We start from the raw sequence: 57,671 nt of genomic DNA on the forward strand, positions 1-57,671 counted from the left end.
GCCCTAACCTTACCTGGGAGAGCAAACAACAGATAAATGCCGGTATCGACATCGGTTTATTTAAACGTGTAAACGTAACAATAGATGTTTACCGCAACGATACTAAAGACCTGTTGCTACAGGTATCGCAACCGCTTTCGGTTGGTTTTGAAACTAAATGGGAAAACGCCGGTAAGGTTATCAATAAAGGTATCGAATTGGGCATCAACTCAACCAACGTAAAAACCAAAAATTTTGAGTGGACCACCGATTTCACGATCAACTATAATAAAAACACACTGGAAAGCTTCCCATCAGATATCGTAAAAACCAGCCCAAGCACTACCAATGTATCGCAGATCTATCGCAACGGTGGTAACCTGTTTGAGTTTTACATGAAAAAATGGACAGGTGTTGATGCGCAAACAGGCGCCCCTACCTGGGAGAAGATCATCTATAACACCGATGGCAAGGCAGTTGCCAAAGAACGCACCTTTAACTATGCAGAAGCTACCAACCAGGAAGTTGGTTCGGCGTTGCCTAAATTCCAGGGTGGTTTTAACAACAGCTTTAGGTACCAAAACTTTAACTTGCGTGTAAGCACATATTTTAGCATAGGTAATAAAGTGTTTAGCAATAACTTAAGGTATATGATGAACGATGGCCACGAACCATATTACAACCAGATAAAATTACCTGATGGTGCTAAAGTTTGGACAGGCCCGGGCGATACCCAAGCCACCGAGCCAAGCCCGCAAAACAATGCTAACTCTACAGAAACATCAACCCGTTACTTAAAAGATGGCAGCTACTTTACCATCAGGAATATTGCTTTCAGCTACACCCTGCCAAATGCATGGGCTAACAAAATAGCGATGAAGGGCGTAAGCGTTGGTGTAACTGCCGATAACGTAGCCACGTTCTCTAAATTCTTAGGTCAGGACCCGCAAACTACCATTACACCGGGCAGTTTTGCAATGCCGGGCATATCCGACTTTAAGTACCCAAACAACCGCCAATATTTATTAACTGTTAATTTCAACTTTTAAGCAGGCTGCAGCCTATTAAAATTAAGTATATGAAAAAGAAAATATTCACCTTCATTACCCTTATGGTTGTTGCAGCAAGCAGCTGTAAAAACCTTGATGTAAACCCAAGCGATGCCATTAGCACGGGTACAATTGTTACCACAACCAATGGTTTAACCAATGCACTTAACGGGGCATACGCGTTATTGAAAGACCATATTGAGTTTGGCGGATCGATAGATCAGAACAATATGTACCTGCGCCAGTTTTATCACCTGAGCGATTTTGCCAGTGATGATATTGTTTGCGGCCAGGTAACAACCGACCCATTGTACTATAGCTTTAGCTTAGACCATTCGCCGGCACAGGGTAATACACGTTATTACTGGTATATCTCGTATAAAATAATAACCGGCGCAAACACCGTTATCGCCGCGGTAGAAAAATCGGGCAAAACTGATGCTACAACCAACCAGCTACTGGGCGAGTGTTACTTTTTACGTGCATTTTGCCACTTTAACCTGGTAAGGATCTTCGGTAAGGCATACACCACCGACCCAAATTCGCCGGGCGTCATCCTGCGTACTAACCTTACAGACGATTCTAAAAAAGCACGTTCAACCGTTAAGGAAGTTTATGATTCGGTACTTGCCGATGCTGAGAAAGCCGCGGCTTTGATGACCCAGCCAAGAGGTGTACAATACGCCTCGCAAGCAGCCGCAAATGCTTTGTTGGCACGTGTTAGCCTTTACAAAGAGGATAATGCTAAAGCTGTTGAATATGCAAATAAGGTAATAAACGCGGGTAAGTACACATTAGCTACCAAAGCAACCTATCCAACCATGTTTGCCAACTCGCAAACAGCAAGTGAAACCATTTGGTGCGTGGCGTTTACCCCGGTGGATGATTACGGGAAATTTGGCTCTATCGCTTCCATGATCTACTCAGACGGTAACTCTGGCTGGGGCGAAGAATATGCTTCATCATCATTACGCGGTTTAATGTCGGCCCATCCAGAGGATGTTCGCTGGTCGTACATTGTTCCATCTAAAGATGCCGGTGGCAACGTTCAAAAAAGAAATGGGATAGAAGTTTATTACATCAGCAAATTTTCTTTCCAGGGAGGGTTGCCAAATTTAAGCTCGCCAATAATGTTTAGGCTGGCAGAAATGTATCTGATCCGTGCCGAAGCCGAAGCTAAAACAGGTGCAACCCCTGCCGCGCTTGATGATGTTGATATGATTCGCAAAAACCGCGGTTTGGAAGCATCTCTTTACAATAAGATTGTGCCTGCCGGTAAAACTGTTTTAGATGTTGTACTGGATGAAAAACGCATAGAGATGGCATTTGAAGGCCACCGCTCTTATGATGTATTCCGCAACAAACGTACACTGAATAAGGCTTACTGGGGATATCACATTGCAGGTTTAAAAGAAAGCGATGTAGACCTTTCAAAAACACCGGCAGGCTATCCAAACTTAACTGTGCCATACACCAGCCCGCGTACCATCTACTACATCCCTGTTGATGAAACGCTGAGTAACCCGTTAGCAACCCAAAACCCATAATTTAATTATCACATCGTAACATATAAATTGATATGAAAAATTTTAAAGCTTACATGTTCATGCTGTCGGTAGCCGTGGCAAGTTCGGTATTCAGCTCATGTAAAAAAGATAATTACACCCCTAAAACAGATCTGCTTTACGAGATAGATGTTGACGGCGCAACCGCAACCTTTACCGTAAAAACAGAAGGTGTAACAGATTACAAATGGGATTTTGGCGATGGTAAAACCTCTACCGATGCTAAACCAACCCATGTTTACCCAGGCAAAGGCAAATATGTACCAACGCTAACAGCATCGGTAAACGGTAAAAGTGCCGAGGCCTCAACCGTGTTGCGTATAGCCAAAACAACCCCGGTTAAAATAAACGATAACTCGCTTGCCGATTGGGATGCCGTTACTAAAGATGTGATAACCTTAGGCCCCAATAAAGGTGTGTTCAACAAGGTTAAGTTTGATTACGATGGTAACTATATCTATGCTTACATAGAAATGGCCAGGAAAAAAGCTGACGCGGATATCTTCGATTTTTATATCGACTCTGATAACAACCCTGCAACAGGCTTGCTTACCGGTACATACCCCGATGGTGGCTATGATATTTTATTGGAAGGCCAGTTGCTTACCAACGGGATAGATATATTTTATCATAATAGCACCAACCAAAATGCATTCTCTTTCGAGCAGCAATCAATTGCTGATGCTATTACGGTTGGCACCATACAGGAAGCTAACGGTATAACCAAGTTTGAGATGCGCATTGCACGTGGCAAGCTAAAGGGGCTTACAGGTACGGGTGCACGTTTGGCTATACAGATAACTAAAAATGATTACTCGGTTTTATACGGTAGCGCGCCTGATACGGGCACATCAAGCTACTTCTTAGACATGAGCGAATAATGTTTTAATTGGTTGGTTGAGGCTGTAAACAAAAATATATATCAAAGCGCTTTTATGGTGAATAATTTGAATGCTGATCAATTGGCTAACGGGCGCTTAGTGTCCTTAGATGTGATGCGCGGTATGATCATGATATTGCTTTGCGGCGAAAGCTGCATGCTTTACGAAGCAATAAAGCACATTGATCCGGCGCAGCCCATGGGCGGGTTGATCACCCAGTTCTTTCACCATCCGTGGCACGGGCTGCGTTTCTGGGATTTAGTGCAGCCTGCGTTTATGTTTATGGCGGGCACTGCGATGTATATTTCTTACAGCCGTAAACTGGCAAAAGGCGAAAGCTGGGGGCACAACTTAAAACATGTGCTTATACGCAGCCTAAAGCTTTTTATATGCGGTGTTGCCCTGCATTGTTTTTATGCAGGCAAACCTGTTTGGGAACTTTGGAACGTGCTTACCCAATTATCATTCACTACCATCGTAGCTTATTTGATAATTGATAAGGGCTACACCTGGCAGTTTGTGTTCACCATCGGCCTGCTTATCCTAACAGAGGTTTTATACCGCACCATACTGATACCGGGTTTCGACCAGCCGTTTGTGGAAGGTAAAAACTTTGGGGCATATGTGGATACCCTGCTCATGGGCAAAATAAACAGCGACGGATGGGTAACCATCAATTGCATCCCAACGGCGGCGCACACCATTTGGGGCGTACTGGCAGGCAAGCTGCTTATCTCCAACAAAACCATCACCTACAAAATAAAGGCATTGGTAATTGCAGGATTAATAGCGCTGGCTATAGGCTTTGGGTTAGATTGGAGTGGCGTTACACCTATCATCAAACGCATCAGCACAAGTTCGTTCGCTTTTGCATCGGTAGGGTGGGTTTTGCTGATACTGGCCGCGGTTTACTGGCTGGTTGATGTAAAACGTAATACCAGATACGCTTGGATCTTTACCGTGGTGGGCATGAATGCCATATTCATTTACCTGTTCTTTGAAACAGTAGGTGTACAGTGGGTAAATGCCAAAGTAGCGGTATTTACAGGCGATATGCTGCACCTGTTCTTAAACGTACCGCTAAGTTTCGCCGCGGTGGTATCGGCCATAGCCGCGTTGGTTTTAGAATGGGGCTTATGCTACTGGCTTTATAAACAAAAGATCTTTTTTAAACTATAAAAATACTCTTAAACTAAGATATCATGATCAAAAAATTTACAGGCTATGCCCTGGGCACGTGTTTAGCAGCAGTACTGCTTTCGTCATCGTGTAAAGATAAAGACGCCAACCTGGTGCAAATTGAAAAGGTAAACGTTACCTATACCGAAAGCGCCGAAGATTTCCCTAACCCCGAGCGTGGTTTTTACCGCTACTCTGAGGTACACTCCAGCAACTACACGGTATTAACTGCCGATGAGTTAAGAAGTTACCGCTCGCCGCAGTCTATCCAGTCGGCTAACTACCAGGTAGCAAGCACGCTGGTGTTCAGGTATTATATTTTAGATGATGTGGTTAATACCGCCATATCTGCAAACTTTATCACCAACATAAAAAAGGATTTTGAAGCCGCACGTAGCGCAGGTGTTAAACTGATCCCCCGCTTTGTTTACACCGCGACAGCAAAGCCGGGTAACTGCCCTGAGGGTTTTATTTGCCCGCTTTATGGTGATGCGCCAAAGGCGATCATCTTAAACCACATCGCGCAGCTAAAACCAGTGTTGCATGATAATGCCGATGTTATTGCCTGTGTGCAATTAGGCTTTATAGGTACATGGGGCGAGCAGTACTACAGCGACTTCTTCGGTGATGCTTCACCAAACGCGGCACAAGGCAAATTGCTTGACCAAAACTGGAAAGATAGGATAGAAGTGATCAAAGCCATGCTTGACGCCGTACCTGCCGACAGGATGATCCAGCTGCGTTACCCGCAATTAAAGCAACGTTATATCTACGGTGTTAATGCGCCGTTAACTTCTGCACCATTGACAGAAAGCAGTGCCTTTACCGCGACTGATATTGCCCGTTTAGGTTACCATAACGATTGCTTTATGGCCAGCGCAGATGACTTTGGTACCTATACCGATTATGGTAATAGCTCGAGCCCCCGCGAATCTGGTGGCGCAGCTTTAAATACGCTGAAAGGCTACTTTAAAGCAGATAGCAAATTTGTAGTTGTAGGTGGTGAAACCTGTTCTGATGGTTACAGCCCAACTAATGACTGCGAACCTGCAGGTAAGATCCAGGCGGAGTTTGCAGCATTGCACTACAGTTTCATCAATGCACATTACAATACCGATGTTAATAACGACTGGCAGGATGGCGGTTGTATGGATAACATTAAACGCAACCTGGGTTACCGTTTTGTATTGCAAAGCGCCGTATTGCCGGATAACGTTGTTAAAGGTACCGATCTTAATATTGTGTTGAACGTCAAAAACGCGGGCTATGCATCGCCATACAATAAACGTACGGTAAAACTGTTGCTGCGCAACACCAAAACCAACGAAGTAAAATCATTCGACCTGGCTACTGATGTTAGAAGGTGGTACAGTGGTGTTAACAAGATCACAGAAACCGTTAAGATAACTTCAGATTTCCCTGCCGGCGATTACGAAATGTTGTTGAACCTGCCGGATGCTTATGCAAGCATCGCTAGCAAGCCAGAGTTCAGCATCCGTTTAGCCAACAACGGTACCTGGGATGCTGCAACAGGTTACAACAAGTTAAACCACACTATAAAAGTTAACTAAATATACCCCTGCTAAATGATAAAGGCCTTTAAAATATGTTTGTTTGCCGCGCTGCTATGCACCACAGGTGCCGGGCTGTACGCGCAAACAAGCATAACTATTAAAGATGGAGAAAAATGGTTCGGCGGCGCTTCTAACGAGGCGCACCTTGCACCTTTTAAAGATGGTTACAGCTACGATATGTATGCCGATACTAAAGGTAACCAGGCCGCGCCGCTATTGGTATCTACCAAAGGCCGGTTCATTTGGAGCGAGGAGCCTTTTAAGTTTACGGTAGCAAATAATAAGCTGATCATTAGCAATGCAAAAGGTGCGGTAACTATCGATTCGGCAGGTAAGAATTTACGCGAGGCATTCAGCAACGCGTCAAAACGTTTCTTCCCGGCTAAAGGTAAACTGCCGGATACCTTGTTGTTCAGCAAGCCGCAGTACAATACCTGGATAGAACTGGTTTACAACCAAAATCAAAAGGATATTTTAAAATACGCGCACTCGATAATCGACAATGGTTTCCCTCCGGGTGTGATCATGATAGATGACAACTGGGCCGATTACTACGGCAGGTTTGATTTCCGGTCGGACAGGTTTATTAACGCCGCGGCTATGATTGATACCCTGCACAGCATGGGTTTTAAAGTGATGCTTTGGGTAAGCCCCTTTGTATCGCCCGATACCGAAGTTGCCAGGGAATTGCTTGCTAAAAAGCTGTTGCTGATGGCTAATAAAGTAAAAACCGGTAACCCGGAAAAAGATGCCGATGAGCCTGCCATAATCACATGGTGGAACGGTTACAGTGCCGTGCTTGATTTTACCAACCCCGATGCTATAAAATGGTTCAAGGGCCGCTTAGATCATATGGTGGATACTTACCACCTGGATGGTTTTAAGTTTGATGCCGGAGACGCTGATTTCTATCCGGCAAACGCGGTATCATTTAAACCGGCAACACCAAATGAGCATAGCAGGTTATGGGGCGAATTAGGCCTGTACTACCCGCTAAACGAATACCGCGCCATGTGGAAAATGGGTGGCGAGCCATTAGTACAACGCCTGCGCGATAAAAAACACAACTGGGAAGATCTGCAAAAACTGATCCCGGATCTAACCACTGCGGGTTTGTTAGGCTACCAATTCACCTGCCCCGATATGATTGGGGGCGGCGAATACGGCTCGTTCATTGGCAGGGATAAACTTGATGAGCAACTGGTAGTACGTTCGGCGCAATGCTCGGCATTAATGCCAATGATGCAGTTTTCGGTAGCGCCATGGAGGGTGTTATCAAAACAAAACCTTGCAGCGGTAAAAAAGGCTGTGGATATAAGGGCTAAATACACACCATACATTATGCAACTGGTGAAGCAAGCCGCCAAAACCGGCGAGCCTATTACCCGCAGTATGGAGTACGAGTTCCCTAACCAGGGCCTGGCTGAAGTAAGCGGCCAGTTTATGCTGGGGAATAAATACCTGGTGGCGCCTATGGTAGCCAACGGCAATACAAAAACAATATACCTGCCAAAAGGAAAATGGAAAAGTGATTTGGGCAAAACCGTTAAAGGCCCCGCGAAGATAGAGATGGATGTAGCGGCCGACAGGCTGCCGGTGTTTGAATTAATTAAATAGAAACAAACTTTAAAACATACCACTATGAGAAACTTATTTTTAATCGGACTATTTGCGTTCATGTTGTCCGCGTGTTCTAAGAACAACGAAGTCAAAGAAACTAAAGCTATCGACCCATCTACCGGGAAGATAGAAACGGTGCGCAAAACCTCGGCTTTAGCCAATTATTATGTAGACGCTACATCAGGGAATGATGCAAACGCCGGTACTTCTACCGCTACCGCTTTAAAAACTATCCAGGCGGCCTTATACAAAACAACAAACGGCGTTGGGGCTAACATTTATGTATTGGCGGGTACTTATAACGAAAGGCTTTACTGGCCAACTTCGGGCGCATCGGCCGCGGCACCTATTACCTTAACAAATTACAACGGCAGCGTGGTAACCCTGGATGGCGTTAACGCTACCAACAACGCGCAAAACGAGATGCTGGCTATCCCAAGCAGGAGCTACATCCGTATCGACCATATTAATATCACCAATAATACCAGGGCAAATGCAAAAGGTATTTATATTGTAGGCAACGGTACCGATATACAGGTTACCTACTGTAAGATCTCTAACATTGGCTGGACTACCAACGGCAGCGCTACACCAACCAGTACCGATAATGCAAGTCCGTTCATCATCGTGGGCTCTACATCAACTTCATACTCTCAAATTTATATTGGCAGTAACGAAATTTTCAATTGCAACACCGGCTACAGCGAAGGTTTAACCTTAACAGGTAACATAGAGAACTTCCTGATAGAAATGAACACCGTTCATGATATTAAAAACATCGGTATGGATATGTCCGGCAATTACTCGTGGACAGGTGCGCCTGCCGCGGTTAACTATGCCCGCAACGGTAATGTTAAAAACAATACGGTTTATAACTGTATCTCGCCAATAGCCACTTCGGCAGGTATTTATGTTGATGGCGGTAAATGGATCAATATTGAAGGTAACACCGTTTACGGCAATTACGCCGGTATTAGTGCCGGTTGCGAAAATAACAACTTCACTACCGAAGGTATAAACATCCGCAGCAACGTTATTTATAACAGTATTGAAGCAGGGTTGCTTATAGGCTCTAACCAGCCAAACAGTAAGGTGATCAATTCAACCATCAGCAATAATACCGTGTTTAAAAATTATTCAAAAGGTGGTTATGGTGGCGAAATATCTTTACAGAACACCAATAACGTTAATTTCATTGACAACATTATCCAGTCGCGCAGCAACATCGTAACCATCGTATTGCTGGGTTACACTTCTACAGCGCTAAGTTTCGATTACAATAAATACTATACCTTATCAGGTGTGGCAACAAACATCACATTCGATTGGGGCGGTAATAATGGTACAAGTTATTCTACACTGGCGGCTTATAAAACCGCAACAGGCTTGGATACGAACTCAACCTATGGTAACCCGGGATTTGTATCTAATTCGCTGCCAAGTCCAAACCTGCATTTAACCAATACATCGGCTTGTGTTAATGCCGGCTTGCCCAGCTACACCTTGCAAACAGGCGAACTGGATATTGACAAAGCAGCAAGGATAGTAAATTCACGGGTAGATATTGGGGCGGATGAGTCTGTTTATTAGCGGCTTATCGCTAAATTTAATAAATGATCCACACATGGTGTGGGTAATATATAACACTTATAATTCTAAAGTATAGTGCAAAGTTCTAAAAACATAGCTGAGGTTGTATCGCACTTTAAATGTGCGGCTGATGTGGGTTCGCAAAAAGCTTATGGGTCGGGTCATATAAACGATACGTTCAAATTAACGAATGTAACTGCCGGTGGCGCCGACTACCTGTTGCAGCGTATAAATCATAAGATATTTACCAATGTAGAGAAGCTTACAGATAACATGCGCAAAGTAACAGAGCACCTTAAAAGTAAAATTAAGGGGATGGGTTACGGCGACCCGTTAAAGGAAGTGATGACTTTGATACCTACAGACGGCAACCGCTTTTTCTACCAGGACAGCTCCGGCGATTACTGGCGTATGTTCTACTTTTTAAGCGATACCAAAAGTTACGATGTGGTAGAAACCCAAAAGCAGGCGTACGAGGGTGGCAAGGCATTTGGCAAGTTTCAGCATATGTTATCGGATATCCCCGCGGGCGAGATGTTTGAGGTGATTCCCGATTTTCATAACATCCAAAAACGTTTGCAGCATTTAGATGAAGCAATTGCAAAGGATGCACATGGCCGTGTGGCTTCTGTTGAAGCCGAGCTGGATATCGTGAAAAAGTATGCCGAAGAGATGCAATACTTTCAGCAGCCAAAGCAGGTTGCCACTTTGCCAAAACGTGTTATTCATAACGATACCAAGTTTAACAACGTGCTGCTGGATAGTAACGACGAAGCACAATGTGTAATAGACCTGGAAACGGTAATGGATGGTTATGTAGCCTATGACTTTGGCGACGCTATCCGCACTATCATCAATACCACAACTGAGGATGAGGCCGATCTGAGCAAAATTCAATTGAATATGCCGCTGTTTGATGCCTATGTGAAAGGCTACCTGAAAGAAGCTTCGAAGTTTTTGACAGATGCCGAGGTTAACTCGCTAATCAAGGGCGCGCTGTTGCTGCCCTATATGCAGGCCGTACGTTTCTTAACCGATCATATTAACGGCGATACCTATTTCAAGATAAAGTTTGAGGGCCACAACCTGCAAAGGGCAAGGGCACAGTTCCAGCTGGTAAAAATGCTGGATGCCAGCGCAGCGCTGATGCACCAAACCATATTAAACGAAATGGATAGTTATAAAACCGCGCTATACTAATGGATACAGCTATATTGGTAAAAATTCCCTATCTTAACGGTTTCGATGACCTGCGTTCGGTCGAAGACATATCTAATGTTTTGGATGCTCACGAACGCAGGCCTATCCAACACGCGCCATGGTCGGCAGGGGCAAAGCAGCCACAGGCTTCATTTGCACTTGCTTATGGTAAGGATGACATCTATCTTAAATACTACGTACACGAGCATACTTTAAAAGCCGAGTACAGTAACTTTAACGATCCGGTGTTTGAGGATAGCTGTGTAGAATTTTTTATCGCTTTTAATGATGATGCCAGCTACTATAACCTGGAGTTTAATTGCATAGGCACCAGCAGGGCGCAGTACGGGCAGCACAAAACCGGGCGTACGTTTATACCGGTAAACCTGCTGAAAACCATCAGGCACCAAACGTTTGTTAAAAGCAACGTGGTTGGTGATATACAATGGGAACTTACGTTATGCATCCCAAAAACAATATTTAAGTTTCACCCGGCGTTGTCGTTAGAGCAAAGCAAGGCTAAGATTAACCTCTTTAAATGCGGCGACGGCCTGCCCGAACCGCACTTTTTATGCTGGAACAGGATAGAGGCCCAACAGCCCGAATTTCACCTCAGCAGCTTTTTTAAAGAGATTACTTTTAGCCGGGCAGGCTTCATGGTTTAAAACTTTAAATCCCAATATATGTCAGAGACAACAGCGGTGATCAGTAACAAAAAAGCAACCCTCAGCCCCATTTTTATCATTGGGATGCTATTCTTCATCTTCGGTTTCATTACCTGGTTAAACTCGGTTTTGATACCCTATTTAAAACTAGCCTGCGAGCTAACAACTGTTGAAGCATATTTGGTAACCACCGCGTTTTACATCTCCTATTTTGTACTGGCTATCCCATCTGCCTGGATCCTGAAGGTTACCGGCTTTAAAAAGGGCATGTCGGTAGGGTTGGCAATAATTGCTGTTGGCGCTTTGATATTTATCCCGGCTGCATTAACACGCTATTACGGATTGTTCCTTTTGGGCCTGTTTATACAAGGATCGGGTTTGGCATTATTGCAAACCGCATCAAACCCATACATCACCATTTTGGGCCCGCCCGAGAGTGCAGCCAAACGCATCAGTATTATGGGTATCAGCAATAAAATTGCAGGTGCTTTAGCCCCGATAGTACTTGGTGCTATCACCCTGAAAAATGCCGACGGCTTTAAAGAACGTTTAGCCACCATGGCTGCCGATGTAAAAATTGCCGAGCTGAATGAGCTGGCATCACGGGTTATCCTCCCATACATCATCATCGTTATTGTGTTGCTGATACTGGCCGTTATCATCTATTACTCGAGCCTGCCCGAGATAGATACCGACCAGGAAGACGAAATGACCGCCATAAGCAATAGTGGCAAAACAAGCATCACGCAGTTTCCGCATTTGCTGTTAGGTGTACTAACCCTGTTCTTTTATGTAGGGGTTGAGGTTATTGCCGGCGATACCATTATTAACTATGGCAGCACGCAAGGCATAGCGCTGGGTACGGCCAAGTTTTTCACCACGGGCACACTTGTATTTATGCTGGTAGGTTATGGTGTAGGCATCCTTTGTATCCCCAAATACCTGAGCCAGGAAAAAGCTATGAAGCTGTCTGCAGGTTTAGGCATAATATTATCTGCGGTAGCGATACTAACAACAGGATATATATCAGTAGCAGCTATCGCTTTATTGGGGCTGGCAAATTCGCTGGTATGGCCGGCTATCTGGCCAATGGCATTATCGGGGCTTGGCAGGTTTACCAAAATAGGGTCATCATTATTAATTATGGGCATAGCAGGCGGTGCAATTGTGCCGTTGGCTTATGGTGCATTGGCGCAGGCCTTAAACCCAAGTCTTGGTTACATCGTTTTGATCCCGGCTTATCTTTTTATACTTTATTATGCCATTAGCGGGCATAAATGGGGGAAGGCCAAAATTCAGCAAGTACAATTATAAATTATCAACAAATAAAATTTAAAAATTATGGATCGCAGACAATTTGTTACAAATAGTGCCGTAGGAATGGCCGGTTTAACAATTTTGCCTTCAGGGTTATTATTTGCAAAAAATGCAGATAAGGTAAGGTTGGGTTATATTGGTGTGGGCTTACGTGGCCGTAACCATATAGGTGAGGGTTTGCTTCGCGATGATGTGGAGATAGTAGCCATTTGCGACATACAGGAAAGTTCCCTTAAATACTGTCGCGCTCAATTTGTAAAAGCTAAAAAGAAACTGCCTGCAGAATACACAGGCGGTTTGGATGCTTACAAAAAACTACTTGACCGTAAAGATATTGACGGTGTTATAATTGCCACCCCGTGGCAGTTTCACAAAGAGCAATCTATTGCTGCTATGCGAGCCGGTAAATACGTTGGCTGCGAGGTTATTGCCGGTATTACCGAGCAAGACCACTGGGATATTTTAAAAGTTTACGACGAAACCAAAGTGCCATACATGACTTTGGAGAACGTTTGTTATCGCCGCGATGTTATGGCTGCCCTGAACATGGCACGCCAGAATGTATTTGGCGAATTGGTACACCTGGAAGGTGGTTACCAGCACGACTTACGTGGCGTATTATTTAACGATGGTAAAAGCTTTAGCGGCAAAGGCGCCGAGTTTGGCCCTGCAACAGTTGGTGAAGCCCAATGGCGCACCCAATGGAATGTTGATCGCGATGGCGATATTTACCCAACCCACGGCGCAGGCCCGGTGATGAATTATATAGATATTAACCGCGGTAACAGTTTTACCAACTTAGTATCGTTCTCGTCAAAATCGATAGGGTTGCACAACTATATCGATAAAGTATCGCCGGGTAATAAAAACTCGAAGGTGAAATTCAAAAATGGCGATGTAACCACCACCATGATCAATTGTGCCAATGGTGAAACTGTGGTATTAAGCCACGATACACACTTGCCCCGCCCATATTCCTTAGGTTTTAGGGTACAGGGTACCGAAGGAATCTGGATGGATGTTGCCGAATCGGTTTACATAGAGGGAAAATCAAAAAACTACGATCAGTGGGATAAAGCCAGCGAATGGTTCGAGAAATACGACCACCCGCTTTGGAAGAAATTTGAAAAGTTTGCCGAAGGCGCAGGCCACGGCGGTATGGATTGGTTTGTTTTTAACGGTTTTATTGAAGCTGTAAAACAAAAGAAACAAACCCCGATAGACGTTTACGATTCGTTAACCATGAGTGTGATTACCCCACTATCAGAAAAATCGCTTAAAGACGGTAACGCACCACAGAAATTCCCCGATTTTACAAAAGGGAAGTGGAAAGAACGCAAGAACACCTTCGCGCTTGACGATAGCGGATTTTAAATAAGACCCTAACAACCATAAATACCATTTACCGGCGGGCCTGCTGAAAAGCAGGCTTCCGCACGGTGGTGGAATTGCCATGCCCAAATCAAAATAAAATATACCTCAACATGTTACTCAATTTATTAGAAGAAACCCGGTACGAGAAAGTACCCGTAAAGATCTACGATACCGACAGTGAGGCCAGCTTTGATGTTGCCAAGCGTATCGCCACCATTATCAAACAAAAGCAAGCCGAAGGTAAAACCGCCGTTTTAGGTTTGGCAACAGGTATATCGCCTATCAAAGTTTATCAGGAATTGATCAGGTTACATAAAGAAGAAGGCCTGAGCTTTAAAAACGTGGTAACCTTTAACCTGGATGAGTATTACCCTATCCAACCAAACTCTGCGCAGAGCTATGTAAGGTTCATGAAAGAGCAGTTGTTCGACCATATCGACATTGACATGGCCAATGTGAATATCCCCGATGGTACACTTGCCGAACAGGATATAGCAGCGTTTTGCATGGCTTACGAGCAAAAGATAAATACCTACGGCGGCATTGATGTGCAGCTATTAGGTATTGGCCGTACGGGCCACATCGGGTTTAATGAGCCGGGGTCTGCCCCAAACTCGGGCACGCGTTTGGTTACATTGAACGACCTTACCCGCCGCGACGCATCCAAAGATTTTGGTGGTAAAGAGAATGTGCCGACAAAAGCCATTACGATGGGTGTAGGTACCATATTTAAGGCCCGCGAAATTATACTGATGGCATGGAACGGGAAGAAAGCCTCCATTATTAAGAAAGCAATTGAGGGTGTGATCTCGCCGGATATCCCCGCCACATACCTGCAAAATTCAGATCATGTTGAGTTTGTTATTGACCGCGACGCATCTGTACTCCTTACCCGTTTTGATACTCCATGGCTGGTTAAGGATTGTGTTTGGGACGATATATTCATTAAAAAGGCCGTAATATGGTTGGCTAAAACGTTGTGCAAGCCTATCCTGAAACTTACCGAAGGCGACTATAACAACAACGGCATGGCGCAGCTGGCAACGCAGTTTGGACCGGTTTATAATATCAACATCAGCATATTTAACAATATCCAGCACACCATTACCGGCTGGCCGGGTGGTAAGTTTAATGCCGATGACAGCCAGCGCCCCGAGCGTGCCAACCCAAAGGTGAAACGTTCTATCGTATTTTCACCGCACCCGGATGATGATGTGATCTCGATGGGTGGTACTTTCATTCGCTTGGCCGACCAGGGCCACGAGGTGCATGTGGCTTACCAAACATCGGGCAATACCGCCGTTTGGGATGATGAAATGTTGCGCTATGTAGAGTTCGCGATGGACTTTGCCAAATCGCAATCGCAGGACGCCGCTTATCTGGAAGGGCTTTATAAAAGCATGACCGCCTTTCTGAAAACCAAAACGCCAAACCAAAACGATACCGAAGCCATCCGCACCGTTAAAGGATTGATCCGTAAGGGCGAGGCTATTGCAGGGGCAAGGCTTGCCGGGTTGCAAGACCAGCGCATTCACTTTATGGACCTGCCGTTTTACGACCGAAGTAAAATAGGGAAAAACATATCTTTTGAGGACGACATCAAACAAACCATGCAGCTATTGCAGGATGTAAAACCTCACCAGATCTTCGCAGCAGGTGATTTTGCAGATCCGCATGGCACACACAAGATCTGTTTCGAGATTATGCTGGAGGCATTTAGCCGCCTGCGACAAATAGAGGACTGGACAAAAGATTGCTGGATCTGGCTGTACCGTGGGGCATGGCACGAGTTTGAGATCCACGAGATTGAAATGGCTGTACCGCTATCTCCGCAGGAAGTGGAGCGTAAACGTTTGGCCATATTTAAACACCAGTCACAAAAAGATATCCCGGTGTTTCCCGGTGATGATGCCCGCGAATTTTGGGTTAGGGCAGAAGACCGCACACAGGAAACCGCCCGCCTTTATAACGAGCTTGGCCTTGCCGAGTATGAAGCCATTGAAGCCTTTGTGCGCTGGAAATTTGATTGATTTTATGCTAATACAAACTAATGTCATTGCGAGCGATAGCGTGGCAATCTCAGCATGCCCGCTTGTCCTCTGAGATTATTAATGTGTTTAATTTATCTTAAAGGAATTAATGAGCGCCCTATGGTCGGTTGTCCATGTCACTCTGTTCCTCACAATGACATGGGTTTTAATCTCGTTAATCCCGGTTCAAAGACAAATAAAAAAAGCCCGGCACTTTCGTGCCGAGGCTTTACTCAAAATATAAACTTCACAAGTTCTTAGTCTTCTATATAGGATAACGGTTCTAAATCGGGCAACTCGGCATTGGTAAACAGGCGCGAATTTATCATAAATCTAAACCCGGTGGGGATCTCGATAGAAAAGCTGGAGCCCCGGCCTTTGGTAACGGTCACCGTAAGCTGGGTATGCTGCCAGTATTCAAACTGGTCCTTACTCATCCAAAATTCGCAGCCGTCTATTTCGCCAAGCTTTACATCGCTGCCGCCAAGTTTAAATTCGCCCTTTTCAAAACACATGGGCGATGAGCCGTCGCAGCAACCGCCGCTCTGGTGAAACATCAGGTCGCCAAAGCGGCCTTTTAATTCGGCGATAAGCGCGGATGCTTCGGGTGATACCAATACTCTTTTTACCATGCTAATTTAATTAACCACAAATAACACGAAGGATTTGCTTGTTGAATAACCACAAAGGTCACAAAGCTTTTCTTAGTGCTCTCTGTGTACCTAACTTAGTGCTCTTTGTGGTTTAAAAATCTTAAAAGAAACCCAGCTTGTTTTTATTGTAAGAGATCAGCATGTTTTTAGTTTGGCGGTAATGGCCCAGCATCATCTTGTGGTTCTCGCGGCCAAAGCCCGATTTTTTGTAACCACCAAATGGCGCGTGTGCAGGGTAAGCATGGTAATTGTTTACCCAAACACGGCCTGCCTGTATAGCGCGCGGCACCTGGTAAACCTCGTGTGCGTCGCGGGTCCACACGCCGGCACCTAAACCATACAGGGTATCGTTTGCAATTTCAATTGCTTCTTCAACCGTTTTAAAAGTGGTAACACAAGCTACCGGGCCAAAGATCTCTTCCTGGAAAATGCGCATTTTGTTATGGCCTTTAAACAAGGTAGGCTGTATGTAGTAACCGCCACCAAGTTCGCCATCCAACTTTTTAACTTCGCCGCCGCATAAAACTTCGGCACCTTCTTCGCGGCCAATCTTAAGGTACGATTGGATCTTTTCGTACTGGTCGTTTGATGCCTGTGCGCCCATCATGGTGCTGTCATCAAGTGGGTTGCCCATTTTAATGGCGTTCACACGTTCTATTACGCGGGCAATAAATTTATCGTAAATGCTTTCCTGGATCAGTATGCGCGACGGGCAGGTACAAACCTCCCCCTGGTTAAGCGCAAACATTACGGCGCCCTCAATGGCCTTGTCAAAAAACGCATCGTCGGCATCGGCAACAGATTCAAAAAATATGTTTGGCGATTTACCGCCCAGCTCCATCGTAACCGGGATCAGGTTCTCTGATGCATATTGCATGATCAAGCGGCCTGTTGTGGTCTCACCCGTGAACGATACCTTGGCAATGCGTGGCGATGATGCCAACGGTTTACCTGCCTCAGGGCCAAAGCCTGTAACAATGTTTAAAACACCTGCGGGCAAAATATCACCTATCAGTTCCATTAGCACCATAATAGATGTTGGCGTTTGCTCGGCCGGTTTTACCACACAGCAATTACCGGCTGCAAGCGCAGGGGCAATTTTCCAGGTAGCCATCAGCAGCGGGAAGTTCCATGGGATGATCTGGCCAACAACGCCAAGTGGTTCGCTTAAAACAATGCTCACTGTAAACTCATCGTGTTCGGAAATGCCGCCTTCTTCGGCACGGATAACACCGGCAAAGTAGCGGAAATGATCGATCACCAAAGGCAGATCGGCGTTTTTGGTTTCACGGATGGCTTTGCCGTTGTCAATCGCTTCAACGGTTGCCAGGTAATCTAAATTAGCTTCAATGGTATCGGCTATTTTATTTAATAGGCCTGCACGGGTAGCGGCAGATGTTTTACCCCAGCTTTCAAAAGCGGCGTGGGCGGCATCTAAGGCAAGTTCTACATCCTCTTTGGTAGAGCGTGCAGCTTTGGTAAATACCTTGCCATCAATAGGTGAAACGTTGTCGAAATATTCGCCTTTAACCGGCGCTACAAACTTGCCGCCAATAAAATTGTCGTACTTGTCCTTAAAGGAAGGTTTTTTGTTGATACTCATTTTATAGGTTTTATTTAGAATTGGTTAGGCTAAGGTAGCGGGGTGCAGGCTTAGGCATTTGCACAATGCTATCAATTGGTAGCACAATAATGTCAATATATTTAGGTTGTTGTTATTGATAGTTACAATGCCTAATTTGTACTAAATATTCAGGCATGAATAATGTAAACCTGGTAACGCCTTTAGGCCTTTCTAACAACAAAGAGCTACGGACCCTTGTGGAACACCGGAAGGCTTATACCATGAACCATTGCGAACTGAATATTTTTGAAACTTATGAGCGCAGCGAATTGGTGCCACTTACCTTTAGCGACCTGGTGATCACCAGCATGCTGCGGGGCAAAAAAGTGATGCACCTGTTTGATAAACCCGGCTTTGATTACCTGCCCGGCGAAACAGTAATTGTGCCCCCCAACATTACCATGACCATTGATTTCCCCGAAGCTACCGCGCAGCAGCCATCGCAATGCACGGCGTTGGCCATCAATCAGCAGGAGATAAACAATACGCTTAATTACCTGAACGAAAACTTTCCGCGCGAGGATAAATATGCCTGGCAGCTCAACTATAAGCAGTTCCACTTTTTTAATAATTATGAGCTGGCGCAGCTTATTAATAAACTCATCCGCATCAGCACCGGCGATAATTTAACCAAAGATGTGCTGGCAAGTTTTACACTGAAAGAATTGCTGATCCGTATTATGCAGATGCAGAACCTGCACGAGGTAAAGGATAATATGCACGAACTATCTACCGGCAGCCGCTTTGCCCACGTGCTGGAATACATTAAACTGCACCTTACCGATAAGTTGAACATTGATGCCATGAGCCAGATGGCTTTTATGAGCAAGCCGAGTTTCTTCCGCGCGTTTAGGCACGAGCTGGGCATATCGCCTGTTGATTATATTATCAAAGAGCGCATCCAACTGGCCAAGCAATTCATGAACAACCCATACAACAGCATCTCCGAAGCCTGCTTTAAGGCGGGGTTTAACAACCTCAATTACTTTAGCCGTGCCTTTAAGAAAATTGAAGGCGTTACGCCGAGTTTTTATAAGGCGGGGTTGAGTGTGAAAGGATAATGGTAGCCCAGCTGCGCAAAATGCTAAAACAGCAGGGCTATCCATCGGCACAAATAAAAGTGCAGGGCTTTTGGTCGTAAGCGGGCTAAATAAATGGGTAAAGGTTATTTTTTACGTAAGCCGCGCTGCGCTTAACATTGCTCATAGCATCGGGTACGTAATTATTCCCCTGTTCAACAAACATATGCTTTACGCCCGCCAATTGGTGGTCTTTTAATATGGTTTTAAAATCGATAGAACCATCGCCTGCGGTAGTGTGCAGTTCGCGGTCTTTTTTATCCATATCCTTTATGTGCAAAATGGCAAAACGGCCGGGTTGCTTTTTAAACCATTCAAGCGGCGCAACAGGCGAGGAATGGCTGGCCCAGTACAGGTCCATTTCCAGTTTAACCAGATTTGGGTCTGTTTCATTTAAAATGGTGTTGTAGCCAATTTGGCCTTCGTGGTCAATAAATTCAAAGTCGTGGTTATGGTAGGCCAACTTAAGGCCGCCCTTTTTTATTTGACCGCCAATGGTGTTTAATGTTGCCGCAAGGCGTTTAAATTCGTCCATATTGCGGTATTCGGGCGCAAGCCATGGCCACACAATGTAATCCTGTTTCATTACCAAAGCGCCTGCAATACACTGGTCTACATATTTGGTAAGAGCATCTGCCTTGTCTTTCGCAAAAAACCTGTCCAGGTCATAATGCCCGGCAGATGTTGTTAAATTACAATCATCCATCAGCTGTTTAGCCTGTTTAGGCTCCAGCCCCCAGTAGTATTTGTTATTGCCATAGTTAAAGCCATAGGTCTCCACTTCTTGGTAGCCATAACCGGCCACGCTGGTTAGTGTGCCGCGCAGGTCTTTTTCCATCGCTTCGCGGATGGTGTATAGTTGCAGGCCCAGTTTGAATTTTGCTTTGGGGGCGGCAAAGGAGATAGCCGGTATGGCCATAGCGGCAGATAATAGGCCGGTTTGTTTTAAAAATGTCCTTCTGTCTGTCATAAGTGGTTTAGGTTATATAAATGAAAGGATACAAAAAAGCTCCTCCGGTAAAAGATGTAGTAACCGGGTGCTTATGTTAAAGGGCCGTAATTATTTCTGTTTTACGTAAGTTTCGATGATCTCGTGGTTGATGTTAAGGCTGTCAATTTTTTCGATGCCTTTTTGGATCAACGTGTCGCCTTTAAATTTAACCGTAAAATCGAAGCTGCGGCCTTCCCATTCGCGGGCGTTCAGGTAGGCCAGGTGCTCGGTATATTTATCACCTTTAAAATCGTAAGTGCCGCCGCCTGCGGTGTACACAGCATCTTTAACTTTACCTTTGCTTAGATCATGGCGCATAAAAGCGAAGTGGGTGGCGTTTAAGATCTTTATCATCTCCTGGTTGGGTACCGGGTAATCTTTAACGGTATCGCCTTTGGTAACGGTAACGGCAGCCACAAGCTTCCAGGTGCCTATCATTGGTGAGGCTTTATCTTCGGTAATAGTTGCCGCAGGTTTTGGCGTGCAGGATGCCAGGGCAAGCGCCGAGAAAAGGAACAATCCGGTAAGTTTCATGTGAGCTATGTTTGAGGTTTATTTGGTTAATTAAACGCTAATATAAGCGCAACAATAGTAAATGCAAGTGTGTTAAGCTATTGTATGCAAAATGCCAGGCAAAATTCTACTTGGGTACCAGCGGACTGGTGCTGCTTGGCCCTAATAAATCGTTATACCCGTCCGGGTTCCAAGACAAACCGAGGCTTACCTACTATGGCTAGCTGTTTAACAGCATCGAGATCAATGGCTCGTTTTATAAACTCCCACAGGCATCTACCATAAAAAAATGGACGAAGGAAGTGCCCGATAATTTCCGCTTTACCTACAAGCTTTTGCGCGACATCACCCACAACAAACAACTGCTGTTTAAATCCGAAGATGTAGACCGCTTTATGCAGATAATAGATGCTGCGGGCGATAAAAAGGGCAGCCTGTTCCTCCAGTTCCCGGGGAGTAATGATGTGAGCAACATCCGTTAGTTGGAGAAGCTGTTGGTAAATATTAAAGATACCCGTTTAAGTGAGGGTTGGGATATAGCTATCGAGTTTCGTAACAGTAGCTGGTATAAGGATGAGGTTTACGAAATGCTGTATAACTATACCTGCGGGATGGTGATCCAGCATATGCCCAATACATTAACGAATGGCTTGCCGATGGCAAACGGGGTTACGCCTATTTTAATAACCGATGGGCGATGCGATAAATAATTTAATAACGCTGAATAGGTGTGTGGGCGAAGGAGAGATAGGCTAACTGTTTGATGGATCAACCTCTTCTGTTTTATTTATAATGGTTCTGATTACCTCATCCAACTCTTTAGCGGATGTGTCCAGGTATTGTAATATTTCATGCTCGGATTTTATATCCTCGCTAATTTTTAACAAGTTAACCAATCCCAAAATGCGGCTTAACGGTGCTCTCACAACGTGCGATTGAAGGTAAGCTATTTCATGCAGTTGTTCATTTTGTTTTTCAATAGCTTTGGTATGTTGTATTTGCTCTGTGATATCCCTGGATATCACCAGCCTTTCTATTTTACCCTGGAAAATGATATTGCTACACCTAACCTCTGCGTAAATAATGCGGCCGTTCTTACACTTATGCTTAACAGTTGATACAGCCGAACCATTCTTATTGCCGTTCTTTTCAAGGGTTTGCAGTAAATCGTCCACATCTTCTGCAGGCCTGATATCTTTGATGGTCATAGCCCAAAATTCAGTACGCGTATATCCATATTTCCTGATAGCGGCCCCGTTTACTTGCATAAATTTAAGTGTCTTTGAATCGAAGATCCACATAGGTGACAGGGTGCCAAAAAATAAACGTTTATACTGGACTACGGATTCGATGAGCTGTACATTCAGTAAATTTTTCTCTTGTATTTCATTTTGCAGGGTTGTGCGCAAGTTAACTTGCTGCGAAATCGTTTTTTCGAGCCTGATAATTATATGGCGAATAATAACAACTATAGCAAGGTTTAAAAATAGGAAATTAGATGTGTGAAATATCCAAAAATCTAATGTGTATTTGCCAATTAGGCGTGAGTTAAAAAGCTTAAAGTAAATTACAAAACCAAAACTTATATAAATGAAAACATTGGTAATAACTGAACCTATGATTGCCTTTCGCGAAAACAGTAATGATATAAAAACGCTTAACGCCAATAAATAAATTGCACCAATTGCAAACGAGGCTAACAGGGCCGTTTTGACTATAGCCAGCGTGTAAAGCATAAAAACTACGTATGTTTTTTGGTAGGTAAGCTTAATATGATTGCTTAAGGCAACCGGCGGAATACTTATTAATACAAAAGTGTCAAAAGCGGACAGAAATTGGTAGCCATTATTTAACAATATAATAAGGCTTGGTACCAATGCAATAAGGCTTAAAGGGGTAGCATAAAGTATTATTTTTTTAAAGATCTTTTCGCGCCAGTTGCTGTTCTCATCTATCTTGGCGAAAAATTTATTCTTTAATAAAGCCCTGAAAATAAATTTATTAACCTTCAAAATTCCTGTAAGCTGTGGTGGCATATTTAAGGTTTAATAATTATAGCCAATATAAGTCTTATAAATAATAAAGTTTTATAATAACTAATTAAAAACCCCGATTTATTGTTAATGTGCTGTTTGTACTTGGCCAATACCAATTTTAGAAAATGTTACTGTGATGACAATATGGCGACCACCTTAATTAAACCTTGAGGCCACAATCGTTGTCATACTACCAAAATTAAGAAACATGAAAAAGATATTATTGATGATAACATTCCTGGCTGGTACAGCGGTATTTGCCCAGGCACAAACCCAAAAGATGGCGAAATCGCCGGAGCAGAAGGCCAAACACAGAACAGAAGCTTTGACTAAAAAATTGGCCCTGTCGGCAGATCAATCTAAAAAAGTGGATGCCATTTTTGCTAAAAGCGCTGCCAGTATGGATAGCCTGAAAGCTGCCAAAGGCACCAATCGTAAAGCCAACTACGAAAGTCGTAAAGCAATAATGGTTAAAACTGATGCAAGTTTAAAAACGGTTTTAACTGCCGACCAGCAAACAAAATATGCTGATTTGAAAGCAAGCTTTAAAGGTAAAATGCACGGTAAACGCGGCGACCACAAAAATGTAGCGCCCGAGCAAAAAGCACAGCGTATGTCAAAGATTCTTCAGCAAAAGTTAACGCTTAGCCAGGACCAGTACACTAAAGTGAATACCATTTTATTGAAACGTGCTACGCAGATGGATAGCTTAAAAGCTAACCGTAGCACTACCGACCGTAAGTTGAACCACGCGAGCCGTAAAGCAATATTAATGCAAACTGATGGCGAACTGAAAGCAGTGTTTACTGCCGATCAATTAAAAAACTATACTGAGTTTAAAGCCCAGTTAAAAGAAAAGATGAAAAACAGGAGAGGCGCTAAAACCCCAACTGCAGGATAATTTTTGTGAGTGAGTGATGAGTGGTGATAAAGCGGGATGTCCAAATGGCGCCCGCTTTTTTATTGTGTTAGTTTTTGAAAATACGCAGGTGAATGTCGCTAATTACCTTTAAATGGTCGTATATGCACCTTACGGGATGTATGGCTTTGCTGTAAATTTGTTGTATAATTATTAACCAATTAAACACAACGATATGTCATTCCAAGCGTATTTAAACACCATTAAACAAAAAACAGGCAAAGGCCCGGCAGATTTTAGGGCCATGGCCGAAGTAAAAGGGTTTACCAAAAGCGGCGAACTGGTTGTAAAAGCAACCGAGATTACCAACTGGCTTAAGGCCGACTTTGAATTAGGCCACGGCCACGCCATGGCAATTTATGCCCTGCTAAAAGGCATCAAGAACGAGGATAGCGTATAAACAAAAAGCCTTCCGTATAATGGAAGGCTTTTTTAATAATTACTGAACTACCAAAGTAGCTATTGAATGTGGCTCGCTTGTGGTTTTGGCGGCTTTGCCTTTTATCCATAAGCTGTAATCTATCTTCTCGTCGGTGCGGTTCATCACCACTACGGCTATCGATCCGTTAGGGTTTTGATAAGCTGTGGTTAACAGTTTGTCGCGGCTTGCGGAAGCGGCGATACGTTTCGCACCCGGCTGTATGTATTTAGAGAAATGGCCGATGTAGTAATACGAGTTGGTGTACAGCAACTGCCCGCTGCGTGTATCGGCATGTATGGGTGCAAAGCAGAAATTACCTACATGGTTAGGTCCACCCTTCTCATCCAGCAGAATATTCCAGTCGGTCCAGCCTACGGTGCCGGCGTTAAAATCGTTGATCATAGATAGGCCGTATCGCTCGCCCAAGTTCCAGTCATCCAAACGGGTAAAGTCGAATTTCTCTATACAACCTTCGGTGAAGATCAGGTTCTTATCCGGGAAAGCGGCATGGGTTAAACGGGTGTTCTCGAAGTTTTGGCCCGCACCGGTCCAGGTTTCATACCAATGGAAACCAATGCCCCAAACGTATTTGGCAGCAGCAGGGTCTTCCAAGATAGTACTTGCACGTTGGTAAAGTAAGTCGCGGTTATGGTCCCAAACAATCAATTTTTTAGCTTTTAAACCTTGTTTCCAAAGTGTTGGGCCTAAATAGTTTTTTACAAAGTCGCGCTCTTCTTCGGCAGTGTACTTGCAAGATTCCCATGTTTGGGTTGCCATAGGCTCGTTTTGTACCGATAAGCCCCATATAGGGATGCCCAGTTTTTCGTACGTTTTTATGAATTTGATGTAGAAGTTTGCCCAGCTCTGCGCAAACTCGGCTTTCAGTGTTCCGCCGTGTAATACATCGTTGTTGTCCTTCATAAAAGCAGGAGGGCTCCATGGCGATACAAACATGGTTAGCTTGCCACCGGCAGCAGCAGTTGCTGCTTTAATGAACGGGATGCGGTATTTTTTATCGTGGCTTACGTCAAAGGTCGACAGGCTTTTATCGCTGTTGCTTACGTAGCTGTAGCTGCCGCTGCTAAAATCGCAGCTTTGGATATTGGTGCGGGCAAGGGTGAAGCCAATGCCTTTTGTTTTGCTGTAGTAAGCATCTAAAAGCTCGGCCTGTTTGTCTTTAGGCAGTTTATAAAATGTTTCGGCAACGGCATCTGTTAAGGCACCGCCAATCCCCAGCATAGTTTGGAATTTCTTTTCCGGGTCTACAAAAACCAGCGTTTCTGTTTCGGGTGGCTGTGCTTCGGTTACAAACTTTAGTTCGCCTGCCGGGGCAAGCCTTTTGGTCGAGCCTTTTTCGGTAACGTATATTTTTACCGTTTTATTAGTTGTAGAATACGGCACTTTTGTTGCCGTTTTTACCTGGCTGTATGCGCTTACCGTGAAGTACAAAAGGCCGGCTATTAAAAATACTTTCTTCATTTGGGGTTCTGCCGAAGCTTATGGGTTTATTTGGTTAATTGTTTATTTGGTATTTCCCAGCCAAAGCAGGGTGCTTAATATCAGTTTATCCTCTGCCGGGTTACCAAAGGTAAGCGAGAGGTCTTTATTGGTTTTATGCTCGTAATCGATATCGTTATGGCCCATGTTAAAATAAACCATTTTGTAATTTTTGTTGGCCCAAACCACGGGGTAGTAACCACTATGCCAGATCTCGCTTTGCTTTGGCCCTGTTCCTAACGGGAAGCTTACCGGGTCGATTGATGCTAAGATCTGAATGTCGGGATTTTTGGTAATATCATTCTGCCAGCGGTACCATTCGTTCGGCGATGCTTTAAATGTTGAGCCAAGGCCTTTCATAGCGGGATGGTTTTTACCTTCTACCTTTAAGATAGCTGATGTTGGCCGCCAGGTGTTGCTGCCGTACTCGCCCGATCCTAAGAATACGTTATGGTACCAGTCCCAATTTTGCGGCACGGCCGATTGGTTAAGCGCGAACGCCGAAAAGTGGAAACCCATCCATCCGCCACCGCCCCTCATGTATTTTTCGAAAGCCACGCGCTGTAGGGAATCCTCGGGGCGGGTATCTAAAAAGATCACCACTTTGTATTTTGCCAGGAAAGCAGTGTTCAGGTTTTTCCAGTTATTGGTAGAGTCGTAAGTGAAATTATACTTTTTGGCCATAGCCGGGAACCACTTGTTGGCTTCGTGCACAAAGCTGATATGCGCCTGGTCTTCCTTACCGGTATAAAAAGCGATCACTTTAAACTTAAGCGATGCCGCCTTTTTTTGTGCCTGCGCGGTGTTTAATACACACAGGCATAGCGTGCAAAGCGCATATGTTTTTATCCTGACAGATAGGTTCATGAAGTGGTTATATTGGTTAATAAACAGCTAATTTATAAATATATAGTGTACATTTTACATACTCCTATATTTAAATCTGTGAAAACGATGGCGTAAATGGTTTCTTAATTAACCACAGAGGTCACTAAGAGAAAATCACAAAGGCCACAGAGACCTGTTAAAGCATACCAATGAATTTTTAGACTATTTAATATTTGTGTGCTTTGTGTTCAAATCCCCGAAAATCTCAGTGCTCTTTGTGGTTAAAAATAATTACTTCACCAATTGTTCATATAATCGCGTAAGTGAATCATCACCATCCAAACAAAAGCCGGGGTGCACTTTGGAGGTTTGTACCACTGTGCTGCGGGTGGCGGTTAACCAGCGGAAACGTGATGCTGCATCCAATTCACCAATTGGGCCAGAATCTTTACCTCCTTCAGCAATGCGCTGAAACGATAGCAGGTTTTCTTCCAGTGCTTCAATATCCAGGTCATAAGATAAAGCTTGCAGGCGTTCGCGGTCTACATGGTACATCATTTTCAGATATTTCTGTTTGCTGCATAGCAGGATGACCCCAACGTTTAGGAATTCCTCGCGTTCTACCCTTGGCACCACGCGGATAACGGCATACTCAAATAAGTGTCTGTCTTGCATTTTGTGCTTCGGTTACAAAAATATTTGAGTTAGCTAATCGGGTATTCAGGAATTTGGTGTAGATCTGTCGCTGCTCATCTTCTGTTCCAAAAGAGCGGTCGGTAAGCCAGGTATCGGGTATCAGGTCAACAACAGATTGTATAAATTCCGGCGTCAATAATGCTTTAAATTGTTCGTCAATAGCATTCAGTTCGCTTGCTTTGCGCAGCAATACGTGGTCTTTAATTTGAATGAACGGGCGTTTGGCCTGCTCTTCCCAGTTCTCCATACTGTGGTGAAAATACAGGGCCGCACCATGGTCTATCAGCCAAAGTTCGCGGTTAAATATCAGCATATTGGTGTTACGGGCGGTGCGGTCTACATTCATCAGCAGGGCATCCATCCAAACTATTTTGGAAGCCATTTCTGTAGTTACAAAAGTAACGGTAGGGTCGAAAGTGATACTTCCCGAAAGGTAATGCAATGCCAGGTTAAGGCCTACGCTAAATTTGAGCAGGTCCTGAATCTCTTCGTCAGGTTCGGTACGGCCAAATGCTTCATCGAGGTTGGCGAATACCAGCTCGGGTACTTTAAAGCCCAGTTTACGGGCGATCTCGGCGCCGATCAGGTCGGCAATAAGCGCTTTTGGCCCCTGCCCGGCACCGCGAAATTTGAGGACATACAAGAAGCCATCGTCAGCTTCGGCAATGGCCGGCAACGAGCCTCCCTCTCGCAATGGTGTAACATAGCGGGTAACGTTAACGGTGCGTAATTGGGGTACGGTATTAGCCATGGTTGTATGGGGCTAATATAGGGAATTATCGTGTAGCTGATAAATGGCCCGTTTTGGAAATACAGACTATTGTTTTAAATTTAACTCACTTATTGCACATGGGAATAATTATCGCATTTATTTTTGCCAAGATTGGGGCACATCGCGTAATTGGCGGGTTCACAAGTTTCATGTTATGCCTATTTATTTTTCCTGTTGGGTTTTATCTTGTTCTAAACTCCAGAAGAATGGATGATAAGGAAGCTGATGGGGCTTTACTTAAAGAGTTTGCCAAACCTTATAAGGCTCGTCGGCTATTTTAATTACCCCGTCCTGGTTTATTATCATCCGCTACTAACAATTTATCACAAATAAAACAAAATAATGTATTTAACTATTTACCTAAAAAACTGTTGATATGCCTAAGTGGTTAAAGCTTTCCCTGAAAATATTTGCCGGCCTGGTGTTGCTGGTAGTGCTGATACTGGTTGGCACTACCTTATACATAACCTTCAATAAAGCCAAAGTGCTTAAGATGGTGAACGAACAGCTCGATAAAAGCGTGGACGGCACCCTGGTTATCGGCGATATAAAGCCAAATTTTTTCCGTGGTTTCCCAGAGGTATCACTTACACTGCAGAACGTAGTGATCCGCGATAAACAGTATGACAGGCACAAGCATACACTTCTTAACGCCAAAGATTTTAATGTATCTATCAACACCGTGGCCCTTTTCAAGGGGACAATTGATATCAACTATATCGATATCCGCAACGCCGCTATCGACTTATTTACCGATAGCACAGGCTACAGCAACACTGCGGTTTTCAAAAAAGACCATAAACAGGTAAAGGATAACCCGTCGGAAAGTAGTTCGTCTACCCAGTTAAAAAGGTTTACGCTTAACAACGTAACGTTTACCGTTGACGACCGCAAGGCCAACAAGCTTTTTAATTTTGGGGTGAATGACCTGCGCGGCAAAATGCAATACCCGGATAGCGGTTGGCGTGCAGATTTCCACCTGGATGTGCTGGCAAAAAGTATGGCCTTTGATAGCCGCCGAGGCAGTTTTATTAAAAATCAAAAGCTGGAGGGCGACTTTGTAGCAGGCTATAACGAAAAGAGCGGAAAGGTAAATGTATCGGTGCTACCGCTTAATATTGGCGAAACCCCTTTTAAAATTAACGCTGTTTTTGCTACTAAAGATAAACCATCTGCAAACTTTGCCATCAACATTGTTGCCGACCAGATCTTATGGCGACGGGCATCCGGTTTACTTGCACCCAACATCACCATGGTTTTAAACCGCTTTGATATTAGTAAACCTATGGATGTTACCTGTAACATTGCAGGCAGTTTTGGTGGCGGCGATGGCGGGCCTAAATTATATGTTACCGCTAAAGTTAAGGATAGTAAGATAACCGTACCCGGTGGCGAACTGGATAATTGCAGTTTCAACGGGATCTTTACCAATAACTATGTAAAGGATAAGGGTTATGGCGATGATAATTCGGCCATCAAACTTATTGGTATGAAGGGTACCTACAAACATTTGCCGTTTAATATTGATACGGGCAGCATCATCAATCTTATAAAACCTATCGCCACTGGTAACTTCCGGTCGAATTTCCCTGCGGCAGATCTGAACTATCTGTTAGAAGATAACGTGGCTAAATTTGCCAATGGCGAGGCGGATATGAAGCTTTACTATACAGCCGATGTGGTAAATTATAAAATAAACAAGCCGATCATAAAAGGGTCGATAGTGCTGCGTAATACGAATATCCACTATATACCGCGTAACCTTAAACTAACTAATTCTTCCATATCGCTCAAATTTGTTGGGGATGACCTGATACTAAATAATATCCGCCTGCAAAGCGGCCGCAGTATTGTTACGATGGAAGGGAGGATAAGGAATTTCCTGAACCTGTACTATAACTCGCCCGAGAAGATCTTGTTGACCTGGCAGATCCGCAGTCCGCAATTATACCTTGGCGAATTTTTGGGTTTTTTAGCCCAGCGTACGCAGGCACCTGCAACTAAAAGCAGGGCAAACAGTGGTAACATTGTAGACCAGCTGAGTAACGTGCTTGAAAAAGGCAAGGCAGAAATGCATATGAAGGTTGCCAAGGTTTACTACAAAAAATTCCTGGCTACGGATGCTACAGCCGACTTGCTGACTACAGATAACGGCGTCATCATCCAAAATATTGGGGTTAAACATGCCGGTGGTTTTTTAAAGATGAATGGTAAAATGATGCAGGGAAAATCGCTTAATAACTTTGCCGTAAACACGGTGGTAAGCAATGTAAACATGCGCGAGTTTTTCGACGCGTTCAATAACTTTGGGTTAAAGGATTTTACCGCCGAGAATCTAAAAGGCTTTTTGTCTGCCAAAACCAGTATAACCGGAGGCATTACCGATGCGGGTAACCTCGTGCCAAATTCCATCAATGGTAATTTAGACTTGAGCCTGCGTAATGCCGCGTTGATAGACTTTAAACCGCTTGTAAGTGTGGGTAAGTTCGCGTTCCCATTCCGGAACCTTAAAAATATCAGCATCCCAAAATTGGATGGTCACTTTTTGGTAAAAGGGAATATGATCACCATAAAACCGCTGCAAATAAGCAGTAGTGTATTAAATGCTGATGTGGAAGGCGTTTACGGATTGACTAAAGGCACCGATATTGCACTGGATGTGCCACTGAGAAACCCGGGCAAAGACAGCACCATAACCGATAAGGAAGAACTTGCCAAAAAGCGCTTCCAGGGAATTGTACTCCATGTACGCGCGCACGAAGAAGGCGGTAAGATGAAGATAGGGTGGAATAAGAATCATAAATAAACAAAATAAAGGCCGCGATCACCGGGGCCTTTATTTTTACAATATCTTTTTACAGGTTGCAACCAATATACCCTTGTCATATATAAGCAGGTTGCCTTTCTTATCAACTTTATAACTTTCATTGGGGCGTTCAACACTTACATAACCTTCGCCTTCTTTTCTTATTTCGGATGCTGATGCGGTGATAGGCGGGGTATCGTTCAATTTTAGGTCAGTCCCTACAAAGGTAATAGCCTGTATGTACACTTTGTGGCCGCTGCTTACTACCTCGTAAGCAATACTTTCGCCTTTGTCTGTTTTAATACTTTCATCATGCCATGCACCAACTAATTTCCCAGTATCAATAGCGGTAGGGGCCGCAGGGGCAACCGGTGCTTTGGCAATGGTATCAGTTATAGGGGCTTTATCTTTTTTGGCTGATGTGTCGCATGATGCGAAGGCTAATGAAATGATGGCAATCATCGCCAACCGGCTAAAGTTTTTGTACATAGTGCATTGTTTGAAAAAGCCGAAGATACTAAATAGGTATTTAGCTAATCTTCGGCACAATGTCAGTTTATCAATTTTTGTCTACAAATTTCAGGTTTCCTGCGTTATAGCGGTCGCCCGTGTTTGGGTATTTCTTAAGCAGGGCATCAATATCATTTAAAGTATTAGCGCTTAATTCCACGTCAACACTACCTGCGTTCTCCTGCAAATATTTACGTTTTTTGGTGCCGGGGATAGGAATGATGTTATCGCCCTGGTTCAATACCCAGGCAATGGCCAGTTGTGCAGGTGTTGCGTTAATGCCTCCCGCTATGGCTGCAAAACCATCAGCAAGTTGGTTGTTATTATCAGCATGCCCTTCCTGGTAGCGGGGCAGCGTTTTGCGGAAATCGCCTTCTTTCAGTTCGGTTAAGTCGAGCTTGTTGGTCATTAAACCACGCGCAAGCGGGCTAAACGGAATGAACGAGATACCCAGTTCTTTAGTCACCGGTAATATCTCTGCTTCTACATCACGGGTTAATAACGAATACTCGCTTTGCAGCGCGCTGATAGGGTGTACGGCATGTGCCCGGCGGATGCTGTTTGCAGATGCTTCTGATAGGCCAAGGTATTTTACTTTACCTTCTTTCACCAACTCGGCCATTGCGCCAACGGTTTCTTCAATAGGGATATCGGGGTCTACACGGTGTGCGTAATACAGGTCGATCACGTCGATCTGCAGGCGTTGTAAACTTGCTTCAACCGCTTTTTTAATATAGGCCGGCGAACCGTCAAAGCCCGAAAGCTTCCCGGTGCCATCAGCAGTAAAACCAAATTTTGTAGCGATAAAGATCTTATCGCGGTTAGGTTTTAATACCTGCGAGATCAGTTTTTCGTTTTGGCCGCTGCCGTAAACATCGGCAGTGTCCCAAAAGTTAATGCCAAGTTCAATGGCTTTGTTTAAAGTGGCAATAGATTCGGCGTCATCAGGTTCGCCGTAGGCGTGGCTCATGCCCATGCAGCCTAAGCCAACGGCAGATAGCTGTACATCGGTATTGCCTAAAGTTCTGTATTTCATAGTATGTGGTATAAATGTTTTATGAAGGTACGGGGAAAATGGTCGTAAGGAACAGATTTATCGTCGACCCCGTTAATATTTCAATATCCTGACAGTAGCGCACAAAAAAGAAGCCAAGAATGAGATCGGTCAAAATCGGCGCCGAACCAATATTTCTATGAAATTAAAATACTTACAACCAATTGCTATTATTATAATTAATAAGTAAATATTGGCCAATTGTAGCACAGTTGTTGTAACTAATGGAATGTAAAACTTCAATAAACATCTACCAAAAATGAAAATCAAATCAATTACCTATGTAGCGCTATTCTGTATGATGGGTGCCGCAGCGTGTACCGGCAGCGGGTCAAAAACCGCCGGGAATAGCACCGCTAAAGATTCTAACCTGGCACCTGCCGATACCGCTAAGTCAATGGCCTTAAAACCAAAAGGCGCGGCACCTGCCTGGGCGCCAGATATTAAACCCGAAATGCAGGCCGTTATCGAAAAACTGGTAAGCTATGGCGATAAACCCATCCCTGAGTTAACCGCGGTAGAAGCCCGTAAAAACCACACCCCAACAGACGCGATTATGGACCTGATGAAAGAAAACAACATCCCAAAACCGGTATTTAATGTAGATACCATGGGTAAAGAGATTCCGGTTGAAGGTGGCAGCATCCACGCACGTATTTATATGCCTAAAACAGGCAAAGCATCATACCCGGTAATTGTATATTACCATGGTGGCGGTTTTGTAATAGCTGATTTGGATGTTTACGGTGCATCTGCCAATGTACTGGCCGATAAAACAGATGCTATTGTAGTATCGGTAGCTTACCGTTTAGCCCCCGAGCATAAATTCCCTACCGCGCATAACGATGCTTTTGCGGCCTATAAATGGGTTTTGGCAAACGCCGCAAGCATGAAAGGCGATGCTAAAAAGATAGCCGTAGTTGGCGAAAGTGCCGGTGGTAACCTGGCTATCAATACCGCTATTAAAGCCCGAGATAGCAAAATTATGGTGCCTACAGCGATAGTAGCTGTATACCCGGTTGCAGGTGTTGACATGACTACTGCATCATACGTAAAAAATGCTGCCGCGAAACCATTGGATAAACCAATGATGATGTGGTTTGTGAAAAATTACCTGAACAATATGGCAGAGGGTAAAGACCCACGCATCAACCTAATTGCCGCAAACCTTAAAGGCCTGCCGCCAACTACTGTAATTACCGACGAGATAGACCCGTTGCAAAGCGAAGGCATGACTTTGGTTGAGAAACTAAAAGCTGCCGGTGTAACTGTAGACAGTAAAAACTGGAATGGCGTAACCCACGAGTTTTTTGGGATGGGTGCTGTTGTGCCACAAGCTAAAGAAGCAGAAATGTATGCTGTTGATCAGCTTAAAAAAGCTTTCGGGATGTAATGTTCCGGCTGGTCTTATAATGAGGACGGCTACCCGAAAGGGTGGCCGTTTTTTGTTGAAGCCATCCGTCATGCCGAACTTGTTTCGGCATCTCAGATGCGAAGTCTCAAGGCGGCTACCATTCTGATGAGATGCCGAAACAAGTTCGGCATGAAGTTTAATTTGTTGAAGCATGGTGACTAAATATTGTCACTTCTTTTATCATCATAAAAACAGATATTTGATGTGCTAACCAAATAAGCTGCCAATTATGAAGTTCCGCATCCTGTTAACAGCACTGATATTTGCCTGCATTATAAATTCATCGGCACAAACCAAACGCCTTACTTATTGTAACCCGCTTAATTTAGATTATGGCTATACGCCCTTCGAGAATTTTGCTGCCTGGGGTAAGCACCGCGCCACTGCCGACCCAACCATGGCGTTATTTAAAGGTAATTATTACCTGTTTAGCACCAATCAGTTCGGTTACTGGTGGAGCAGCGATATGCTGAACTGGAAGTTTGTATCGCGCAAGTTTGTGAGGCCCTATAATGAGGTAAAAGGGGATGAGCTTTGCGCGCCCGGCACATTGGTTTTGGGCGATACGCTGCTGGTGATCGGCTCTACTTATAATAAAGATTTTACGTTGTGGATGAGCACCGACCCAACCCACGATACCTGGAAAGCCGCCAAAGATTATTTTAAAGTTGGCGCCTGGGACCCGGGATTGTTTGCCGATGATGATGGCCGCGTTTACATCTACCATGGCAGCAGCAACACCCTGCCTATGTACGGGCAGGAGATAGACCGCAAAACATTTGAACCCATCGGCCCCAAAAAGGAAATGATAAAACTGGACTGGAAAGAGCATGGCTGGGAACGTTTCGGCGAGAATAATGATAACGTTTTCCTGACCGGGTTTATGGAAGGCGGCTGGATGAACAAACATAACGGCAAATATTACCTGCAATATGCTGCACCCGGCACCGAAGGCCGTGGTTATGGCGACGGCGTTTACGTTGGCGATAAACCACTTGGTACGTTTACCTATCAAAAGCATAACCCCTTTAGTTACAAACCAGGCGGCTTTGCAAAAGGAGCGGGGCATGGCGCAACCTGGGCAGATAAGTTTGGTAACTATTGGCACATCAGCACCATGGTGATAGATGTGAAGAACAACTTTGAACGCCGCATAGGTTTTTGGCCGGCCGGCTTTGATAAGGATGGCGTGCTGTATGCCAACACCGCTTATGGCGATTACCCGCATTATTTATCGGCAGGTAAGGAAGATCACCTAAAAAGTAATTTTACTGGCTGGATGCTGCTGAACTATAATAAGCCGGTGCAGGTATCGTCAACCCTTGGCGCTTATGTGCCAAACCTTGCGGTTGATGAAGATATTAAAACTTACTGGAGCGCTAAAACAGGCAACAAAGGGGAATGGCTAAAAACAGACCTGGGCGATGTAAGTACCATCAAAGCTATCCAGTTAAACTACGCCGATCAGGATGCAACCTTTATGGGGAAATCATTGGGCGTATATCACCAGTATGTGATCAGGTCATCCATCGATGGTAAAACCTGGAAAACATTGGTAGATAAAAGCAGGAACAAAACTGACGTGCCGCATGATTATATCGAACTGAAAACCGCGGTTAAAGCCCGTTATTTAAAGATCACTAACCTGCATATGCCAACAGGTAAGTTTGCTTTATCTGGCTTTAGGGTATTTGGAAAAGGGGAAGGTGCCGTGCCGGATACGGTTAAAAACCTTATTGTTTTACGTGGCGATGCCGAGCGCCGCAACTCCTGGCTCCGCTGGCGCCAAACCGACGGCGCGGTAGGTTACACCATTTATATGGGCACCGAACCGGATAAACTGTACAACAATATTATGGTGTATAACGTAAACGAGTACTACTTTAACGGCATGGAAAAAGGCCTGCCGTATTATTTCCAGATAGAGGCATTTAACGAGAATGGGATAAGTAAAAGGACGAAGGTGATGAAGGTGGAGTAAGGAATTTACAAAAACGCGTCATTGCGAGATTGCTTTGTCGCTATCGCTCCGCGCAATGACGTGTTGGCAATATTGGCTTAAAAATTGCGCTTTATATCAAACTGATCTGTATGCTTAAACTATTATCTGCCGTTGCTTTCATAATTGTCTTAAATCTGTCGGCCAAAGCCCAAACTCAGGACAGCACACTCAAACCATCGCCTGTTAAGACCTTGAGCGATATACAATACAACGCGTTAATAAAAGGGAACGACCTGTACGAGATGGACAAGGTGGCCAACCAAAACAATTATCCGTCATCAGAAAAAGCTTTAAAGTTTAAAAAGGAGATGGATCTTAGTGCGGCGCAGGTTGCATCTTTAACTAAGATAAACACGGAGCTAAAGCGTAAGAAAATAGAAATGGGCAACTTTATTGTAACTAACGAAACCAAACTGGATGCCTTGTTCCGCGCTAAAAAGATCAACGAAAGCGACCTTATCTATTACACTAACCGCTATGGTTTATACCAGGGAGAGTTGCGGAATGCTATTTTAAACGCGGCGCTTAATACCTATTATTTACTGTCGCCGGGGCAGATAGCAAAGCTTAGCAAATTGAAATAATCATAATTAAAACAATATGCCGATGGATTTATTTAATTTAGCGGCCAATAAAATTGTATGAAGATTACATTTGATTTTGAAAAACCACTGGCAGAATTGCAGGGGCAGATAGAAAAAGTTAAGCAGGTTGAAGAAAAAAACAAGCTCGACATGTCGGCCACCGTTGCGGAATTAGAAGCCAAGATGGAAACCACCAAGAAAGAGATTTATGCCAACCTTACCGGCTGGCAAAAAGTACAGATATCCCGCCACCCCGAGCGCCCTTATACCCTGCAATATCTTGAGCTGATGTGCGATGATTTCATCGAGATGCATGGCGACCGTACAGTAGGTGATGATAAAGCGATCATAGGCGGTTTTGGGACGTTAAATGGTCAAACAGTGATGTTTATTGGTCACCAAAAAGGCCGTAATACCAAGGAGCGCCAGTTCCGTAATTTTGGTATGGCCAACCCCGAAGGTTACCGCAAAGCTTTAAGGCTGATGAAAATAGCCGAGAAGTTTGGCAAGCCCGTAGTTACCCTTATAGATACCCCCGGAGCGTTCCCCGGCCTTGAGGCTGAAGAGCGCGGGCAGGGCGAAGCTATTGCCCGTAACCTGCTGGAAATGTCCGTGTTAAAGGTGCCTATCATTTGCGTGGTAATTGGCGAAGGTGCATCAGGTGGTGCATTGGGTATAGGTATCGGTGATAAAGTAATGATGCTGGATAACTCGTGGTACTCAGTGATTTCGCCCGAGAATTGTTCTACCATCCTGTTCAAAACATGGGAGCAAAAAGAACGCGCTGCCGAAATGCTGAAGCTGACCTCGACAGAGATGCTGAAGAACAAGTTGATAGACGGTGTAATCAAAGAACCACTTGGCGGCGCGCACCAGGATCCGGTTGCTATGGCTGCAACGCTAAAGAAACAACTGATCAAAGACCTTAAAACCCTAACAGAACGCAACGTTGACGAATTAGTTACCGAACGGATCAACAAATTTTGCAACATGGGTGTTGTAGAAGAAGATTAATCTTTTAGGAAAAATATAATGGGAAAGCGGCTAAAAGGCCGCTTTTTTTGTTCTGTGTTCATCGAAAATGGAAATACGTTAAAGCTTTTATTATTGATAATGAGAGTGTTATGAAGTATTCATGGTGTTCACATAGTGAACGTGAACACTTGCCAGTCAATATTACGAGTGGGTAGTAAACAAGAAAAGCGGCGATGAGCCGCTTTTCTTGTTTCTAAAAATCTAAATTCTATTGTTGTGTTTTCATACCGCCAAACTTGGTGCCGTAGTCTTTCAACTGGGCGCTTATTTTAGCACTTAGCGCATCTTGTTTATAGGTTTTGGTTAGGTTAACCATGCCGTTTAGTAACGACAAGGACAGCTGCACATCGCGGGTGTTTAAGCTGCGATCACTTTTTTGATAAAGGATATAGCTGTAATTTAGTTGGTCTACTATGTAAGCATCAATTTGGTTAGCAAGCTTAAGGCCTAAAGTAGCATCACCCATACGGAACAGGCTTTCTGCCATGTAATACTTACGCACTGCCAATTCAGATGAGATGATTACAGCAGGCATTACATCTTCATATTTCTTCAACGCGTTTTTAGCCAGATCCTGGTGGCCTTCTTTTAAAAGGTTATCGGCAAGGGTAGCATACAAACGGGTTATTAGCGGATAAAACAGATTTAGCGATTCATGATCCAAGTAACGGGCATTTTTAAAGTTGCCGTATTTATACTTGTTGATCATGTTGTCATACATTTTCAACGTATTGCTATTTTCCTGCGCGGCAGCGGTTGTATCCGGCTTGTAAGGCATCAACCTGTAGGTTAAACCTTCGCTATACAGGTATTTATCAAGCCCAAGCATATTATCACTTGGTACGGTTGATGCAAAGTAAACCGGGCGTTTCCAGTTGTTATGTGCCAGGATATCCATCATAGCCAGGTTATCTTTAGTTACATATTTACCCGGGTAGGTCCAGTCCATTTCAGGTACTATCTGGTCTTTTTTATCGGCAGGCACGGTGCCGTATTTAACAACATCATCAGCATTAACCGTTAATTTAAAGTTTTTGCTTGGCAGATAATTAGCGCTTTCGCCGTTTTGGTACTGCACCATATTGTCTTTACTGTCTGATGTTATAAAGTCGAATACTTCCTTCAACTCTACATTGCCTGCAATTTTAGCGTCGTTGTAATAAATCACATCGCGGATGCCTGCTTTAAACTTATCATTAGGCATGCTGATAGGGAGTGGCGCCGAATTATTCATTTTGCCCTTCATCTGGCGGATATACCAATCCGTACCCAGTAAGCTTAAGTTCACAATACGCACATCCGGGCGAACGTTTTCAACCTCCTGGATATACCAAAGCGGGTAAGTATCGTTATCGGCGTATGTGAACAGGATAGCATTTGGCGCACACGAGTTTAAATAATCGTAAGCGATATCGTGTGGGGTAAGCTTGGTAGAGCGGTCGTGGTCATCCCATTCCTGGTTAGCCATAAGTGCTGGTGCAGCAAGCAAACATACAACTGTGGCAATTAGGGCGCTGGTTTTAGGATTGATCTTTTTGCTCAGTAAATCAGCGATAAATAATACGCCCAGTCCAATCCAAATCGCAAAGGCATAGAACGAACCTGCATACGCATAATCACGCTCACGTGGCTGTAGAGGGTCCTGATTAAGGTAAAGCACAATAGCTAAGCCTGTGAAGAAGAAAAGTATCACCACCACACCCGCATCGCGCTGGTTGCGTTGGAAATGATAAACCATCCCCAATAAACCTATAATTAGTGGCAAGAAATATAACCTATTGTATGATTTACTTAGCGTAACCGTGCTTGGGAGGTCTTTATTACCAAATCCGCTTAACCAGCTGCCATCGGCACCTTGGGCAGTTTGCCCGTCCATTTCGTTAGCGCGACCTACAAAGTTCCAAAGGAAATAGCGGGTGTACATCTGTGTAACCTGCCAGCTGGTAAAGAAACCGATATTGGTAGCCATGGTAGGGTGCTCCTCGGGCCCTAATTGCGACCACATTTTGTAAAACTCGGCATGGCCGGGTTTTTGGCTAAACATACGTGGAAAAAGGGTATTCCTATCGTAAATGGTGTTTAGTTTTTTACCGGCGATCTCGTATTCCTTTTCGCCGCGGCGGTATATTTTAGCGCCCTCTGTCTGGTCGGTAACTTGCGAATCGAAGTATTCGCCATATAATAAAGGCGTATCGCCATACTGGTCGCGGTTTAAATAGCTGTTTACAGCAAATGGGTCTTGAGGGTCGCTGTTATTAAGGTTGGTACCCGCTTTCGCGCGGATCACGATCATCACGAAAGAGCTGTAACCAAACAAGATGAAAGCAGCACATATCAATACACGATTAAGTGCAACACGCTTTTCGCGCACTTTTAAAACATATTCTAATAACGCTAAAATGGCTGCTGCGCCAATAAAGCCTATGATGCCCGCGCTAATGGTAAGCAGTGCAACAAAGCAAAATACGGCTATCCCTAAATAAGTTGTTGATGGTTTTATGGTATAATAGATACCTGATGCTAAAGTGCCGATCACTAATATAAAGAACACGATGGCACCGCTGCCGAAGCCCATGCCTAAGGTGTTTACAAATAGTAAATCGGAGAAGGCAGCGCCTTTAACCGTGAATTGTATAACGCCCCATAATATTAGTGCAACGGTTATTACACCTAAAACAAACGACCAGATAGTGCCTGAAGCGGTTACGTTTTTTGCCCTGCGGAAGTAAATAACCAACGCAATTGCCGGTATAACCAGCAAGTTTAGCAAGTGGATGCCTATTGATAAGCCCATTACATAGGCGATGAAAATAATCCATTTATCAGCACGGTCTTCATCGGCGTGGTTTTCCCATTTCAATATCGCCCAAAAAACAATTGCGGTACAAAGCGACGACTGCGCGTAAACCTCGCTCTCCACAGCCGAGAACCAGAAGGTATCAGACCAGGTATAAGCCAATGCACCCACCAAGCCTGCACCAATAATTTGGATGATGTTTGTTTGGGTGATCTCTTCGCCGGCTTTAACAACTAATTTTTTTGCCAATGCGGTTATCGTCCAAAATAAGAACAGGATAGTTGCACCACTGGCCAGGGCCGATGCCATGTTGGTGAAGTAGGCCACCTTCATGTTATTGCCCATGGATAGGAGCGAAAATACTTTACCTATCATGGTAAATAGGGGCGCACCGGGTTGGTGGGCCACCTGTAGGCGGTAAATACAAGCTATAAATTCGCCGCAATCCCAAAAGCTGGTAGAGGGTTCAAGCGTTAAAATGTAGGTTATTGATGCAATAATGCCGGCAGCCCAGCCAAAAATATTGTTGATCTTATTGTAGTTCATGCTGTTTATTACAAGCTAAATCAGGTTTAAGTAGCCGAAAATAAGAAAAACATTATGATGTTTCGGTTAAAAGAGGTAAACCTTAACACTTTTTAACGGATGATTTGGCTGTAAAAACAATTTCAAATACTTTTTTAAATTTTGCTTTTGAGTTTTGAAAAATCATCCTATATTTGCATTCCTTTTCGGGATGGATTACAAACCAAAGGAGATTGCCTGATAGTATAATGGTAGTACAACGGTTTTTGGTACCGTTTGTCTAGGTTCGAATCCTGGTCGGGCAACATAGAAATTTCGGATTTCGGATTTTTCATTTCGGATTTATTTCCAAGATAAAAATCGAAATCCGATTGTTTTTTATACGGGGTTGATGTACTGGGGACTGCCGGTTGAGGTGTTAACGCCGAGATCATAAATCGTAAATCCAAAAGAAAATGCCTTTACAGTTTAATACAGTTAAGCTATTTGCAGGATCAGGTTCTAAGGATCTGTCAGAACACATTGCTACATCATACGGGCAAGCGCTTGGCGATGTGGTTTTGTCGCGTTTTAGCGATGGCGAATTTCAACCGCATTTTAACGAAAGCATCCGTGGTTGCGATGTGTTTTTAATACAAAGCACACACCAGCCTACCGATAACCTGATGGAACTGCTAATGATGATTGATGCCGCACGCCGTGCATCTGCCCACTACATTATTGCAGTTATACCTTACTTCGGTTTGGCCCGCCAGGACAGGAAAGATAAGCCTCGTGTTGCCATAGGCTCAAAACTGGTGGCAAATTTATTAGTAGCCGCAGGTATCAACCGTATTATGACGATGGACCTGCACGCTGCACAGATCCAGGCATTTTTTGATGTACCGGTAGATCACTTAGATGCATCTATCATATTTGTACCTTATATAAAAAGCCTTGGTTTAGGTAATATAACCATTGCATCGCCGGATATGGGCGGCTCTTACAGGGCCCGTAGCTTTGCAAAGTTTTTTAATGCCGAAGTTGTTATTTGCGATAAACGCCGCAAGCGTGCAAATGAAATTGAAAGCATGACCATTATTGGAGATGTTACCAATCAGGACATTGTACTGATTGATGACATTTGCGATACGGCAGGTACGCTTGCAAAAGCAGCCGGCTTAATTATGGAGCGTGGTGCACGCAGCGTTCGCGCGGTATGTACACACCCGGTGTTATCCGGTAAGGCTTACGAAACTATCGAAAACTCTGCATTAACGGAATTGATAGTGACCGATACCATACCGTTGAAGCACAGCAGCCCTAAAATAAGGGTACTTACAACTGCCGACTTGTTTGCAAAAGCAATAAGCAATGTAAACGAGCATGGCTCGATAAGCCAGCTTTTTAAAGTAGACTAAAAATATCCATACCATGTTGGTATGGCTTTGAATAATAAATAATAATGAAATCATTTGCTATTAGCGGTTCTCCAAGAGAGAACGTAGGGAAAAGAGACGCTAAAGGACTGCGTTACCAAGGCTTAGTGCCAGCAGTACTTTACGGTGGTGCAACACAAACCCACTTTGCAGTGTCCGCAGCTGATTTGAGAGCCGTAGTTTACACTCCGGTTGTTCATTTCATCGACATTGAAGTTGCTGGTGTTAAATCACAAGCGATTATTAAAGATATGCAGTTCCATCCTTTAACTGAACAACTTATCCACATCGACTTTTTATTGTTAGATCAAAACAAGCCGGTAACTATCGAGATCCCTGTAAAATTAACAGGTACTTCTCCGGGCGTTAAAGTGGGTGGTAAATTAGTTCAAAAACTAAGGAAACTGCGTGTTAAAGCATTGCCAAAAGATCACTTAGATAACATCGAAGTGAGCATCGAAGACCTTGAGGTTGGTAAATCAGTAAAAGTTAACGAGATTAACTTGCCTAACCTTACTATCACTAATGCACAGGAAGATACAATTGTATCTGTAACCACTTCACGTGCTTTACGCCAGGCTGAACAAGAAGCAGGTAAAAAATAATTTGTGGTGATAACACCGATTATTGTATAATTACACCGATTACAGCGATAGGTTATCCTATCGCTGTTTTTGTTTAATTATATCGTTAAAAGAATTACAGGGTTAAAAATTAAGAGAGTAAACTATAAAAGCAACAGAGTTAAACCCATCGCTATTTTTGTATAATTGCGGTTGTAAAAGTTTCCCTTATTAAGGGCAGATGAAATATGAAGTATTTGATAGTAGGACTGGGAAATATTGGGCCTGAGTATGCGGATACAAGGCATAATATCGGCTTTATGGTGCTTAATGAAATGGCCACGCAGGAGAAATCAAAATTTTACACTATGCGCCTGGCTGCATATACAGAAGTATCTTATAAAGGCCGCACCTTGTCGCTTATCAAACCAACCACCTATATGAATCTTAGTGGCAAGGCCCTAAACCATTGGATGAAGGAGCTGAAGATCCCGATTGAGAATGTACTGGTTATTGTTGATGATATTGCCCTGCCATTAGGCACGCTGCGTTTAAAACCTAAAGGCAGTGCTGCCGGGCATAATGGTTTAAAACACATCGAAGCTACCTTGGGCAATAACGAATATGCGCGGCTGCGTTTTGGTGTGAGCGATAATTACCCTAAAGGCCGCCAGGTTGATTATGTGTTAAGCGGATTTGATGACGATGAAAAACCTGAGTTACCTGCCCTGATAGACCGCTCGATAGAAATGATAAAGAGCTTTGCTACTATTGGCACTGAGTTGACCATGACTAAATTCAATAAATAAGTTGTGAATACTAAGTTGTTATTAATAGGTATTGCTTTTGTAATAGTTGGGTTGCTAATGTATTTGGACGTTAGAAATAGAAGACCGGCTTCTGAAAAAACCAATTGGAATGGACAGCTATTACCACAATTTATTTAATTTTGGATTTCCGCAATTCTGAGTATAGTTGTTGGGCTGGTGTTTATTTTAAAATCACTTTAACAATTTATATCCTATGAAAGTTTACGGCATCACCAATTGCAATACGGTAAAAAAAGCACTCGACTGGCTTAAGGCCAATAATGTAACTTACGAGTTTCACGATTTTAAAAAACTTGGTGTTAGCGCCGAAAAACTGAATGAGTGGGATAGCAAGGCCGGCTACGAAAAGTTTATGAACAAGCAGGGCCTTACCTACAAACAGCTTGACCCGGCTGTTAAAGAGGGCATCAAAACCAAAGATGATGCTTTGGCTTTACTACAAAAAAAAACCAGCATGATCAAACGCCCGGTGATAGAGAATGGCGATTTCCTTTTTTTTGGTTTTGATGAAGCTGTGTATCAAAAAGAATTGTTAGCGTAGTAGCTTTTGCTAATTGCTTAACAATTAGCGTAATTTAATTATTACAGTTAACAAATGTCATAGTAGCTAATTCAATTATTACTATACTTGTCCTTGTTTTTACCAAATCATTAAAAAATTATGAAATTGAAACTAATTGCCGGGTTTACGCTGGCTTTTATGTCTGTTACGGGCATTAGCCAGGCACAGCAAGCCCCGGTGAGTAACTATAACTACCACGAAGCTTTTGCGCCGTTCTTTTACACCAAAAATGGTAACGAGTTCCGTGCGGCAGATGGCCAGCCCGGTGCAAAATACTGGCAAAATCGTGCCGACTACCAGCTATCGGCCACCCTTAACGATCAAAACAATGAGGTTACAGGTGCCGAAGTATTAACCTATACCAATAACAGCCCACAGAAACTGGATTTCTTGTGGATGCAGTTAGATCAAAACTTATTCAAACAAGATTCTCGCGGTACAGCTATTATCCCGCCAAGCGGAAGTCGTAACGGTGGCCGTGGTAACCTGGCTAACGCAGGTTACAATATCAAATCTGTTAAGATAGGCGATACACCGGTTAAGTTTTTAATAAACGATACCCGTATGCAGGTGTTTTTACCTACTGGCGTTAACCCAAACGGCGGCCAGATAAAACTGAATATTGAGTATTCATTTGTAGTGCCTGAGTATGGTTCTGACCGTACCGGGATCCAAAACACAAAAAATGGTAAGATCTACACTGTAGCACAATGGTACCCGCGTATGTATGTTTATGACGATATCATGGGCTGGAACACCTTGCCTTACACAGGCCCTGCCGAGTTTTATTTGGAGTATGGCGATTTCGACCTGAGCATTACTGCTCCTGCAAATCATATTGTAGTTGCATCAGGTGAATTACAAAACCCGCAGGATGTTTACACACCTGAGCAATTGAAGCGTTGGGCATTAGCCGAGAAAAGCGAGGAAACGGTGGTTATTCGTTCTGCAAGTGAAGTTACCGATGCGGCATCTCGCCCGGCGGGTAAAAAACAATTAACGTGGAAATTCAAGATCAAGAATGCCCGTGATGCATCATGGGGTTCATCAGCAGCCTTTATTATTGATGCTGCCAAAATGGACTTGCCAAGCGGTAAAAAATCGACAGCAATATCTGCCTACCCGGTTGAAAGCGATGGTAAAGATGCATGGGGCCGCTCTACTGAGTATGTAAAAAAATCTATTGAGTATAACTCGCAAAAATGGTTCGAATACCCTTATCCTGCTGCTACGGCTGTTGCCGGTGTAGTTGGTGGCATGGAGTACCCGGGTATTGTTTTCTGTAGCTGGAAAGCTAAAAAGGGTTCACTTTGGGGCGTTAATGATCACGAATTTGGCCATACCTGGTTCCCGATGATCGTTGGTTCTAACGAACGTTTATATGGCTGGATGGACGAAGGCTTTAATACTTTCATCAACACTTTAAGCACTGCCGATTTTAACAAAGGCGAGTACGCCGGTAAAAAACAGGACATGCAAAAAGTTGGTGCTTACTTAACCAGTTCGCAAATGGAGCCGGTAATGAGCTACCCTGAAAACTTAAGGGAAGAAAATACCGGCTGGATGTTATACTTTAAACCGAGCACAGGTTTAACCTTGCTGCGCGAGCAGATCTTAGGCCCTGAGCGTTTCGACTTCGCTTTCCGTACCTATGTAGCACGCTGGGCATTTAAACACCCCACGCCTGATGATTTCTTCCGTACGATGGAGAACGCAAGCGGCGAAACCCTGCAATGGTTCTGGAGAGGCTGGTATGTAAACAACTGGCGCCTGGATGTTGGCGTTCGCGATGTTAAATATGTAAGTGGTGATGCGTCAAAAGGGGCATTGATCACTTTAGATAACCTTGATAAACTGGTTATGCCGGCTACGCTGGAAATTAAGACCGTTAGTGGTAAAGTTGACCGTATTAAACTGCCTGTTGAAATTTGGGAACGCAACAGTACATTTATTGTTAGATACCCGTCTACAGAAGAAATACAATCTGTTACCTATGATCCTGACAAAGTATTGCCGGACTATAATTCGGACAATAATGTTTGGAAAAAGTAATAATAACAAAAAACCCGGTTTAGGCCGGGTTTTTTGTTGATTCGAAGTATTATAATCGAAACCTTTGCCCGGCAAAGCAGGTTTAACTGTTAGCTAACCCATCCGCCATGAAAAAACTATTGTCCCTTGCCATTTTATTAATTACCGCAGCAACATTTGCTAACGCCCAAACCATATTTAAAGGCACTGTATACGAGCATGGCACCAATAACCGCCTGCCGGATGTTTTTATAAAGGACATCACCAATAAACAGGTAAGCATTACAGATAAGAACGGGAACTTTGGCATCCGGGCCGCGGCGGGGCAAACGCTTATATTTAATTCGCCGGGATATATATCAGATACCTTGTACCTGGTTGATATGTTGCCTAAAAAGATAGAGCTTACCACATCAATGATATCATTAAGGGGAGTAAACATTACAGCTACCCGTACCGCATTTAACCCAAGGGAAGAATATCCCGAAGTTTACGAGAAAAGCAAGGTGTACGCTTTTTCGCCATCAACCTGGTTTAGCGACGAAGGTAAAAAGGCCCGCAGGTTAAAGCACTATTTTCAGCGCGAAGCCGAAGAGCGTAATATTGATGCAGCCTTTAGCCCGGCGTACGTAACCAGCCTGGTGCCTTTACGGGGTAACGATCTGGAGAACTTCATGACTATGTTTAGGCCAAACTATGCATTCCTTCGAAGTAATAACAGCGAATCTATGGTGGCTTATATCAACGATAGCTATAAAAAATTTATGGCTTTACCGGCAGATAAGAGAGCGCCGCAATCGCTTAAACAATAAGGGTTAAATCGGCGTAAAAAAATATAAAATATTGTATTTCAGAATTAAAAGTAATTTCCTACCTTTGACCTCCCTGAAAGGAGGTATTTGGAATTATGATCATTATTAACGTAAAAGACGGCGAATCATTAGACAAAGCATTAAAACGCTTTAAAAAGAAATTTGAAAAAACGGGTGTTTTAAGAGAACTGCGCAGTCGCCAGGCTTTCGAGAAAAAATCAATTACCCGCAGGCATGAAATTAAACATGCTATCTACAAGCAAAACATGAATTTAGAAACTACTGTTTAATTCTTCTTCGAAAAGAATTTACAGATTTTCTTGTCACTATAAAAAAACTATTTGTACATTCAATTTATTGGGTGTCCAAATAGTTTTTATGTTTTCAGATAAGTTCATACAGTACATCAGTTTTGAGAAGAGGTACTCGCCCCATACTGTATTAGCTTACAAAAGCGACCTGGAACAGTTCGTGCTTTTTTTGAACCCGCCCAACGCCATACCACAGGTTACCCACCCATCAGAAATTACCCATCACGATATTCGCAATTGGATGGTTGCCCTAATGGATAATAAACTATTAGCCCGTTCTGTTAATCGCAAAATTGCCACGCTGCGCAAATACTTTAAATTTTTATTGCAGGAGGGAGAGGTTACAATCAACCCAACATCGCGCATTACTGCGCCCAAATCACCCAAGAACCTGCCAACCGTTGTTGACGCCGATAAACTTACCGGCATGTTAGATGGCCGGATGGACGCAGCAGGTGACGATCCTATTTTTTCAAACGACTTTCCCGGCCTGCGCGATAAACTGGTTATTGAAATGCTTTTTGGCACCGGCATGCGCCTGGCCGAAATTACGGGCATAAAAGATGAAGATATAAATTGGTACGAAAGCACTGTTAAAGTTTTAGGTAAACGCAACAAACAGAGGATAATACCCCTAAATAACGAACTTATACAACTGTTAAAGCGTTATGCAGAGGCGAAAAAAGGTGAAAATTTTAATAACAATTCCTTAATGTTACTCGTTACAAATAAAGGAGCAAGCGCATATTCGAAGCTTATATATTTAATAGTACAAAAGTACTTGTCGCATATATCAACCCAGGATAAACGCAGCCCCCACGTGTTAAGGCATACGTTTGCAACCAGCCTGTTAAATAATGGTGCCGATTTAAACGCGATAAAGGAGTTGTTGGGCCATGCTAACCTTAGCGCAACGCAAATTTATACGCACAATTCAGTAGAACGACTTAAATCTATTTATAAACAAGCCCATCCAAAGGCATAAAAAGGAGGAAAAATGAAAATTACCGTGCAATCTATTCACTTTAGTGCAGACCAGAAATTGTTGGATTTTATTCAGAAGAAGGTAGATAAGCTGGAAACCTTTTTTGATCACATCATAAGTGGTGAAGTATATTTAAAATTAGAGAATGTAGAGGATGAGGCAAACAAGATAAGCGAGATCAAAATTTTGCTGCCGGGAAACCAGATTTTTGCAAAAGAAAAGTGCAAAACGTTTGAAGAGGCTACCGATCTGGTGGTTGAGAGCCTTCGCAAACAGATAGAAAAGCATAAAACAAAAAAATCTATAGCTGCCGAAGCTGCTAAAAAAGCAGCACTTATTGCGGAAGAGGATGATTTTTAAGCATATATGAGCGCTGATTTGTAGCGCAGATCGGCAGGTTTAAAGCCTGCCGATTTTTTTTGCAAAAATATTTTGTACAGCTCTATTTTTTTGTAGATTTGCAATCCCTTTCAGAGAGGCCTTAACCGCCACTGTGTTTATTGAAAGGGTGGTTCTTTAAATAGAAAAAAATAGCGCAATATTAATTGCAGTCAAATATCCGAAAGGCCCGAAACGGTAAATAGGTAATGGCAACAATTTAAGCCTCCTTAGCTCAGCTGGTAGAGCGACTGACTTGTAATCAGTAGGTCATTGGTTCGATCCCGATAGGAGGCTCTGTTTATTTCGGAAATGGTATGCTTAGCTTCCAATTAGGCATAACAGATCCGAAATCAACAATGGGGGGATACCAGAGCGGTCAAATGGGGCGGACTGTAAATCCGCTGCTTCGGCTACGAAGGTTCGAATCCTTCTCCCCCCACATTTTTGAGTTAGCAGTTTATAGTTGGCAGTTGGCAATAAGCCTTTTGAAAACGATAAGCTGCTAACTTGATTATAAAGGTTTTCGGAAAACGCAATATCGGCCAGGCATAAAGCCAACTGAAAACTGCCAACCGCAAACTAATAAGCGGAAGTAGCTCAGTTGGTAGAGCGATAGCCTTCCAAGCTATAGGTCGAGAGTTCGAACCTCTTCTTCCGCTCTAAATGAACTAATACAAGCCGACGTAGCTCAGGGGTAGAGCACTTCCTTGGTAAGGAAGAGGTCATGGGTTCAAATCCCATTGTTGGCTCATAATTTTAATAGATTATAATTTTTAAGAATAAATTAACCTACAAACAAATATAAATCATGGCAAAAGAAAAATTTGACCGCAGCAAACCGCACTTAAACATCGGTACAATCGGTCACGTTGACCACGGCAAAACAACTTTAACTGCAGCTATAACTAAAGTGTTATCTGACGCAGGTTTATCAGAAGCTCGTTCATTTGAGTCAATTGACTCGGCTCCTGAAGAAAAAGAACGTGGTATAACTATCAACACAGCGCACGTTGAGTACTCAACTGCAAACCGTCACTACGCTCACGTTGACTGTCCAGGTCACGCGGATTATGTGAAAAACATGGTTACTGGTGCGGCTCAGATGGACGGTGCAATTATTGTTGTTGCTGCTACAGATGGTCCTATGCCTCAAACCCGCGAGCACATCCTTTTGGCTCGTCAGGTAGGTGTACCTTCATTGGTTGTATTCATGAATAAAGTGGATATGGTTGATGATCCAGAATTATTAGAATTAGTTGAAATGGAAATTCGTGAATTATTGTCATTCTACGATTTCCCTGGCGATGATATCCCTGTTATCCAAGGTTCAGCATTAGGCGGTCTTAACGGCGATGCTAAATGGGTAGGTAAAATTATGGAGTTGATGGATGCTGTAGATAGCTACATTCCAATCCCTCCGCGTTTAACTGAGCTTCCTTTCTTGATGCCTGTTGAGGACGTATTCTCGATCACTGGTCGTGGTACTGTTGCAACCGGTCGTATCGAGCGTGGTATTATCAACTCTGGTGAGCAGGTTGACATCTTAGGTATGGGTGCTGAGAACTTAAAATCAACCGTAACTGGTGTTGAGATGTTCCGCAAGATCCTTGACCGTGGCGAAGCTGGTGACAACGTAGGTTTATTATTACGTGGTATTGAAAAAACCGATATCCGTCGTGGTATGGTTATTTGCAAACCAGGTTCTGTTAACCCACACACTGATTTCAAAGCAGAGGTTTACGTATTATCAAAAGCAGAAGGTGGCCGTCACACTCCATTCTTCAACAAATACCGTCCTCAATTCTATTTCCGTACAACTGACGTAACCGGTGAAATTTCATTGGCAGAAGGTGTAGAAATGGTTATGCCAGGTGATAACGTTACTATCACTGTAAAGCTAATCAACGCTATCGCTATGGAAAAAGGTCTACGTTTCGCTATCCGTGAGGGTGGTAGAACAGTAGGTGCTGGTCAGGTAACTGAAATATTAGCATAATTAAAATCTGCCTTTAGGCAGAGCAAACGGTTAATTTTTGTGTAAAGTACCGGGACTTTTGTCTCGGTACTTTATTCACAATAAGTAAATACAATAAATTTCTCCATTTTTGGAGATAGTATACACGGGAATAGTTCAACGGTAGAATAGAGGTCTCCAAAACCTTTGATCAGGGTTCGAATCCTTGTTCCCGTGCATAAGCAATTAATAAAATGGCAGGCGTAGCTGAATATATTAAAGAATCATACATCGAGTTGACCGAGAAAGTAACCTGGCCAACCTGGACAGAATTGCAAAACAGCGCCGTATTGGTGTTGATAGCTGCAATTATTATTGCTATGGTCATTTTTGGTATGGACCAGATCATTGGCTATTTGCTTAATCAGTTTTATACTTCACTAACCTAATTATATATAATAGATGAGTGATCAATTAAAGTGGTACGTAGTTAGGGCCATCAGTGGTAAAGAAAAAAAGGTAAAACAATATATAGACGCTGAAGTAAGCAGGTTAGGAATAACACACTTGGTACCCCAGGTGCTTATCCCTACTGAAAAGTATTACCAAATGCGCGATGGAAAGAAAATTGCTAAAGAACGCAATTATTTCCCGGGTTATGTATTGATGGAAGCCTCACTTGACGGCGAGCTGGAGCACATCATAAAAAATGTGAACAGTGTAATTGGTTTCTTAGGCGATAAGCAAGGTAATGCTATCCCTTTACGCCAGGCCGAAGTTAATCGTATTTTAGGTAAGGTTGATGAGATGAGCGCACAAGGCGAAACCATGAACGTACCATATTACGTTGGCGAAAACGTTAAAGTAATGGACGGTCCATTCAACGGTTTTAGCGGCGTAATAGAAGAGGTTAACGAAGAGAAAAAGAAATTAAAAGTAATGGTAAAGATATTCGGGCGCCGTACGCCGCTTGAATTGAATTACATGCAGGTAGAGAAAGAATAGTTTGGTGAGTAATGAATGGTTGATTAGTGAATAGTTGACCGAAACCTGACCAAAGCAGACACAATATTAAATACACAGAGCGTTTGATAATATAAGAGTGACAACTACTCACCACTCACAAAATCAACCACTCATAAAATCTTAAATGTTACTTAGCTTCCACTTACTAACATTGAGTTATAATTAAAACAAATCAAAATGGCAAAAGAAGTCGGTGCGATGGTAAAGCTACAAGTAAAGGGCGGCGCTGCAAATCCATCTCCTCCAATTGGCCCAGCATTGGGTGCAAAAGGTGTGAACATTATGGAGTTTTGCAAGCAGTTCAACGCACGTACCCAGGACAAACCTGGTAAAGTGTTACCTGTAGTTATTACTGTTTATGTCGACAAGTCTTTCGATTTTATCATCAAAACCCCTCCCGTTGCTATCCAACTTTTGGAAGTTACAGGCTTAAAAGGTGGTTCGGCTGAGCCTAACCGTAAAAAAGTTGCCAATGTAAATTGGGAACAGGTTGAGACCATAGCTAAAGATAAAATGACTGATTTGAATGCATTTACAGTAGAATCAGCCATGAGAATGGTGGCAGGTACTGCCCGCAGTATGGGGATAACCGTATCAGGTACGGCACCCTGGAATAATTAATTAATACAAATCAGTTTAAGACAGTGGCTAGATTAACAAAAAATCAAAAAGCGGCACTCTCCAAAATTGAGGCTAACAAAACGTATACGTTAGAAGCAGCGTCATCGCTGGTAAAGGAATTAACCAATACCAAATTTGACTCATCTGTAGATATCGATGTACGCTTAGGTGTTGACCCTCGTAAAGCCAATCAAATGGTACGTGGTATTGTAACATTGCCTCATGGAACCGGCAAAACTGTACGTGTGTTGGTGCTTTGTACTCCTGATAAGGAACAAGAAGCAAAAGATGCAGGTGCGGATTTCGTAGGTTTGGATGATTATATTGCCAAGATTGAAAGCGGATGGACTGATGTTGATATTATCATTACTATGCCAAGCGTTATGGCTAAGGTAGGTCGTTTGGGTCGTATATTAGGCCCGCGTAACCTTATGCCTAACCCTAAATCAGGAACAGTAACACCAGAAGTTGGTAAAGCTGTAACTGAGGTAAAAGGTGGTAAGATCGATTTCAAGGTTGATAAAACCGGTATCATTCACACTTCAATAGGAAAAGCATCTTTCACTGCTGAGAAAATTTACGAGAATGCATTAGAAGTATTGCAAACTATCTCTAAATTAAAACCATCAGCAGCAAAGGGCACATATTTTAAGAGCATACATATCTCTTCAACAATGTCGCCAGGAATCACAATTGAAACTAAATCAGTAGCGGGGATCTAATCATGAATAAAGAAGAAAAACACGACCTTGTTCTTGCCCTTGCTGATCAGATTAAAGAGTACGGTAATTTTTATATTACTGATACTGCTGATCTAACAGTTGTAAAAGTGAATAATATCCGTCGTCAATGTTTCGAGGCTGATATCATCATGCTTGTAGCAAAAAACAGCTTGATCAAAAAAGCTATGGAAGCTGCAGAAGGTGATTTTTCCCCGATATATGATGTATTAAAAGGTTCTTCATCAATCCTTTTCTCAAAATCAGCAACTGCCCCGGCAAAGTTGATCAAAGCTTTAAGGAAAAAAGGTGATAAACCGGTTTTAAAAGCAGCATACATTGATTCAGCGATATTTATTGGCGATAATCAATTAGATACTTTGACTAAATTGAAGTCAAAAGAACAATTGATCGGCGAGATAATAGGCTTACTACAATCACCAGCGAAAAACGTTATTTCTGCATTACAATCAGGCGGAAATATCCTTGCAGGTGTTGTAAAAACATTACAAGAAAGAGGTTAACAAACACCTTAAAGTTTGATATTAAACAAAAAGAATTAAGTAAAAAATAAAAAATAAAATGGCGGATTTAAAAGCGTTTGCTGAACAGTTGGTAAACTTGACAGTAAAGGAAGTAAACGAATTAGCTCAGATCTTGAAAGACGAGTATGGCATTGAGCCAGCTGCTGCAGCTGTTGCTGCTGCACCGGCTGCTGGTGGTGGCGATGACGCTCCTGCTGCTGCTGCTGAGCAAACTGCATTTGACGTGATCCTGAAAGAAGCAGGTGGTTCAAAATTAGCAGTTGTTAAATTAGTAAAAGACTTAACTGGCTTAGGTTTGAAAGAAGCTAAAGATTTAGTTGACAGTGCACCTAAAGAGGTAAAAACTGGCGTTACTAAAGAAGAAGCTCATTCTTTGAAATCTCAATTAGAAGAAGCTGGAGCAGTAGTTGAGGTTAAATAATTTAGCCTAACACCAAATAGCATCAGACTCCGATCATTTTTGGTCGGGGTCTATTGCCGTTTATACACATTAGATTTGAGACGTAAGATAAGAGATATGAGATCTTACGTAATTACAACAGGCTTTAAGCGATTGTCTCCAATCTAACGTCTAACATCTCATATCTGAAACACAGGTTTAATAAAATTAAATTATAACACCTTGGCAAACAATAATAACCAAAGAGTAAACTTTGCAACCAGCAGAAAGGTACTTGATTACCCCGATTTCCTGGATGTACAGTTACAATCTTTCCAGGAATTTTTTCAATTGGAAACCACGTCAGACAACCGCTACAAAGAGGGGTTGTTTAAAGTATTTGCCGAAAACTTTCCTATTTCAGATTCAAGGAACATCTTCGTTTTAGAGTTTCTTGATTATTTTATTGATCCGCCACGTTACGATATACGCGAGTGTATTGAGCGCGGGTTAACTTACAGCGTGCCATTAAAAGCAAAACTGCGCTTATCATGTAATGATGCCGAGCACGAAGATTTTGAAACAATTGTACAGGACGTGTACCTGGGAACTATCCCATACATGACGCCTAAAGGTACATTTGTTATCAATGGCGCCGAGCGTGTAATTGTATCACAATTACACCGTTCACCTGGTGTGTTCTTTGGCCAAAGCCGCCACACCAACGGTACAAAACTATACTCTGCCCGTGTTATACCTTTCAAAGGTTCATGGATAGAGTTTGCTACAGACGTTAATAACGTGATGTATGCCTACATTGACCGTAAAAAGAAATTCCCGGTTACTACGCTTCTACGTGCTATAGGCTACGATTCTGATAAAGACATCTTAGAATTGTTTGAGCTTGCAGACGAAGTTAAAGTAAGCAAATCTGGTCTGAAGAAATTCATTGGCCGTAAGCTTGCTGCAAGGGTGCTTAAAAAATGGGTAGAAGATTTCGTGGATGAGGATACCGGTGAAGTGGTATCTATCGACCGTAACGAGATCATCCTTGAGCGCGAAACCGTATTGGAAGACGATCACATCGATATGATCATTGATGCAGGTGTAAAAACCATCATCCTTAATAAGGAAGATGCTGCCACCAGCGGTGATTATACTATTATATATAACACGTTACAAAAAGATACTTCAAACTCTGAGAAGGAAGCGGTTGAACACATCTATCGCCAGTTACGTAACGCCGAACCACCTGATGAAGAAACAGCTCGTGGTATCATCGATCGTTTATTCTTCTCTGATAAAAGATACGATCTGGGCGATGTGGGCAGGTACCGCATCAACCGTAAATTAAAGTTGAATACTTCTGACGAAACAAAAGTATTAACTAAACAGGATATCATCGCGATTGTGAAATACCTGATCAAATTAATCAACTCAAAAGCTGAGGTGGATGATATTGATCACTTGTCAAACCGTCGTGTTCGTACCGTTGGTGAGCAACTTTACGCACAATTTGGTGTTGGTTTAGCGCGTATGGCCCGTACCATCCGCGAGCGTATGAACATTCGTGATAACGAGGTGTTCACACCAACCGACCTGATCAATGCACGTACACTATCATCTGTGATCAACTCGTTCTTCGGAACAAACCAGTTATCACAGTTTATGGACCAAACCAATCCACTGGCAGAGATCACGCATAAGCGTCGTCTGTCAGCCTTAGGCCCCGGCGGTCTGTCGCGTGAGCGTGCAGGTTTCGAGGTTCGTGACGTACACTACACCCACTACGGTAGGTTATGTACTATCGAAACTCCGGAAGGACCGAACATTGGTTTGATCTCATCACTTTGTGTACACGCCAAAATCAATAACTTAGGCTTTATCGAAACACCATACAAACGCGTTGTTGACGGTATTGTACAGGTTAACGAGCCGGTTATTTACCTATCTGCAGAAGATGAAGATGGTAAAACTATTGGCCAGGCTAACGCTTATTACGATGATAAAGGTGTTTTCGCTAACCCACGTGTTAAAGCACGTTTCGAAGGTGACTTCCCTATTATTGACCCGGATAAACTGGATCTGATGGACATCGCTCCAAACCAGATCACGTCAATCGCGGCTTCATTAATTCCGTTCCTGGAGCATGATGATGCTAACCGTGCCTTGATGGGATCCAACATGCAACGCCAGGCCGTACCATTGTTACGCCCCGAAGCGCCAATTGTAGGTACAGGTTTGGAAGGCCGTGTAGCAAAAGACTCTCGTACCCTTATCAACGCCGAAGGCGATGGTGTGGTTGAGTATGTTGATGCTAACGAGATCAAAATTAAATATGACCGTAATGATCTTGATCGTTTGATCTCTTTTGATGGCGATACCAGGAGCTACCTGTTAACTAAATTTAAAAAGACCAACCAGAGTACTACCATTAACTTGAAGCCTATTGTTAAGAAAGGCCAGCGGGTTACTAAAGGTGAAGTGCTTTGCGAGGGCTATGCAACCCAGAATGGTGAGCTTGCCTTAGGCCGTAACCTTAAAGTGGCATTCATGCCTTGGCAAGGTTACAACTTTGAGGATGCGATCGTAATATCTGAGCGTGTAGTATCTCAGGATATATTCACATCACTTCACGTTGAAGAATTTGAACTTGAAGTGCGTGATACAAAACGCGGCGAAGAGGAATTGACACCGGATATCCCTAACGTATCAGAAGAAGCTACCAAAGATCTTGACGAAGACGGTATTATCCGTGTTGGTGCCGAGGTTAAAGAAGGCGACATACTGATAGGTAAGATTACTCCAAAAGGTGAGTCAGACCCTTCTCCGGAAGAAAAATTGTTACGTGCCATCTTTGGTGATAAAGCAGGTGATGTTAAGGATGCATCTTTAAAAACTCCGCCTTCAATAGCGGGTGTTGTTATCGATACAAAATTATTCAGCCGTGCTAAAAAAACCACTAAAGCGGAAGAAAAAGCGCAGATTGAAAAACTTGATGCTAAACATGATAAAGCTGTAAAAGATCTTAAAAACACGCTAATTGAGAAGTTATTTGAGATTGTTAACGGTAAAACATCACAAGGTGTTTACAATGTTTACAAAGAGTTATTTGTAGCTAAAGGTGTTAAGTTCACTCAGAAAATTTTGTCTGAGCTTAGCTACGAAAGCATCAACCCAACAAAATGGACAACTGACGATGATAAGAACGACCAGATAAAAACTTTGCTTCACAACTATAACATTAAAGTGAACGAAGAACTGGGTGCTTACCGTCGCGATAAGTTTGCTATTAGCGTAGGTGATGAGCTTCCATCAGGTATTGTTCAAATGGCTAAAGTTTACATCGCTAAAAAGCGTAAGCTTAAAGTAGGTGATAAAATGGCGGGCCGCCACGGTAACAAAGGTATTGTTGCGCGTATTGTACGTGACGAGGACATGCCTTTCTTAGAAGATGGTACCCCGGTTGATATTGTGTTGAACCCACTGGGTGTACCTTCACGTATGAACCTTGGCCAGATCTACGAAACAGTATTAGGTTGGGCAGGTAAAGAGCTTGGCGTTAAATTCGCTACTCCTATTTTTGATGGTGCAAGCCATACCGAAGTAGAAGAGTGGGTTAAAAAGGCAAACTTACCGGAATCTGGCCGTACCTATTTATACAATGGTTTAACAGGCGACCGTTTTGACCAGCAAACAACTGTAGGTATTATCTACATGCTTAAACTGGGCCACATGGTTGACGATAAGATGCA

General features: G+C 43.3%; 52 protein-coding genes and 6 tRNA genes (2 of these 58 only partly in view). 46 read left to right on the top strand and 12 right to left on the bottom strand.

Annotated elements, in window-relative coordinates; all coding sequences use genetic code 11:
- The 12 genes from RHM67_RS05615 to nagB all read left to right on the top strand — a co-directional run.
- Positions 1-1,028 carry the 3' end of a SusC/RagA family TonB-linked outer membrane protein gene (locus RHM67_RS05615; RefSeq protein WP_322231131.1) on the top strand. 1,987 nt of this gene lie to the left of the window's left edge, so 1,028 of the gene's 3,015 nt are visible here — the last part of the coding sequence; the start codon falls outside the window, past its left edge; its stop codon occupies positions 1,026-1,028.
- A gap of 29 nt (positions 1,029-1,057) precedes the next feature.
- Complete coding sequence (locus tag RHM67_RS05620) at positions 1,058-2,575, top strand: RagB/SusD family nutrient uptake outer membrane protein (RefSeq protein WP_322231132.1); 1,518 nt, start codon at positions 1,058-1,060, stop codon at positions 2,573-2,575.
- A gap of 32 nt (positions 2,576-2,607) precedes the next feature.
- Positions 2,608-3,474: a PKD domain-containing protein gene (locus RHM67_RS05625; protein WP_322231133.1), complete on the top strand. Its 867-nt coding sequence runs from the start codon at positions 2,608-2,610 to the stop codon at positions 3,472-3,474.
- A gap of 54 nt (positions 3,475-3,528) precedes the next feature.
- Positions 3,529-4,653 carry a DUF5009 domain-containing protein gene (locus RHM67_RS05630; RefSeq protein ID WP_322231134.1) on the top strand — a complete coding sequence of 375 codons (1,125 nt, stop codon included), beginning with the start codon at positions 3,529-3,531 and terminating at the stop codon, positions 4,651-4,653.
- Positions 4,654-4,676: 23 nt separating this feature from the next.
- Positions 4,677-6,224: a DUF4832 domain-containing protein gene (locus tag RHM67_RS05635; protein WP_322231135.1), complete on the top strand. Its 1,548-nt coding sequence runs from the start codon at positions 4,677-4,679 to the stop codon at positions 6,222-6,224.
- A 15-nt stretch (positions 6,225-6,239) separates the two neighbouring features.
- Positions 6,240-7,844 carry a glycoside hydrolase family 31 protein gene (locus RHM67_RS05640; protein ID WP_322231136.1) on the top strand — a complete coding sequence of 535 codons (1,605 nt, stop codon included), beginning with the start codon at positions 6,240-6,242 and terminating at the stop codon, positions 7,842-7,844.
- Positions 7,845-7,868: 24 nt separating this feature from the next.
- The gene (locus RHM67_RS05645) at positions 7,869-9,437 is read left to right on the top strand and encodes a hypothetical protein (protein ID WP_322231137.1); all 1,569 of its coding nucleotides are present in this window, start codon (positions 7,869-7,871) and stop codon (positions 9,435-9,437) included.
- Between the two features lie 75 nt (positions 9,438-9,512).
- Positions 9,513-10,637 carry an aminoglycoside phosphotransferase family protein gene (locus RHM67_RS05650; protein WP_322231138.1) on the top strand — a complete coding sequence of 375 codons (1,125 nt, stop codon included), beginning with the start codon at positions 9,513-9,515 and terminating at the stop codon, positions 10,635-10,637.
- Positions 10,637-11,302, top strand: coding sequence for a carbohydrate-binding family 9-like protein (locus RHM67_RS05655; protein WP_322231139.1), 666 nt, complete (start codon positions 10,637-10,639; stop codon positions 11,300-11,302). The genes RHM67_RS05650 and RHM67_RS05655 overlap by 1 nt, the downstream gene beginning before the upstream one ends.
- 18 nt (positions 11,303-11,320) lie before the next feature.
- Positions 11,321-12,616, top strand: a complete 1,296-nt coding sequence (locus RHM67_RS05660; protein ID WP_322231140.1) for a sugar MFS transporter — start codon at positions 11,321-11,323, stop codon at positions 12,614-12,616.
- 27 nt (positions 12,617-12,643) lie between these two features.
- Positions 12,644-13,993 carry a Gfo/Idh/MocA family protein gene (locus RHM67_RS05665; RefSeq protein ID WP_322231141.1) on the top strand — a complete coding sequence of 450 codons (1,350 nt, stop codon included), beginning with the start codon at positions 12,644-12,646 and terminating at the stop codon, positions 13,991-13,993.
- Positions 13,994-14,103: 110 nt separating this feature from the next.
- On the top strand, positions 14,104-16,023 hold the full coding sequence (gene nagB, locus RHM67_RS05670) for a glucosamine-6-phosphate deaminase (protein WP_322231142.1): 1,920 nt from the start codon (positions 14,104-14,106) through the stop codon (positions 16,021-16,023).
- Between the two features lie 257 nt (positions 16,024-16,280).
- Here the strand turns inward: nagB and RHM67_RS05675 are convergent, their stop codons facing one another.
- Both RHM67_RS05675 and RHM67_RS05680 read right to left on the bottom strand, forming a co-directional pair.
- The gene (locus tag RHM67_RS05675; protein WP_322231143.1) at positions 16,281-16,655 is read right to left on the bottom strand and encodes a DUF779 domain-containing protein; all 375 of its coding nucleotides are present in this window, start codon (positions 16,653-16,655) and stop codon (positions 16,281-16,283) included.
- A 121-nt stretch (positions 16,656-16,776) separates the two neighbouring features.
- The gene (locus RHM67_RS05680; protein ID WP_322231144.1) at positions 16,777-18,279 is read right to left on the bottom strand and encodes an aldehyde dehydrogenase family protein; all 1,503 of its coding nucleotides are present in this window, start codon (positions 18,277-18,279) and stop codon (positions 16,777-16,779) included.
- A gap of 155 nt (positions 18,280-18,434) precedes the next feature.
- Between RHM67_RS05680 and RHM67_RS05685 the strand changes: the two genes are divergently transcribed.
- Positions 18,435-19,361 carry an AraC family transcriptional regulator gene (locus RHM67_RS05685; protein WP_252757903.1) on the top strand — a complete coding sequence of 309 codons (927 nt, stop codon included), beginning with the start codon at positions 18,435-18,437 and terminating at the stop codon, positions 19,359-19,361.
- Between the two features lie 85 nt (positions 19,362-19,446).
- Here the strand turns inward: RHM67_RS05685 and RHM67_RS05690 are convergent, their stop codons facing one another.
- Positions 19,447-20,349, bottom strand: coding sequence for a sugar phosphate isomerase/epimerase (locus RHM67_RS05690; protein WP_322231145.1), 903 nt, complete (start codon positions 20,347-20,349; stop codon positions 19,447-19,449).
- Positions 20,350-20,439: 90 nt separating this feature from the next.
- Positions 20,440-20,904, bottom strand: coding sequence for a hypothetical protein (locus RHM67_RS05695; protein WP_322231146.1), 465 nt, complete (start codon positions 20,902-20,904; stop codon positions 20,440-20,442).
- Between the two features lie 260 nt (positions 20,905-21,164).
- Here RHM67_RS05695 and RHM67_RS05700 point away from each other — a divergent pair, with 260 nt between their 5' ends.
- Positions 21,165-21,365: a DUF72 domain-containing protein gene (locus RHM67_RS05700; RefSeq protein WP_322232175.1), complete on the top strand. Its 201-nt coding sequence runs from the start codon at positions 21,165-21,167 to the stop codon at positions 21,363-21,365.
- Entirely contained in the window at positions 21,366-21,593 is a 228-nt protein-coding gene (locus RHM67_RS05705; RefSeq protein WP_322231147.1) for a hypothetical protein, read from the top strand. It begins immediately after the preceding gene.
- Between the two features lie 42 nt (positions 21,594-21,635).
- Here the strand turns inward: RHM67_RS05705 and RHM67_RS05710 are convergent, their stop codons facing one another.
- On the bottom strand, positions 21,636-22,919 hold the full coding sequence (locus tag RHM67_RS05710; RefSeq protein WP_322231148.1) for a PAS domain S-box protein: 1,284 nt from the start codon (positions 22,917-22,919) through the stop codon (positions 21,636-21,638).
- 208 nt (positions 22,920-23,127) lie between these two features.
- On the opposite strand from RHM67_RS05710, the gene RHM67_RS05715 reads away from it, so the two are divergent.
- Together RHM67_RS05715 and RHM67_RS05720 are read left to right on the top strand one after the other, a co-directional pair.
- Complete coding sequence (locus tag RHM67_RS05715; RefSeq protein ID WP_322231149.1) at positions 23,128-23,820, top strand: hypothetical protein; 693 nt, start codon at positions 23,128-23,130, stop codon at positions 23,818-23,820.
- A gap of 193 nt (positions 23,821-24,013) precedes the next feature.
- Complete coding sequence (locus RHM67_RS05720; protein ID WP_322231150.1) at positions 24,014-24,238, top strand: DUF4287 domain-containing protein; 225 nt, start codon at positions 24,014-24,016, stop codon at positions 24,236-24,238.
- Positions 24,239-24,277: 39 nt separating this feature from the next.
- Here the strand turns inward: RHM67_RS05720 and RHM67_RS05725 are convergent, their stop codons facing one another.
- From RHM67_RS05725 to RHM67_RS05740, 4 genes are all read right to left on the bottom strand, one after another.
- Positions 24,278-25,738: a glycoside hydrolase family 30 protein gene (locus RHM67_RS05725; RefSeq protein WP_322231151.1), complete on the bottom strand. Its 1,461-nt coding sequence runs from the start codon at positions 25,736-25,738 to the stop codon at positions 24,278-24,280.
- Between the two features lie 42 nt (positions 25,739-25,780).
- Positions 25,781-26,623 (bottom strand): ThuA domain-containing protein, encoded by an 843-nt coding sequence (locus RHM67_RS05730; RefSeq protein ID WP_322231152.1) that lies wholly within the window; start codon positions 26,621-26,623, stop codon positions 25,781-25,783.
- Between the two features lie 252 nt (positions 26,624-26,875).
- On the bottom strand, positions 26,876-27,259 hold the full coding sequence (locus RHM67_RS05735) for a DUF3037 domain-containing protein (RefSeq protein ID WP_322231153.1): 384 nt from the start codon (positions 27,257-27,259) through the stop codon (positions 26,876-26,878).
- Entirely contained in the window at positions 27,237-28,031 is a 795-nt protein-coding gene (locus tag RHM67_RS05740) for a HipA family kinase (RefSeq protein WP_322231154.1), read from the bottom strand. The genes RHM67_RS05735 and RHM67_RS05740 overlap by 23 nt, the downstream gene beginning before the upstream one ends.
- Positions 28,032-28,129: 98 nt before the next feature.
- On the opposite strand from RHM67_RS05740, the gene RHM67_RS05745 reads away from it, so the two are divergent.
- Positions 28,130-28,333 (top strand): hypothetical protein, encoded by a 204-nt coding sequence (locus tag RHM67_RS05745; RefSeq protein WP_322231155.1) that lies wholly within the window; start codon positions 28,130-28,132, stop codon positions 28,331-28,333.
- Positions 28,334-28,428: 95 nt separating this feature from the next.
- A complete protein-coding gene (locus RHM67_RS05750) occupies positions 28,429-30,858 on the top strand; it encodes an AsmA family protein (RefSeq protein WP_322231156.1) in 2,430 nt (809 codons plus the stop codon).
- A 36-nt stretch (positions 30,859-30,894) separates the two neighbouring features.
- Here RHM67_RS05750 and RHM67_RS05755 read toward each other — a convergent pair whose 3' ends face one another.
- Both RHM67_RS05755 and RHM67_RS05760 read right to left on the bottom strand, forming a co-directional pair.
- Entirely contained in the window at positions 30,895-31,347 is a 453-nt protein-coding gene (locus RHM67_RS05755; RefSeq protein WP_322231157.1) for a hypothetical protein, read from the bottom strand.
- Between the two features lie 70 nt (positions 31,348-31,417).
- Positions 31,418-32,404 carry an aldo/keto reductase gene (locus RHM67_RS05760; protein ID WP_322231158.1) on the bottom strand — a complete coding sequence of 329 codons (987 nt, stop codon included), beginning with the start codon at positions 32,402-32,404 and terminating at the stop codon, positions 31,418-31,420.
- A 277-nt stretch (positions 32,405-32,681) separates the two neighbouring features.
- Between RHM67_RS05760 and RHM67_RS05765 the strand changes: the two genes are divergently transcribed.
- From RHM67_RS05765 to RHM67_RS05780, 4 genes are all read left to right on the top strand, one after another.
- Positions 32,682-33,815, top strand: coding sequence for an alpha/beta hydrolase (locus RHM67_RS05765; protein ID WP_322231159.1), 1,134 nt, complete (start codon positions 32,682-32,684; stop codon positions 33,813-33,815).
- A 250-nt stretch (positions 33,816-34,065) separates the two neighbouring features.
- Positions 34,066-35,817, top strand: a complete 1,752-nt coding sequence (locus tag RHM67_RS05770) for a family 43 glycosylhydrolase (RefSeq protein WP_322231160.1) — start codon at positions 34,066-34,068, stop codon at positions 35,815-35,817.
- Positions 35,818-35,927: 110 nt separating this feature from the next.
- A complete protein-coding gene (locus RHM67_RS05775) occupies positions 35,928-36,422 on the top strand; it encodes a hypothetical protein (RefSeq protein WP_322231161.1) in 495 nt (164 codons plus the stop codon).
- A 57-nt stretch (positions 36,423-36,479) separates the two neighbouring features.
- On the top strand, positions 36,480-37,436 hold the full coding sequence (locus RHM67_RS05780) for an acetyl-CoA carboxylase carboxyltransferase subunit alpha (RefSeq protein ID WP_322231162.1): 957 nt from the start codon (positions 36,480-36,482) through the stop codon (positions 37,434-37,436).
- Positions 37,437-37,665: 229 nt separating this feature from the next.
- Here the strand turns inward: RHM67_RS05780 and RHM67_RS05785 are convergent, their stop codons facing one another.
- Positions 37,666-40,800 (bottom strand): DUF2723 domain-containing protein, encoded by a 3,135-nt coding sequence (locus RHM67_RS05785; protein WP_322231163.1) that lies wholly within the window; start codon positions 40,798-40,800, stop codon positions 37,666-37,668.
- 213 nt (positions 40,801-41,013) lie between these two features.
- Between RHM67_RS05785 and RHM67_RS05790 the strand changes: the two genes are divergently transcribed.
- From RHM67_RS05790 to rpoB, 23 genes are all read left to right on the top strand, one after another.
- Positions 41,014-41,084 (top strand) — tRNA-Gln (locus RHM67_RS05790).
- Positions 41,085-41,234: 150 nt separating this feature from the next.
- The gene (locus RHM67_RS05795; RefSeq protein ID WP_322231164.1) at positions 41,235-42,179 is read left to right on the top strand and encodes a ribose-phosphate pyrophosphokinase; all 945 of its coding nucleotides are present in this window, start codon (positions 41,235-41,237) and stop codon (positions 42,177-42,179) included.
- Between the two features lie 44 nt (positions 42,180-42,223).
- A complete protein-coding gene (locus RHM67_RS05800; protein ID WP_322231165.1) occupies positions 42,224-42,802 on the top strand; it encodes a 50S ribosomal protein L25/general stress protein Ctc in 579 nt (192 codons plus the stop codon).
- A 206-nt stretch (positions 42,803-43,008) separates the two neighbouring features.
- A complete protein-coding gene (gene pth, locus RHM67_RS05805; protein WP_322231166.1) occupies positions 43,009-43,569 on the top strand; it encodes an aminoacyl-tRNA hydrolase in 561 nt (186 codons plus the stop codon).
- Positions 43,570-43,783: 214 nt separating this feature from the next.
- A complete protein-coding gene (locus RHM67_RS05810) occupies positions 43,784-44,131 on the top strand; it encodes a Spx/MgsR family RNA polymerase-binding regulatory protein (protein ID WP_322231167.1) in 348 nt (115 codons plus the stop codon).
- A gap of 120 nt (positions 44,132-44,251) precedes the next feature.
- Positions 44,252-46,204, top strand: a complete 1,953-nt coding sequence (locus tag RHM67_RS05815; protein WP_322231168.1) for a M1 family metallopeptidase — start codon at positions 44,252-44,254, stop codon at positions 46,202-46,204.
- A 107-nt stretch (positions 46,205-46,311) separates the two neighbouring features.
- The gene (locus RHM67_RS05820; protein WP_322231169.1) at positions 46,312-46,995 is read left to right on the top strand and encodes a hypothetical protein; all 684 of its coding nucleotides are present in this window, start codon (positions 46,312-46,314) and stop codon (positions 46,993-46,995) included.
- Positions 46,996-47,090: 95 nt separating this feature from the next.
- Entirely contained in the window at positions 47,091-47,285 is a 195-nt protein-coding gene (rpsU, locus tag RHM67_RS05825) for a 30S ribosomal protein S21 (protein WP_067059690.1), read from the top strand.
- An 88-nt stretch (positions 47,286-47,373) separates the two neighbouring features.
- Complete coding sequence (locus tag RHM67_RS05830; RefSeq protein WP_322231170.1) at positions 47,374-48,291, top strand: tyrosine-type recombinase/integrase; 918 nt, start codon at positions 47,374-47,376, stop codon at positions 48,289-48,291.
- Positions 48,292-48,303: 12 nt separating this feature from the next.
- A complete protein-coding gene (hpf, locus tag RHM67_RS05835; protein WP_322231171.1) occupies positions 48,304-48,651 on the top strand; it encodes a ribosome hibernation-promoting factor, HPF/YfiA family in 348 nt (115 codons plus the stop codon).
- A gap of 242 nt (positions 48,652-48,893) precedes the next feature.
- Positions 48,894-48,966, top strand: a tRNA-Thr gene (locus RHM67_RS05840).
- Between the two features lie 64 nt (positions 48,967-49,030).
- A tRNA-Tyr gene (locus tag RHM67_RS05845) sits at positions 49,031-49,111 on the top strand.
- 147 nt (positions 49,112-49,258) lie between these two features.
- A tRNA-Gly gene (locus RHM67_RS05850) sits at positions 49,259-49,331 on the top strand.
- An 18-nt stretch (positions 49,332-49,349) separates the two neighbouring features.
- Positions 49,350-49,421, top strand: a tRNA-Thr gene (locus RHM67_RS05855).
- A 59-nt stretch (positions 49,422-49,480) separates the two neighbouring features.
- Complete coding sequence (gene tuf / locus RHM67_RS05860; protein WP_322231172.1) at positions 49,481-50,668, top strand: elongation factor Tu; 1,188 nt, start codon at positions 49,481-49,483, stop codon at positions 50,666-50,668.
- 124 nt (positions 50,669-50,792) lie between these two features.
- Positions 50,793-50,863 (top strand) — tRNA-Trp (locus tag RHM67_RS05865).
- Between the two features lie 17 nt (positions 50,864-50,880).
- A complete protein-coding gene (gene secE, locus RHM67_RS05870; RefSeq protein ID WP_252757931.1) occupies positions 50,881-51,075 on the top strand; it encodes a preprotein translocase subunit SecE in 195 nt (64 codons plus the stop codon).
- Between the two features lie 13 nt (positions 51,076-51,088).
- Entirely contained in the window at positions 51,089-51,631 is a 543-nt protein-coding gene (nusG, locus tag RHM67_RS05875) for a transcription termination/antitermination protein NusG (RefSeq protein ID WP_322231173.1), read from the top strand.
- Between the two features lie 198 nt (positions 51,632-51,829).
- On the top strand, positions 51,830-52,273 hold the full coding sequence (rplK, locus tag RHM67_RS05880; protein ID WP_067059684.1) for a 50S ribosomal protein L11: 444 nt from the start codon (positions 51,830-51,832) through the stop codon (positions 52,271-52,273).
- 23 nt (positions 52,274-52,296) lie between these two features.
- Positions 52,297-52,995 (top strand): 50S ribosomal protein L1, encoded by a 699-nt coding sequence (rplA, locus tag RHM67_RS05885; protein ID WP_252757934.1) that lies wholly within the window; start codon positions 52,297-52,299, stop codon positions 52,993-52,995.
- A gap of 2 nt (positions 52,996-52,997) precedes the next feature.
- Entirely contained in the window at positions 52,998-53,516 is a 519-nt protein-coding gene (gene rplJ, locus RHM67_RS05890) for a 50S ribosomal protein L10 (RefSeq protein WP_252757935.1), read from the top strand.
- A 58-nt stretch (positions 53,517-53,574) separates the two neighbouring features.
- A complete protein-coding gene (gene rplL / locus RHM67_RS05895; RefSeq protein ID WP_252757936.1) occupies positions 53,575-53,958 on the top strand; it encodes a 50S ribosomal protein L7/L12 in 384 nt (127 codons plus the stop codon).
- A gap of 201 nt (positions 53,959-54,159) precedes the next feature.
- Positions 54,160-57,671: the 5' portion of a DNA-directed RNA polymerase subunit beta gene (rpoB, locus tag RHM67_RS05900; RefSeq protein ID WP_322231174.1), read on the top strand. 292 nt of this gene lie beyond the right edge of the window; the window shows 3,512 of its 3,804 coding nt (coding positions 1-3,512); its start codon is at positions 54,160-54,162; its stop codon lies beyond the right edge, outside the window.

It is taken from the genome of Mucilaginibacter sp. 5C4 (assembly GCF_034345625.1).
GTDB classification, from domain to species: Bacteria; Bacteroidota; Bacteroidia; order Sphingobacteriales; family Sphingobacteriaceae; genus Mucilaginibacter; species Mucilaginibacter aurantiaciroseus.

Bases quoted from the DNA above. Each gene is read 5' to 3' on its own strand.
- RHM67_RS05620 (WP_322231132.1), top strand. From the start codon at position 1,058: ATGAAAAAGAAAATATTCACCTTCATTACCCTTATGGTTGTTGCAGCA.
- RHM67_RS05625 (WP_322231133.1), top strand. From the start codon at position 2,608: ATGAAAAATTTTAAAGCTTACATGTTCATGCTGTCGGTAGCCGTGGCA.
- RHM67_RS05630 (WP_322231134.1), top strand. From the start codon at position 3,529: ATGGTGAATAATTTGAATGCTGATCAATTGGCTAACGGGCGCTTAGTG.
- RHM67_RS05635 (WP_322231135.1), top strand. From the start codon at position 4,677: ATGATCAAAAAATTTACAGGCTATGCCCTGGGCACGTGTTTAGCAGCA.
- RHM67_RS05640 (WP_322231136.1), top strand. From the start codon at position 6,240: ATGATAAAGGCCTTTAAAATATGTTTGTTTGCCGCGCTGCTATGCACC.
- RHM67_RS05645 (WP_322231137.1), top strand. From the start codon at position 7,869: ATGAGAAACTTATTTTTAATCGGACTATTTGCGTTCATGTTGTCCGCG.
- RHM67_RS05655 (WP_322231139.1), top strand. From the start codon at position 10,637: ATGGATACAGCTATATTGGTAAAAATTCCCTATCTTAACGGTTTCGAT.
- RHM67_RS05660 (WP_322231140.1), top strand. From the start codon at position 11,321: ATGTCAGAGACAACAGCGGTGATCAGTAACAAAAAAGCAACCCTCAGC.
- RHM67_RS05665 (WP_322231141.1), top strand. From the start codon at position 12,644: ATGGATCGCAGACAATTTGTTACAAATAGTGCCGTAGGAATGGCCGGT.
- nagB (WP_322231142.1), top strand. From the start codon at position 14,104: ATGTTACTCAATTTATTAGAAGAAACCCGGTACGAGAAAGTACCCGTA.
- RHM67_RS05675 (WP_322231143.1), bottom strand. From the start codon at position 16,655: ATGGTAAAAAGAGTATTGGTATCACCCGAAGCATCCGCGCTTATCGCC.
- RHM67_RS05680 (WP_322231144.1), bottom strand. From the start codon at position 18,279: ATGAGTATCAACAAAAAACCTTCCTTTAAGGACAAGTACGACAATTTT.
- RHM67_RS05685 (WP_252757903.1), top strand. From the start codon at position 18,435: ATGAATAATGTAAACCTGGTAACGCCTTTAGGCCTTTCTAACAACAAA.
- RHM67_RS05690 (WP_322231145.1), bottom strand. From the start codon at position 20,349: ATGACAGACAGAAGGACATTTTTAAAACAAACCGGCCTATTATCTGCC.
- RHM67_RS05695 (WP_322231146.1), bottom strand. From the start codon at position 20,904: ATGAAACTTACCGGATTGTTCCTTTTCTCGGCGCTTGCCCTGGCATCC.
- RHM67_RS05710 (WP_322231148.1), bottom strand. From the start codon at position 22,919: ATGCCACCACAGCTTACAGGAATTTTGAAGGTTAATAAATTTATTTTC.
- RHM67_RS05715 (WP_322231149.1), top strand. From the start codon at position 23,128: ATGAAAAAGATATTATTGATGATAACATTCCTGGCTGGTACAGCGGTA.
- RHM67_RS05720 (WP_322231150.1), top strand. From the start codon at position 24,014: ATGTCATTCCAAGCGTATTTAAACACCATTAAACAAAAAACAGGCAAA.
- RHM67_RS05725 (WP_322231151.1), bottom strand. From the start codon at position 25,738: ATGAAGAAAGTATTTTTAATAGCCGGCCTTTTGTACTTCACGGTAAGC.
- RHM67_RS05730 (WP_322231152.1), bottom strand. From the start codon at position 26,623: ATGAACCTATCTGTCAGGATAAAAACATATGCGCTTTGCACGCTATGC.
- RHM67_RS05735 (WP_322231153.1), bottom strand. From the start codon at position 27,259: ATGCAAGACAGACACTTATTTGAGTATGCCGTTATCCGCGTGGTGCCA.
- RHM67_RS05740 (WP_322231154.1), bottom strand. From the start codon at position 28,031: ATGGCTAATACCGTACCCCAATTACGCACCGTTAACGTTACCCGCTAT.
- RHM67_RS05745 (WP_322231155.1), top strand. From the start codon at position 28,130: ATGGGAATAATTATCGCATTTATTTTTGCCAAGATTGGGGCACATCGC.
- RHM67_RS05750 (WP_322231156.1), top strand. From the start codon at position 28,429: ATGCCTAAGTGGTTAAAGCTTTCCCTGAAAATATTTGCCGGCCTGGTG.
- RHM67_RS05755 (WP_322231157.1), bottom strand. From the start codon at position 31,347: ATGTACAAAAACTTTAGCCGGTTGGCGATGATTGCCATCATTTCATTA.
- RHM67_RS05760 (WP_322231158.1), bottom strand. From the start codon at position 32,404: ATGAAATACAGAACTTTAGGCAATACCGATGTACAGCTATCTGCCGTT.
- RHM67_RS05765 (WP_322231159.1), top strand. From the start codon at position 32,682: ATGAAAATCAAATCAATTACCTATGTAGCGCTATTCTGTATGATGGGT.
- RHM67_RS05770 (WP_322231160.1), top strand. From the start codon at position 34,066: ATGAAGTTCCGCATCCTGTTAACAGCACTGATATTTGCCTGCATTATA.
- RHM67_RS05775 (WP_322231161.1), top strand. From the start codon at position 35,928: ATGCTTAAACTATTATCTGCCGTTGCTTTCATAATTGTCTTAAATCTG.
- RHM67_RS05780 (WP_322231162.1), top strand. From the start codon at position 36,480: ATGAAGATTACATTTGATTTTGAAAAACCACTGGCAGAATTGCAGGGG.
- RHM67_RS05785 (WP_322231163.1), bottom strand. From the start codon at position 40,800: ATGAACTACAATAAGATCAACAATATTTTTGGCTGGGCTGCCGGCATT.
- RHM67_RS05795 (WP_322231164.1), top strand. From the start codon at position 41,235: ATGCCTTTACAGTTTAATACAGTTAAGCTATTTGCAGGATCAGGTTCT.
- RHM67_RS05800 (WP_322231165.1), top strand. From the start codon at position 42,224: ATGAAATCATTTGCTATTAGCGGTTCTCCAAGAGAGAACGTAGGGAAA.
- pth (WP_322231166.1), top strand. From the start codon at position 43,009: ATGAAGTATTTGATAGTAGGACTGGGAAATATTGGGCCTGAGTATGCG.
- RHM67_RS05810 (WP_322231167.1), top strand. From the start codon at position 43,784: ATGAAAGTTTACGGCATCACCAATTGCAATACGGTAAAAAAAGCACTC.
- RHM67_RS05815 (WP_322231168.1), top strand. From the start codon at position 44,252: ATGAAATTGAAACTAATTGCCGGGTTTACGCTGGCTTTTATGTCTGTT.
- RHM67_RS05820 (WP_322231169.1), top strand. From the start codon at position 46,312: ATGAAAAAACTATTGTCCCTTGCCATTTTATTAATTACCGCAGCAACA.
- rpsU (WP_067059690.1), top strand. From the start codon at position 47,091: ATGATCATTATTAACGTAAAAGACGGCGAATCATTAGACAAAGCATTA.
- RHM67_RS05830 (WP_322231170.1), top strand. From the start codon at position 47,374: ATGTTTTCAGATAAGTTCATACAGTACATCAGTTTTGAGAAGAGGTAC.
- hpf (WP_322231171.1), top strand. From the start codon at position 48,304: ATGAAAATTACCGTGCAATCTATTCACTTTAGTGCAGACCAGAAATTG.
- tuf (WP_322231172.1), top strand. From the start codon at position 49,481: ATGGCAAAAGAAAAATTTGACCGCAGCAAACCGCACTTAAACATCGGT.
- secE (WP_252757931.1), top strand. From the start codon at position 50,881: ATGGCAGGCGTAGCTGAATATATTAAAGAATCATACATCGAGTTGACC.
- nusG (WP_322231173.1), top strand. From the start codon at position 51,089: ATGAGTGATCAATTAAAGTGGTACGTAGTTAGGGCCATCAGTGGTAAA.
- rplK (WP_067059684.1), top strand. From the start codon at position 51,830: ATGGCAAAAGAAGTCGGTGCGATGGTAAAGCTACAAGTAAAGGGCGGC.
- rplJ (WP_252757935.1), top strand. From the start codon at position 52,998: ATGAATAAAGAAGAAAAACACGACCTTGTTCTTGCCCTTGCTGATCAG.
- rplL (WP_252757936.1), top strand. From the start codon at position 53,575: ATGGCGGATTTAAAAGCGTTTGCTGAACAGTTGGTAAACTTGACAGTA.